The sequence below is a fragment of the Streptomyces sp. NPDC003393 genome, assembly GCF_053589015.1.
The window spans coordinates 1-57671 of record NZ_JBSFRB010000048.1 but is presented as its reverse complement, the minus strand read 5'-3'; the positions used below and the strand labels follow the sequence as shown (position 1 = coordinate 57671).

The following is a 57671-nucleotide window of genomic DNA, read 5'->3' as shown; positions in this document are numbered from 1 at the left end:
CCGGCGGACGAACTGGGTGTTCTTCCACAGGAACCACAGACCGATCACCGGCAGGATCAGTACGGCGATCCCGAAGGCGATGGTCACAGGCGTGCCGGACTGGAGGAGCATGACGCCTCGGCTGCCGACCAGGCCGAAGTAGAAGACCAGGACGGCGGCCGTGACGAGGTAGGTGATCTTCGCGCGCATAAGGGGCTCGGGCTTCGGTTCCGCTCGGTGCTCGTGGCTCAGCTCAGGTCGAGGAAGTGTTCCAGGCCGAAGGTCAGGCCCGGAGCGGTCACCACCCGGCGGGCGCCGAGCAGGATGCCCGGCATGAAGCCGCGGTGGTGGAGGGAGTCGTGGCGGACGGTGAGGGTCTCGCCCTCGCCGCCGAGCAGCACCTCCTGGTGGGCCAGCAGGCCGCGCAGGCGGACCGCGTGCACCGGGACACCGTCGACGCTCGCGCCGCGCGCGCCGTCCAGGGCCGTCGTCGTGGCGTCCGGCGCCGGGGCCGTGCCGGCGGCCCTGCGGGCCTCGGCGATCAGCTGCGCCGTGCGCGTGGCCGTGCCGCTCGGCGCGTCCACCTTGTTCGGGTGGTGCAGCTCGACGACCTCGACCGACTCGAAGTACGGCGCGGCGATCTGCGCGAACTTCATCGTCAGCACGGCGCCGATGGAGAAGTTCGGCGCGATGAGCACACCGGTCCGAGGCGACTCGGCCAGCCATCCCTTCAGCCGCGCGAGGCGCTCCTCGGTCCAGCCGGTGGTACCGACGACCGCGTGGATGCCGTGGTGGACGCAGAAGTCGAGGTTGTCCATGACGGAATCGGGGGTGGTCAGCTCCACGGCGACCTGGGCCCCGGTCTCCGCCAGCGTCTGGAGCTTGTCGCCCCGGCCGAGGGCGGCGACCAGCTCCATGTCCTCGGCGGCCTCGACCGCCCGTACCGCCTCGGACCCGATCCGGCCCTTGGCGCCGAGAACCGCCACGCGCAGCTTGCTCATCTGTTGTGCTTCCTTACGGGAGGTGGTCAGGCGACGGCGTCGTTCAGCCGCGCGGCCTGCTTGTCCTTGAGCGGGCCGATCACCGACAGCGACGGGCGCTGTCCCAGGATGTCCCGGGCGACGGAGCGGACGTCGTCCGGCGTGACCGCCGCCATCCGGGCCAGCATGTCGTCCACGGAGATCTGCTCGCCCCAGCAGAGCTCGCTCTTGCCGATACGGTTCATCAGCGCTCCCGTGTCCTCCAGGCCGAGCACGGTGGAGCCCTGGAGCTGGCCGATGGCGCGGGCGATCTCGTCGTCGGTCAGGCCGTTCTCGGCGACGTGGTCGAGTTCGTCGCGGCAGATCCTCAGCACGTCGTGCACCTGGCTGGGGCGGCAGCCGGCGTAGACGCCGAACAGACCGCAGTCGGCGAAGCCGGAGGTGTAGGAGTACACGCTGTAGGCGAGGCCGCGCTTCTCCCGGATCTCCTGGAAGAGCCGGGAGGACATGCCGCCGCCGAGGGCCGTGTTGAGCACGCCGAGGGCCCAGCGGCGGTCGTCGGTGCGGGCCAGGCCGGGCATGCCGAGGACGACATGGGCCTGTTCGGTGCGGCGGCTCTGCACCTCGACGCGGCCCGCGGTGCGCAGGCTGCGCCGGCCGTCGCGGGGGGCGATGGGCGTCGCCTGGGTGCCCCGGAAGGATCCGGCCTTCTCGAAGGCGGCGCGGACCTGGCGTACGACCTTCTTGTGGTCGATGTTGCCGGCGCAGGCCACCACGAGGTGGGTCGGGTCGTAGTGCTTGCGGTAGAAGCGGCGGATGCGGTCGGCGGTGAGCGCGTTGACGGTGTCGACGGTGCCGAGGACCGGGCGGCCGAGGGGGTGGTCGCCGAACATGGTGTGCGCGAACAGGTCGTGCACGCAGTCGCCGGGGTCGTCCTCGGTCATCGCGATCTCCTCGAGGATGGCGCCGCGTTCGACGTCGACGTCCTCCTCCCGGATGAGCGAGCCGGTGAGCATGTCGCAGACCACGTCGATGGCCAGCGGCAGGTCCGTGTCGAGCACGCGCGCGTAGTAGCACGTGTACTCCTTGGCCGTGAACGCGTTCATCTCGCCGCCGACGGCGTCGATGGCGGAGGAGATGTCCAGGGCGGACCGGCTGGAGGTGCCCTTGAAGAGCAGGTGCTCCAGGTAGTGCGTGGCACCGCCGAGCGAGCGGGTCTCGTCGCGGGAGCCGACGTGCGCCCAGATGCCGAAGGTGGCCGAGCGCACGGAGGGCAGGGTCTCGGTCACGATGCGCAGGCCGCCCGGAAGGGTGGTCTTGCGGACCGTGCCGATGCCGCTCGTGCCCTTGACAAGGGTTTGGGTACGGGCGACGGCCCGCGCCTCCGAGGAGGTGCGGGCCGTCGCCTTGAAGCCACGAGACGTCACTTGGCGGCTTCGTCCTTCTGCTCTGCGTCAGCCTCCTCGCCCTCGATCACGGGGACCAGGGAGAGCTTGCCGCGGGAGTCGATCTCGGCGATCTCGACCTGGACCTTCTGGCCCACGCCGAGCACGTCCTCGACGTTCTCCACGCGCTTGCCACCGGCCAGCTTGCGGATCTGCGAAATGTGCAGCAGACCGTCCTTGCCGGGGAGCAGGGAGACGAACGCGCCGAAGGTGGTCGTCTTCACGACCGTACCGAGGTAGCGCTCGCCGACCTCCGGCATCGTCGGGTTGGCGATGCTGTTGATCGTGGTGCGGGCGGCCTCGGCGGAGGGACCGTCGGCGGCGCCGATGTAGATCGTGCCGTCGTCCTCGATGGTGATCTCGGCGCCGGTGTCCTCCTGGATCTGGTTGATCATCTTGCCCTTGGGGCCGATGACCTCACCGATCTTGTCGACCGGAATCTTGACGGTGATGATCCGCGGGGCGTGCGGGGACATCTCGTCGGGCCGGTCGATGGCCTCCATCATCACGTCGAGGATGTGGAGGCGGGCGTCGCGGGCCTGCTTCAGGGCGGCGGCCAGGACGGAGGCCGGGATGCCGTCCAGCTTGGTGTCCAGCTGGAGGGCGGTCACGAAGTCCTTCGTACCGGCGACCTTGAAGTCCATGTCGCCGAAGGCGTCCTCCGCACCGAGGATGTCGGTGAGGGTGACGTAGTGCGTCTCGCCCTCGATCTCCTGGGAGATCAGGCCCATGGCGATGCCGGCGACCGGGGCCTTCAGCGGCACACCGGCGTTCAGCAGCGACATGGTGGAGGCGCAGACCGAACCCATGGACGTCGAGCCGTTGGAGCCGAGGGCCTCGGACACCTGACGGATCGCGTACGGGAACTCCTCGCGCGTCGGCAGCACCGGCACGAGGGCGCGCTCGGCGAGGGCGCCGTGACCGATCTCGCGACGCTTGGGGGAGCCGACGCGGCCGGTCTCACCGGTGGAGTACGGCGGGAAGTTGTAGTTGTGCATGTAGCGCTTGCGGGTCACCGGCGAGAGGGTGTCCAGCTGCTGCTCCATACGCAGCATGTTGAGGGTGGTGACGCCCAGGATCTGGGTCTCGCCACGCTCGAACAGCGCGGAGCCGTGCACCCGCGGGACGGTTTCGACCTCGGCGGCCAGAGTGCGGATGTCGGTGACACCGCGGCCGTCGATGCGCTTCTTCTCCTTGATGACGCGCTGGCGGACCAGGGTCTTGGTCAGCGAGCGGTACGCGGCGGAGATCTCCTTCTCGCGGCCCTCGAACTCCGGCAGGAGCTTCTCGGCGGCCAGACCCTTGACGCGGTCCAGCTCGGCCTCGCGCTCCTGCTTGCCGGCGATGGTGAGCGCCTGGGCGAGCTCGGGCTTGACGGCAGCGGTCAGCGCCTCCAGGACGTCGTCCTGGTAGTCGAGGAAGATCGGGAACTCGCCGGTGGGCTTGGCGGCCTTGGCGGCGAGGTCGGACTGGGCCTTGCAGAGCACCTTGATGAAGGGCTTCGCGGCCTCCAGACCGGCGGCGACGACTTCCTCGGTGGGGGCCTCGGCGCCACCCTCGACGAGCTTGATGGTCTTGTCGGTGGCCTCCGCCTCGACCATCATGATCGCGACGTCGCCGTCCGGCAGGGTGCGGCCCGCGACGACCATGTCGAAGACGGCGTCCTCGAGCTCGGAGTGCGTCGGGAACGCCACCCACTGGCCGTTGATCAGCGCGACGCGGACGCCGCCGATCGGGCCGGAGAAGGGCAGGCCGGCCAGCTGCGTGGACGCGGACGCGGCGTTGATCGCCACGACGTCGTACAGGTGGTCGGGGTTGAGGGCCATGACCGTGCAGACGACCTGGATCTCGTTGCGCAGGCCCTTCTTGAAGGACGGGCGCAGCGGGCGGTCGATCAGGCGGCAGGTGAGGATGGCGTCCTCGGAGGGCCGGCCCTCACGGCGGAAGAAGCTGCCGGGGATCTTGCCGGCCGCGTACATCCGCTCCTCGACGTCGACCGTCAGCGGGAAGAAGTCGAGCTGGTCCTTGGGGTTCTTGGAGGCGGTGGTGGCCGACAGCACCATGGTGTCGTCGTCCAGGTACGCCACGGCGGAGCCGGCGGCCTGCCTGGCCAGGCGGCCCGTCTCGAAGCGGATGGTGCGGGTGCCGAAGGAGCCGTTGTCGATGACGGCCTCGGCGTAGTGGGTCTCGTTCTCCACTAGCGTTTTCTCCTCGTCTTCGTCCCACGCGCCCGTGTGGCGGGGGGACGGTGGCGGAGAAGCGCTCCGTCTGGTGCGGGCCGGTCTTCGATCGAAGCACCCGGGAGTCACTCCCGGGAGCCACTACCGAGGACCGGCGGCGGCGAGGCGCGCTTCTCCTCGTTCGTCGTGCGGGACGGCGCCCTACCTGCTGTCGGTGGGCACTGCCACGCTGGGTCATACGTATGCCGTTGTGCTACCACACTACAAAGCGGCACTGACAGTCCGCACGTTTCCGTACGTTCCGCCGGGCCTCACGCGCATACGGCGAAGGGAGCGGCCCCCTGTCGTCCGGGAACCGCTCCCTCCACGGCGTCCTACTTGGCGCCCGCCGCACCACGGCGGATGCCGAGGCGGTCGACCAGCGCACGGAAGCGCTGGATGTCCTTCTTGGCAAGGTACTGCAGCAGGCGGCGGCGCTGACCGACCAGGATCAGCAGGCCACGGCGGGAGTGGTGGTCGTGCTTGTGGGTCTTGAGGTGCTCGGTCAGGTCGGAGATCCGACGCGACAGCAGAGCGACCTGGACCTCGGGGGAGCCGGTGTCACCCTCCTTGGTACCGAACTCGCCGATGATCTGCTTCTTCGTAGCGGCGTCGAGCGACACGCGTACTCCTCATTGTGTGTGAGTGGCCACCGAGTGCCCCAGGTCTTCGTCTCTGGGGAGCTTCCGTTACTCGGGAGGCGGGGATCCGCTGGGCGCGGCCTCCAGGGCCCGCAGGGCTTCCTGCGACGGTTCCGGGGGTGCGTACACGAACGGCCGTCACTCAGGGTACCAGGCGGTCACGGGCGCCCTGACCTCGGTCCCGGAACGCTCCTGGCGGGGCCGCGCGGACCACTAGGGTGAGCGTCGGCCCAGTGCCCGAGTCCGTACTGGGTCCGTACCACGTCGGGAAGGGGTCGCTGCGCGATGGCGGAGACGGAAGCGGAGATCAAGGCACGCAAGGAACGCGAGCGCGACGAACTGTACGCCCTCGACATCTCGGATGTGGAGTGGCGCTGCGCGCCGGGCACGGAGGAGCACGAGGAGCGCGTCGAGATCGCCTCTCTTCCCGGCGGCGCCGTGGCCATGCGGTCGTCGCTCGACCACGAGACGGTGCTGCGCTACACGGAGGCGGAGTGGCGCGCGTTCGTGCTGGGGGCGCGGGACGGCGAGTTCGACCTGGAGCCGGCGCCGCAGGACGGAGGCGTCGCGGCCGAGTGAGGGGCGTACGGCGGTGATCGAAGGTGTGAGGGGGCGCGGCACACGCAGTGCCGCGCCCCCTCACGCCGTTCCGGTGCTCCAGTGCCTCTTCCGCGCCTCGGTACTCCGTCGCTTCGGTACCGCGCCGCTTCAGTGCTTCAGTCCGGCGCTGCCGTAACCGATGGCCATGAGCACCTTGTCTTTGGGGGCGTCGTCGTCGCGGACCAGTTCGCGCCGGGAGAAGAAGATGCGGCCCTGCTCCACGACGATGTCCGACTGCTCGGGGTCGCTGAGCTCGTACGCGTCGTCCTCCGGGAGCTGGAACAGCAGCAGCGGGGTCTCCTTGTCCGTCCGCGGGTTCCAGCTGACCAGGGCGGCAGGGGCGAGGGTGCCGGCGCCCGCGCGGTAGATGAGCAGTTCGTCGCCGCTCATCCGGAGCGGGTAGACCATCTGCAGTTCGCGGCCTTCGAACTTGCCGCGCGTCTTGCCGGTCGTCAGGTCGAAGGCCACGATCCAGTCCGCCGGCTGGTCGTTCGCGATGTTCTCCTTGCTCATGACGTAGGCCCGGATGGGGCCCACGACCATGCCGTCGCAGTTCTCCACCACACCGAAGTACGGTCCGGCGTAGGACCGGCTGCCGCACTTGGCGTCGTACCCGGTCAGCGAGATCGTGGCCCGGCTCAGCCGGTCGGGCGCGGTTCTGTCGGCTCGGCCGGGCGTTCCGGGCGGCTCGACGCCCAGTCGTCGGCGGCCGGTTCCGCCGGGCCGGTTCGCGCCGGTGGTTCGGGCGCCGGGGCGTGGTGACGGAGCGTCGTGGCCGAGGCGGTCACCCGCGGCGCCCGGTCCGTCGGCTCAACCGCCGGCGTGTGGCGGGCGGGTCCGCTCCGCTCCCGGACGTGCGGGCTCGCCCGGCCGTACGGCTCGCGCAGCGCTCGTGGTCGTGCCGGGTGCTCGGACCGGGTCCGCCCGCCGGGCGGGCATCACGCGGACCCGGCTCGACCGGACGGCCGATCCTCGTCCTTGCCTGCCCGTCAGCTCGGCCAAGGGCTGTCCCGTCATCCGCGGTGGATCAGCGCGCGGCGCCGGGGATTGCGGGACAGCCCTCGGGGGCGCCGTCGCCGCTCAGCTCGTCATCGCGCGTACGGTCGCGTAGACGTCGAAGACGGCCAGGGTCAGCGGGACCAGCGTGAGCAGGACGAAGCTCTCCGCGATCTCCAGGAAGCGGCCCCAGAAGGGGGTCACACCCCGCCTGGGGGCGATCAGGCCGATCGAGGTGACCAGGGCGGCCGCCGCGGCGACGGCCGCCGCGAGCCACAGGCTGCGGATGTCGAGCGCGGTGGTGTCGCCCTGGAGCGCGTCGCGCACGTACTCCAGCGGCGGGTGGAGCGCGAGGCCGACACCGAGGAAGACGAGCGCGGCCAGGCCTGCGGCCAGGGTGGCGGCGACCTGCGCGGTGTAGCGGAACAGGCCGGCGCGCATGAGCATCGCCACTCCGGTCGCCAGCGCCAGGAGCTGCGCCCAGACGTTGCCGGAGAAGCCGAGGACGATCGAGGCGCCGACGGAGACGAGCGCGCAGCCGCCGACCAGACCGACGAGCAGTTCGTGACCGCGGTGGGCCTGCGCCGCGACGCGCTCGGCGTCCACGGGCTCGGGCGCGTTCGGCTCGCCCTCCGCGTAGCCGCCGCGCGAGGGGTTCGGGGCCGCGAAACCGATGGGCAGCCGCGCGAAGCGCATGGACAGTCCGGGCAGGAAGGCGAGTGCGCCCACGGAGAGCGGGGCGCAGACGGCAGCCGTCTCGATGGGCCTGAGGTCGGTGAGCATCCCGATGAACGTGGTGACCAGACCGACCGCCGAGGCGAAGACGAACGCCACGAACGGGCCGTCACCTCCCGGCGAGACCAGGGTGAGCACCACGGAGGCGATCAGGACGGCGGCGCAGGCGAGCAGGAACTGGAGCCGTCCGATGCCCTCCCCGGCTCCGAGGGACAGCAGTCCGGAGCCGCCCACGGCGATGTTGGGCAGGGCGCCCAGGCCCAGGGCGACGGCGGAGCCCCGGTCGTCGTACACCCGTGCGCGGACGCACGCGAAGACGGTCAGGAGCACCCCGGTGACGGCGGCGAGGACGCCCTGGAGGCTGTGCATGTCGTGGCGGAGCTGCGAGCTCCAGACCACGAACGCCAGCAGTGCGGGCAGGATGCCGCCGGCGACGAGGCCGGCCACGCGGGTCAGGTCGCCGTCCCACAGGGCACGGTCGCTGATGACGGCGGAGGCGACGGCCTCGGAGACGTCGTCGAAGACGGCGGGCGGCAGCGACTCGGCGAACGGGCGCAGCGTGAGCAGTTCGCCGTCGAGGATGCGCTGCGCGGCGAAGGAGCGGGAGCTGTCGAGGACCGTGCCGTCGCGGCGGACGAGGTGGTATCCGACGGGTGCGCCCTCGCCGGGGCTCTGCCGGGCGAGCCGCAGGATCTCCGGGTACAGGTCGGCGACCGGTACGTCGTCGGGCAGGGCGACGTCGATGCGGCTGTCGGGCGCCACGATCGTGACCCGGCAGAAACCGAAGCCCGTGCCCGCCCCGGAAGGGGCTCCGGTGCCCGGTCCGGTGTTGGCGCCGGCCGGCGCGGAGGCCGTCATGCTCACCTGTCTGTTCCCCCTCGTCGGTGGTGCGGCCGGTCGGCACGTCGTCGCGCGCATCCGGCCGTGAAAGACCTGTGCAAGTTCTGGTGGGAGTTCGTGCGGTGTCTCCCCCGCTGTCCGCCGACTGCGCCGTCAGGGCCGGACGGCACGAGAGGCACGCGCATCGAACGTCGCGAATTGCCCGGATTCATCGGGCGATTCGCAACTGCTCACACAACTCCCCACGCGTCTCCCCGGCACCCTACCGCCCGTCGGTGTCAGTGGTTGTCAGTAGGATCGCGGTGCGCGATCGGCGTCCGCCTGACACGGGGCGGCGGACAGAACACCTTGGTCGGGCTAGGGAATTGGTGCGTAGTGAGCCATATCGTCGTCAAGCGCCCGCCGCGGGCACTGCCGAAGGACGTGCCCACGGACGAGATCGTGCTGCAGCCCCCGCCGGAGCTGCCGCGCGGGCAGCAGGAAGGCGCACTGATGCAACTCCTGCCCATGCTGGGCATGGGCGGCTCGGTGGTGTTCTTCTTCAACCCACAGGCCCAGCCCTTCATGAAGATCATGGGCATGGTGATGGTGGCCTCCACGATCGCCATGGGCATCTCCATGCTGGTGCGCTACCGCCGCGGCAACCAGGGGCAGATGGCCGACATCCGCCGCGACTACCTGCGTTACCTGGCGCAGACCCGGCGCGCGGCCGTGGACACCGCGCGGGCCCAGCGCGACGCCCAGTACTACCTGCACCCTTCGCCTGAGCAACTGTGGGCGCTGGTCGCCGAGGGCAGCCGGGTGTGGGAACGGCGCACCGGCGACGAGGACTTCGGACAGGTCCGCGTGGGCCTGGGCCCGCAGTCCCTGGCGACGCCGCTGATCTCGCCGGAGACCGGCCCGGTGGACCAGCTGGAGCCGTTGACCGCCGGTGCGATGCAGCGCTTCCTGGCCACGCACAGCACCCTCGAGAGCCTGCCCATGGCCGTGTCGCTGCGCGCGTTCTACCACGTGACGGTCAGCGGCGAGCCGGCGACCGTACGCGGCTCGGCCCGTGCGCTGATCGGCTCCCTCGCCTCGCTGCACTCCCCCGAGGACATGCTCGTCGCCGTGGCCGCCCACCGGGACACCGTGCCGGAGTGGGAGTGGGTCAAGTGGCTGCCGCACAGCCAGGCTCCGGGCGTCGCGGACGGCGCGGGCAGCCGCCGGCTGATCGCCGCCGACCCGGCGGAGCTGGAGGACCTGCTCGGCAGCCGCCTCCAGGGCCGGCCGCGGTTCCACCCGGCCGGGCCGCCCGTCCCCGAGCAGCCGCACCTGGTGATCGTCCTCGACGGTGTCTCCCTGTCGCCCACGTCGCTGCTGGCCGCGCCCGAGGGGCTCCAGGGCGTGACCGTGATCGAGGTCGTGCCCGGCGAGCTCACCGCGGGACGCGGCGACCTCTCCGTGGTCGTACGCCCCAAGGAGCTGAGCCTGGAGTCGGCCCACGGCATGGTCTACGAGGGCACGCCGGACGTGCTGTCGTACGAGGCAGCCGAAGCCCTGGCCCGGCAGCTGGCGCCGCTCAGGGTGGCCTCGGGCGGCGACGACGACGAACCTCTGCTGGCCAACCTGGAGTTCACGGACCTGCTGAACCTGGGCGACGCGGCCTCCGTCGACCCCCAGCGCTCCTGGCGACCGCGCGCGCAGGCCGAACGGCTGCGGGTGCCGATCGGTGTCGGCGAGGACGGCCGGCCGGTCATGCTGGACCTGAAGGAGGCCGCCCAGGAGGGCATGGGGCCGCACGGTCTGTGCGTGGGCGCGACCGGTTCCGGGAAGTCGGAGCTGCTGCGCACCCTGGTCCTCGGCCTCGCCGTGACCCACTCCTCCGAGACGCTCAACTTCGTCCTCGCCGACTTCAAGGGTGGTGCGACGTTCGCCGGCATGGCGCAACTCCCGCACGTCGCGGCGGTGATCACCAACCTCGCCGACGACCTCACGCTCGTGGACCGCATGGGCGACTCGATCCGCGGTGAGCTCAACCGCCGCCAGGAGATGCTCCGCGACGCGGGCAACTACGCCAACATCCACGACTACGAGAAGGCGCGCGCGGCGGGCGCCCCGCTCCAGCCGATCCCGTCCCTCGTCCTGGTCATCGACGAGTTCAGCGAACTGCTCACCGCCAAGCCCGACTTCATCGACATGTTCGTACAGATCGGCCGCATCGGCCGGTCGCTGGGCGTGCACCTGCTACTGGCCTCGCAGCGCCTGGAGGAGGGCCGCCTGCGCGGCCTGGAGACCTATCTGTCGTACCGCATCGGTCTGCGCACCTTCTCGGCGGCCGAGTCACGGGCCGCGCTCGGCGTCCCGGACGCCTACGAACTGCCGAACATCCCCGGTTCGGGTTTCCTGAAGTTCGGCACCGACGAGATGGTGCGCTTCAAGGCGGCGTACGTCTCCGGGGTGTACCGCACGAGTTCCCAGCAGGCGGCGGCCGCGATCGGCGGACCGCTCCCGGTGGACCGCAGGCCCGTGCTGTTCACGGCCGCCGAGGTGCCCGTGCAGTACGTGCCGGTGCCGCAGCAGCGGCAGGAGCCGCAGCGCGAGGAGAAGGACGACGCGCTCGCCGACACCGTGCTCGACGTGATCGTGCGCCGGCTGGAGGCACAGGGACCTGCGGCCCACCAGGTGTGGCTGCCGCCGCTGGACAGCCCTCCCTCGCTGGACTCGCTGCTGTCCGGGCTCGCCCCGGTGCCCGGCCGCGGCCTGACCCAGCCGGGCTACGAGGGCGCGGGCCGGCTCGTCGTCCCCGTCGGCATCGTCGACAAGCCGTACGAGCAGCGGCGCGACCCGCTGTGGATCGACTTCGGCGGCGCGGCCGGACACATGCAGATCCTCGGCGGTCCGCAGTCCGGCAAGTCGACGCTGGTGCGCTCCCTCATCGCCGCCTTCGCGCTCACCCACACCCCGCACGAGGTGCAGTTCTACGGCCTCGACTTCGGTGGCGGCGGTATGTCGTCCCTGACCGGCCTGCCGCACGTGGGCGGCGTGGCCTCGCGCCTGGACCCGGAGAAGGTACGGCGCACGGCGGCCGAGGTGTACGGCGTGATGACCCGGCGGGAGGAGTACTTCCGAGCCTCGGGCATCTCCTCCATCGCGGAGTTCCGCGCCCGCCGCGCCCGCGGGGACATCTCGGTCACCGACCAGCCCTGGGGAGACGTCTTCCTGGTCATCGACGGCTGGGGCAACTTCCGCTCCGACTACGAGGCGCTGGAGCCGCTGGTGCTGGACATCGCGGCCCGCGGCCTCGGTTACGGCATCCACCTGATCCTGACCGCCTCACGGTCGATGGAGGTCCGCTCCAACATGAAGGACCACCTGATGAACCGTCTGGAGCTGCGGCTCGGCGACCCGATGGACTCCGAGTTCGACCGCAAGGTCGCGGCGAACGTGCCCACGGGCGTGCCGGGACGCGGCCAGACGCCGCAGAAGCAGCACTTCATGGCGGCGGTCCCGCGGATCGACGGCCTGTCCTCCGACACGGACCTCGCGGAGGCGACCACGGCCCTCTCTGCGGAGGTCACCCGGCACTGGCAGCAGCCCGGAGCCCCCGAGGTGCGCCTGCTCCCCCGCGAGTTCCCGGCCACCCAGCTCCCGCCGGGCGACCGCTTCCCGAACCGCGGTGTCGCCTTCGCCCTGGACGAGGACAACCTCGAACCGGTGTTCGTGGACTTCGACCAGGACCCGTTCTTCCTGATCTTCGGTGAGAGCGAGTCCGGCAAGTCCAACCTGCTGAGGCTGCTCATCCAGCGCCTCACCGAGCGCTACGACGGCGACACCTGCAAGCTGTTCGTGGTCGACAACCGCCGTGCGCTGCTCGGAGTGACCCCGACCTCGCACCTGGCGGAGTACATCCCCATGTCGAGCCAGATGCAGCACCACATGGACGCTTTGGCCGACCTGATGCAGCGTCGCACGCCGACCTCGGACGTCACCCCCGAGCAGCTGCGCGACCGCAGCTGGTGGCGCGGCCCCACGGTGTACGTGGTCATCGACGACTACGACCTGGTCTCCACCTCCAGCGGCAACCCCCTGGCCGTCCTCACGGAGATGCTCCCCTTCGCCCGCGACGTCGGCGTCCGTTTCATCATCGCCCGCTCCACGGCGGGCGCGAGCCGGGCCGGCTACGAGAACTTCATGCAGCGCATCAAGGAACTCGGCGCCCAGGGCGTGGTCCTCTCGGGCGACCCGAACGAGGGGGACCTCCTCGGCGGCGTCCGCCCCCGGCCGATGCCGGCGGGCCGGGGGGTGTTCGTCTCCCGGCGGCAGGGGAAGCCGTTGGTTCAGGTGGGCCTGGGCGACGACTGAGGCGTCGCCCGACTGCTGGTGCGGCTTGGTCCGGAGCGTGGAGCGGCGACCGCCGGGTGAGCGCGCGACAGAGCCCGCTCACCCGTGCTGTCAGAAGTCGTCAGCGCGATTCCCCGATGACGTGGCGCACGACAGCGGGGTGGGCGCCTCCCGCGCGCGCCCACCCCGCCGTGTTGCTACTCGGCCGTCGGCCTACCGGAAGTAGCTGGCGGCCTGCTTGTCGCCCTCCATGTAGTCACCGCCGGCCGTGTGGACGACGTGACCGATGCCGGTGAGCGCGGTGTGGATGTCGTTGGCTTCCTTGTCCCACTTCTGCAGCTTCTCGTGGAAGGTGCCCTGGGCCTCGCCCTCCCAGTACTGGAGGCTCTGCACGACCAGCTGCCGCAGCTCGTGCAGGTCCCGCTCGAGCGTCTTGGCCTGGTTACCGATCTGCGTGGCCGCGACATCGAGCCCGTTGTAAGTGACGCTCAGTCCGTCGCCGTTGTTGGCCATCTCTGTCTACCTCGTCTCGCTCGTGTGTGCCTGATGGATGCCGGCTGCCCGGCCGATTCCGTGGAGCCGCCCGTGTCAGTACGAGCTGAAGGGAGAGACCGTCGGCGCGCCGTCGTGAACGTCGATCTTGTTGACCGCCGCGCGCACGTCGTCTTCCTTGCTGTCCTTGATGTGACGCGTCTTGGTCATCGCCTCGATGACGTCGCCCAGGATCTTGCCGATGTTCTGGAGGGACTCGTTGATCTCGTACTGCTTCTTGTCGAAGGCGGCACGGCCGATGCCCTGCCACTGTCCCTCGAGGCCGTCGATGACCTGCTGCAGGCTGTGCACCCGGCTCCGGATGCCGTCGTACTTCGTGTACATGTCGTTCTGCAGCTTGACTACTGCGGCGTCTTCGAGCTTCTGCTTGCCGGTCATGACCAGCCCGCCCTTCTTCCGTCTGTTGTCCGGTCCAACTGTGTCGGCTCAGCGCCCGGGTTGGCGAAGAGCACGCTTGGGGCGCCTGTCGGCACGTTCTCTCTCGAGCCCGGTCCGGCGGGCTGTCGAAGTCTGTCGTCCGTTCCCCGGCTCGCTCACCGGGCTCGCCGTGCCCGCATGACAGCGAAGCCGGCGCCGCCGATCACGACCACCGCCGCCGCGCCGAGTGCGATCCAGAGCGTGCTGTCGTCGTTCGACGATCGCGCATTCGATCCTGCCGCAGATGTGCCGCCGCTCGTACCGTTTTCCGGGGCCTGTGACGAGGCTGATGCGGAAGCGGATGCCGAAGGCGCCGGGGTAGCCACGGACTTGGCCAGCAGGTCACCGCCGTTCTCCTTCGCGAGTGGGTCGACGTCGGGCGAGCCGGCGTCATAGCGCCCGTCCTCCAGGACCAGGCCCGGCCGGACGATGCCGTAGCCGAGGTGCGTGCTGGGCTTGTCCTTCGGCCACGTGCGTCCTGCGGTGTCGATGAGAGAACGAGTGACCTGGTTCACACTCCAGTCCGGGTGAGCGGACCAGATCAGGGCAGCGGACGCCGCGGTGATGGCGGTCGCCGGACTCGTACCTTCGCTGTCGCAGTACGAGTGGAAGTCGGCATTGCACCACGCCGGAATGTCGGCGCCCGGCGCCGCGAGGTCCACATAGCCACCGGACGAGGAGAACTCGGAGACCTTGCCGGACTGATCCGTCGCCGCGACGCCGATCACGTACGGATAGGCAGCCGGATAGTCGATGAAGCCGGACTTGCCGCTCTCCGCGTTGTTGCCCACGGCCGCTACGAGCAACTTGCCCTTGGACGCCGCGTATTCGACGGCCTTGCGATCCTCTTGCGTGGTCATCCCGCCGAGGGACATGCTGATGATCTTCGCGTCGGTGTCGGCCGCCGCTCTCAGCGCCTCCCAGGCGTGTGGGGTCTTGTCCTTTTCGGCGCCGCGCTTGAGTCCGGCGAGCTGTACTCGGTAGGGCACGATCTTCGCTCCCGGTGCCAGCCCCTTCAGCCCGCCGTCCGCCCCCGTACCTGCGATCAGCTCGGCCATGCTCGTGCCGTGGCCGGTGTAGTCGTCCGTGGCGTGGTAGGCGACCGCCTTGGGGACCTCATCGGACAGGACCTGGCCTTCGAGCGCGGGGGTCCGGGCGTTGACGCCGGTGTCGATGACGGCAACCTTGACCCCCTTCCCCGTGCTGGTTTCCCACATCTGCTCGGCGTGCATGGCAGCCAGGTACCACTGCTTGGATCCGGCATCGTAGGCAGCAGCCTGAGGAGCGAACTGCACGCTCACCGCGGCCAAAGCCCCTACGGCCGCGCCAACGGTGCGCGCTCGGGCGCCACGGCGCGTGCTGAGGAACCCGGCTCGCCCAGGCTGTCGACTGATACCTGACTTCATCGCGTTGCTCGTCCTCGTCGGTGCTCAGTTGGCGGTCGGCGGCACATCGCGCCGCGGCTCGGTGGGTGCGGGGCTCTCTTCATCCTCGACCGAGCGGTCAGGGCGCCGCGACCCACGCGCTGCGCCGCCGCCATCGGCCTTGCCACGGCTGCCGGGCCCGCGTACGAGCCCGCTGCCACCACGCGTCATACCGTTGCGCTCGGCCCTTGCCAGGGAGTTCTGCGCGGTCGGCCTGGCATTGACACCCTCGGGCGCATCACCGGCAGCACGGGAGTCCACTGCTGGTGAAGCGGGTCGTCCGACGGATCCGGTGCCGCCTGTGCCTCTGCCCGGCCCGGGCCGAGCCGGCGAAGTGCGGGAACCGGCTGATTCCTCCGCACCGATGACGGTGCCGCGTGGAACTCTCGGCCCGCTCTTCACTGAGGCACCGGCAGCAGTGGGCCGTCCCCCGATCACACCGCGCGAGCGAGCTGCTCCCGTGTTCGGGGCACCGCCTGTTCGCGGCGTCGTGCCGCCGCCGGTTCGCGGGCTACCGCCGGTGATTCCCCGCCCCGTGATAGACGGTTTCGACGAGGTCGGGCTGCCCTTGGTGGCCTGTCCGCCCGCCCCTGTGGCGCGGCCCATCTGGCTCATGGTTCCTCGAGCCGTCGCCCGCCCCGATCCGGACTCGGTCCGTCCCGGCGTACCCGCGCGTCCCTGGCCCGAGGCGGGCCCGCGCAGGCCAGCCGTTCCGCCCGGCCCCTTGGTGGACAAGCCCTTGGATACGGGCGTTCCGAAGTCTCCAGCGAAGGGAGTGACGTTGCCACCGGCAGGCGGTGCACCCGTGACCGGGGGCGCGGGTGGTGTCGGGGTGGTGGGCGAAGGCGGCGGCAGCGTCCCCACACTGTCGATGCTGGTGCCGACGGGCGTAGTGATGTCCTGCCTGATGTCCGTGGCCGGCGGCTGAACCTCGCCACCGGGAATCGGCCCGACCGGCCGAGTCGGCTCGACCGTCGCATGGTGACGCACGACACCGGCCGGCGAACTGACCCGGTCGTCGGAGTCCGGGCGGGTTCCCCCGCCCGTGCCGGGGTCGTGGACAGTCGAGTACGAAGGCTTGGGCACTCCGACGTCCGGCATCGTGCCGAACGTCGGCGCCTTGTTCTGCCAGGCTTCGAGCTGCTGACCGGAGACTGCGTAGTACGAAGCCAACCTGTTCATCTGGTTGATCGCCTCTTGGCGATCCTTCTCGACACGTACGGCGGCGTCGTAATCGTCCTTGTTCGCGGCCTTCTCCGCCGCCGTGAACGCCTCCGGCCGCCTCCGGTTGGGATGTGAGTCTCGGGCGGGCATGGCGGCACGCACCGAAGCGAGACCCGTCGCGGCGGCCGTGATCTGGTCGCCCGCCCCTCCAGCGAACTCACTCAGCGCGTGGGCGCTCGCGACAAGGTCCCCACCCCAATTGCGGAACGCGTCGCCCGACTCTCCGACCCAGTGGACGTGGTCGATGTGCCCCGAGAGTTCCTCAGCGGCCGCCTTGATGGCATCTCTGGCGTCCCACAGCGCTTTGCCGGAGGATTCGAGATCCTCGGGATTCGCCTGCGCGATCAGGTCGAGCAACTGATTGAGGCCCAGTTGGGTGTTGCCGAAGTCCGTACTGCCGAACACAGCCTGGCCGGACGGGGTGGCTCCGACCATCGTGCGCAAGGTGCCGTTCACCAGCCTGGTGAGGAAGCCGCCACCATGCGGTTGTTCCTCGACCTGGCGAGCGAAGTCGGCGTAGGAGTTCTGCGTGGAGACGCGGTCCCAGTCGGCCTTGTGGTCTTTGGTCATCGCCAGTAAACCCCGGTGTCACCTGAGCTGTCGGTGTGCTTGCCTTCCTTGGCGTCCTGCAGGCTCGCGATCTGGGCCTGGATCTGCCAGAAACGTCGTCGCTGGTCCTCTTCGAGTCTGTCGAAACCGCGTTCCGCGCCATGGACGGCGATACCGATCGCCTCGATCTGCAGGTGCAGAGTCTTGGACAGTGTGGTGAGCCGCTCGTGCACCTTGCCGTATTGCGCGTACAGGCTGTGCGCTTCGGGGAACACGTCCGCGCTGGCGTCACTCAGGGACGACAGCTTGATCGTCTGGGCCCCCACCTTCGTCGGGTTGCCCGCCGACTCCTCGAGATCCCGTAGGACGGCGTCGACCCGGGTCACGAATTTGCTCAGCGCCTCGCCGCTGGCCTCCAGGTTCGCCTGCCGGGTGGGCGACACACCCCCCACCATGTCTGCCGGAAGCACGACGCTCCTCCCCGTTTCCCCGTTGGTCACATCGATCGACGTGGCCGGCCAACCTCCGTACGATCGCAAACCGAGCCACGCGTCACAACGTGATTCCCACTTTAGTCAGCATGCACATGGGGACCAACCGGACTATGTCTCAACCCAGTTGCAAGACTGACTCGACGGTGATGCTTTGTCCGGTTTGCCGTCAACGACGGGACAGGCCGATGCAATCTCCACCAAATTTCCACATGCGAGGCCGACCTCGGTGGACTCCTCCCGGTGGAGCGTCTCTGACCATCCGAATCCCCGGAAACCTTCACGGTCGACAGTGCGCGCACAACGGACGTGGCGCTGATTCGCGCCGAGGCGGGTTGCTAATTTGGCCGAATACCGCAACATCGGAACGGCAGCATCCGCCCGCGCGGACAGCGAAGGCTCGGCACACGGGGGAAGGGGACCACCATGGCGTGGGACGAGTGGGAGCAGCTCAAGTCGCAGGCGGCCGAGCGGCGGTCGACCCACATGCGAATCAACCACGTGCCGCTCGAACCCGGGGGCGGAGGAACCGGATCGGGTGATCTGGTGGCCCACGAGGACGACCTGGGTGCCGTGGGGCACGAGGCGTTCATCCTGTTCGACAAGCTCGACAAGCAGGCCAACGTCCCGGTGACCGGCAAGGGCGGAACCGGCTCCACCTCGCAGGCGGCCGCCGCGCTGAAGTCGCACGCCTTCGCCATGGGCGCCGCCCTGGACAAGACCGTCGAGATGTGGACGTCTCAGGTCAAGTCCGTGCTGCAGGCCTGCGCGCACATCTCCAACCACCTCGACTACAGCAAGAAGCGTCACTCCTCGGACGACGCCCAGATCGCCGCCGCCCTGCGCAACAGCGACGGCTCCACCGTGTCCGTGTCGAAGCTCAACGAGTACTTCAAGTAGGGGAAGCACCGATGGCTGTGAACCTCACGGACCTGATGGACGTCGACCTCGGCAAGCTCGAGACCGCGGTCACGGACTGGAAGAAGACCGTCGACAGTCTGAAGACGCTGGCGGAGGACGCCCGCACGGGTATGCGGGCCAAGTCGGACAAGGCCCGCTGGGCCGGTGTCAACGCGACGGTCACGCGGGAGTTCATCACCAAGACCACCAAGGAGGTCTCGGACCTTCACACCGAGGCGAACAGCATCTACCAGGTGCTGGACGACGGGCACAGGGAACTGGTCTCGCTCCAGAAGCAGCTGCAAACGGCCGTGCAGCATGACGCGACCGGTCTCGGGGTCCGTGTGGAGGACCTCGGCGGCGGGAAGGTCCGCTGTTTCTTTCCCCATGTGCGTGGCGACACGGACCAGCGGACCCAGGAGCAGCTCGACTCCAGGCAGCAGTTGGAGAACCGGATCAACGACATCCTGTCGCACGCCGACGAGATCGACGCCTCCGTCGCCCGTGCGCTGGCCAAGAGCCACGGCAACGACGCCCACAACGCCGGGCACAGCGCGTACGAGTCCCTGAACGACGCCGAGGTCGAGCGCGCTCTGGAACTCGCCCGCAAGCGCGAGAAGATGTCCGACGCGGAGCTCGCCGAGCTCAACCGCCTGCTGCGTTTCAATTCACGCGAGAAGGACGGCGAGTTCGCCACCGAGTTCTATGAGGGGCTCGGCGGCCCCGAGAAGGCTCTGCAGTTCTACGCGGCGATGTCCATCGACGGCACCGACGGGGACGCGGCCAAGACGCGCCTCAACGAGGTGCGGGACCTGCAGAAGGTGATGGGCTACACGCTGGCCAACGCCACCGACCCCGATCACAAGCAGCATCTGCCGGCGTCGTGGAACTCGGACTTCCGGCGCCTGGGGACCCAGCCGATCGGCTGGCTGCCCGGCCAGATGAGCAAGCCGTACGGCTACCAGGTACTCGGCGGCCTGCTCCGTTACGGCAACTACGACGCGCGGTTCCTCACGCCCATCGCGGAGCACATCACCCAGCTCCACAAGGAGGACCCGTACCGCTTCCTGATGAACAAGCCCGCCGGCAGCCCCGACATCTACGGTTTCAACCCGTCGGGCAAGCTGGGCACCGGCAACGACCCGCTGAACAGCGTCCTGGAAGCGCTGGGACACAGTCCCGAGGCCGCCGAGAAGTTCTTCACCCAGACGCCGACCGCCTACAACGAGGACGGCACGGCGAAGCAGGGCGGCGACGTCGGCTTCGACTCCTACCTCGATCTGTTCACCGACAAGGACTTCGAGTGGACGATCGACACGAACGACACGAACGTCCTCGCGGACGAGGACAAGACCAAGCGCGCCCTCGGCTTCGGCCCCGAGGCCCTCGGCCACGCCCTGGAGGCGGCGACGACGGGACGGCCGTACGACAGCGACGCGGCGGCCGACGCCATCAAGCACACGGAGGCGCGGGCGCATCTGGTGAACCAGATCGTCGAGAAGTTCGGCGAACACCCGGAACTGCTACGGCACAACGAGAACGGCGACCTGGAGAACGAGGAGACAGGTCCTCTGTATGCCCTGCGGGGAAGCCTCGGGGACATCACCGCGGAGTACATGGGCGACTTCCAGAGGGCCATGTACAAGGAAGATCCCAGCAGCGAACTTTTCCCGACATTCGGTGCCGCCGCCGACCTGAACAGTGGTCATGCGGCCCGCTTCCTCGGTGCAGTGGGGCAGGATCCCGACGCTTACGCGGCGATCACGAGTGCCCAACAGGCGTACACCAGCGACCTTGTGGACCACGTCATCAACGGAGACAGTCAGTCCACGGCTTCTCTGGACGGACGCGTCGCTGCGGCAATCTCACCAGGGGCGACGATCGCGGGCATCATGAGCGACGCCCGAGCAGATGCTATCTACGACTACCATTCCGCTTCGGACAAGGAATTCAACGAGGCCGCTGCTGACAAGCAGAAATGGGTGAACCGCATCCTCGGTATGGGCATCGAAAAGGTAGGTGAACGCGTGCCTGTTCTCGGCGCGCCGCTCGAATGGGCCTCGGAGGACATCCAGGAGTCCGTCATGAAGAGCATCGAGCAGGACACCGTCGTGGATGCGGAACGCGAGGCAGGGGACCAGTATGCGAGCGGTCGCGAGGCGACCCTCGACTCGGCCAAGGCCGCTGTTGATCGCGCTCTGGTCAACAATCAAAGCATCAACCCAGACACAGCGGATGACTTGGTGCGCGCCGCTCGCACCGCCGCCGGCCAGGCCCACGAATCAGGTGCTCAGTGGAATTCGGAGAGTGACGGAAGCTGATGTCCACCAGGAACACACGGCATGGCATCGCCTTGGTCATCGCCGCCGCTGCCTTGGCCGGATGCTCGTCGGAGGAACCCAAGCGGGAGTTCGCAGTACCGCATTCTCTGTGCGGAGCCTCCGTCCCGGTCGACGCACTCTCCAAGCTTCTGCCCGCGTCCGGCAAGCGGATCACCGTGCCCGACAACGCGTTCTCGGAGGACGGTGAAGGGCTGTGTCAAGTGGCCGTCGACGATGACGTGGTGCTGATGGTCAGCCGGGAGCGCATCGACGTGGGCGACTCCGCAGACAACATCCTGCGCAGCAGGGTTGCCGTTCAGAATCGGAAATCGGCAGACGGCGGCTCCGTTTCCTACGCCGATCGAGGTGCTGTCTCGCTGATCAAGTGCCGAGGCGCCGGAGTGCAAACGGAGGACGTCAGCGTCCTCATCAAGGTTCTGAAACCCGCTCGACCGGACGAGACGGCCATGAAGAACCTCATTACCGGCTACACGGCGGATTACAAGAAGCAGCAGCCATGCAGACCTGGGTCCTGACCGAACAAGAAGGGCATCAGGGTCGCCAGCGGCAAGGGCCGTTTCACCGTCTCGGCGAGCAGGACTCACAGATGACGGGGTATATGCGCACATCTACGATCCGCAGTCGGTGGATGCCCGCAGGGGCGGCTGCCTGTCTGTCGCTGGCCGCCGGGTGCTCGGTGGGATCGGACGACGATCAGTCTGGCGTCTCGGCTGAGCCGGTGCAGACGCCCAGTGCGGCCATGACCAGCAGCAGGATGCGGGCGACCGTGAAGGAGGCGTCGGCGACCTCGGGGGCCGAGGGGTTGATCGAGGTGCGCCAGGCGCGTACTCGAGCCTTGCCGCAGGCCATCGCCACCAGGACGGCGGACAGGACGAAGCTCATGGTCGCCATGGTCGTCACGAGGCACCGCCCGTGCGTCCGTGGCGACGGCGGGCGTCTCGTATCGCCACCGCCGTGCCGCCCAAGCCCGCCACCGTGACGAGGCCGCCGATGACCACGTAGGTGCCGAGGCGGGTGTCGCGTTGTTCGGCGGTCTCGCCGAAGTGGAGCGGGGGGACGGAGGGGGCTTCGGCCCGGGTCACGCCGCCTTCGGGTCGGGGGGACTGGACCGGGTGCGCCGGGTCGACGTCCGTGAGGGCCTTGACCGGGTCGACCACGCCCCAGCCGACGAGGCGGTCGCGGCCGGGGATGGAGCGTTCCGCGGTCTGTTCGATCTGGGCGACGATCTCGCGCGCCGTCCACTTGGGGTACTTGGCCTTGAGCAGGGCGGCCACCCCCGCGACGTACGGGGCGGAGAAGCTGGTGCCGTTGTCGGAGCAGTGCCCGCCGCCGGGAACCGTGGAGATCATGTCGACGCCGGGGGCCGCGACGCCCACGAAGTCTCCGGACTGGGAGAAGGAGGCACGTTCGTTGTTGCGGTCGGAGGCCGCCACCGCGAGGACGCCCTCGTAGGACGCCGGGTAGGTGATCTTGACGTTGCCGCCCAGGCCGTCGTTGCCTGCCGAGGCGACGACCACCACCTGGTGCGCGAGGGCGTTGCGGACCGCCTGTTCCAGTCTGTCGTCGGGCCGTACGGCGTTCGCCGTGTCCTGGGAGATGTTGATGACGTCGGCGCCCACGTCGACCGCGTGTTTGATGGCGTCCGCAAGGGACCTGGCCGTGCCGTCGCCTTCCGCGTCGTTCTGTTTGATCGGGATGATCGTGGCGTCGGGCGCCAGGCCCACGAAGCCGGTGCCCTTGGCAGGGCGGGCCGCGATGATGCCGGCGACGCGCGTGCCGTGGCCGACCGTGTCCGTGGTGCCGTGGGAGTTGCCCCGGTCGATCTTCTCGCCCTTGGCGTTCTTGGGCGGCAGGTTGTTCATGCCCTTCGAGGCGTCCACCGCGTGCCGCAGTTGAGGGTTCTTGACGTCGACTCCCGTGTCGATCACCGCGACCCGGACGCCCTTCCCCGTGGACTGGGCCCACAGTTCGTCGAGGTTGACGCGTTGCAGTGCCCAGGGGCGGCCCGTGTACGGCTTGGCCGGGAACGTGCACTGGCTGTCGTCCGCGTGGGCTGCCGTCGCGGGCAGGCCGATGGCCGAGGTCGTCGCCGTCAGGGCGGTGGCGGCCGTGATCAAAGCCGTCCTTCGGACCGCCGTGACCGCTCTGCCCGCGGTGCGCGCCGTGTCGGAGGCCTTGTGCGGTTCCTGCGGCTTGCGCAACTCCCGCGGCTTGCACAAGTCCCGCGGCTTGCGGAAGTCCTGCGGTTTGCGGGGCTCGTTCGGCTGCAGCATCAGTTCGTCTCCTCTGCCGCTACGAGCCCTGCGGCTGGCGGGCCGCCGCCTCTGAAAGGCGCGGTCCGGTCGGCAGGAACGTCGACCACTCGATGGGCACGGGAGTGGGCTTCACCTGGGCGTAGCCGAGCCGGGTCTGGGCGATCCGCGCCTCGTTGAGTTCCGACTTGCGCTGCTGGGAGGAGGTGCCGATGCCCTTGTCGTCGGTGGCGCTGTCGCTGTTGGACTGCAGGGCGTAGCGCAGGCCCGTGTCGGTGACCAGGAAGACCCCGCCCACGCTGGTCTCCGTGCCCTGCGTCTGGCGGAAGAGCAGGCCGGAACCGGCGGTCACGTAGGCGCTGGAGGAGCCGGTGGGCAGTTGTGCGGGGAAGTCGGTGCCGGCCCAGGTGGACAGGGTCGTCTCGTTCTTGGCGCGGACCGAACGCAGGACGTTGCAGACGGTGTTGCGGCCGGTGGTGGCGCTGGTGCCGTCGTTCACCGTGCGCGGCTTGTACGACGGCCACTTCTTGTCCGCCAGGAACGTGGTGCTGTCGGTGACCGCGCCCGGGCTGACCTGCTCGGCCTCGCCGGCCTGGCCCACGGCGACCAGGGCGCGGCTGTTGAGCAGCAGTGTGGCGGTGAACTCCGAGATGCGGGCCACGCGTCCGCGCAGCACCACGTAGTACTGCATGCGCCGGCCGTCGTAGGCCTTGATGACCATGCCGACCTTGTCGTAGCGGTCGTACTGCTGAAGGCCGCTGAAGGCGCCCGCCTTGGCACCGGGGGTGCCGTCGGCCGCGGGGATGGCGGGGATCGAGACGGGGTCGCCCGGGTGGAGGGTGGCCAGCCATTCCTGGGAGACGCGCTGCGGGGCGCGGCTCTGGGTGTCGAGGGCCTTGAGGAGTTCCTTGTCGGCCGGATCGGCGAGTTGGTAGCGGTAGCCGCGGGCGTCGACGACGTACTGGCTCTTGCCGTCGGGGCCGACGACGTACATCAGGTCGCCGTCCTTGAGCCGGGCGCTGCCCTCGGTCCTGGACCACTCCTTACGGGCGAGGACGAACGCTGCCTTCTGGATGGCCCGCCCGCCGGGGCCGGGGCGTTCGCAGACCGCCCAGCGCTTGGCGGTCTCGGCCTCCTGCGCGGAGGGCAGGCGGTCGGGTGCGTAGGGGATGCCGATGGTGGCGCCGTGCGGGGGCTTGCCGCTGTCGAGGACCTTCTCGTCGACGGTGATGACGCTGTTCTTGTCCGGGTCGAGGAGGAGTTTGGCGGAGGCCATGTTCAACACCGGGTGCAGCTGGGTCTGTTTGCCCGTCTTGAGCACCACGTAGCGGGTCGTGGAGTCGCTGGCGACGATGACGTGCTCCCTCGGTGTGTCCCAGCCCTTGGGGGCGGTCGGGCTGAACAGGCCGATACCGCCGAACACCGCGAGGACCACGACGCCGACGACGACTCCGGGCACTACGGCGCCCAGCGGCTTGGGCGCGCCCTCCTCGGAGCCCGACGGCGAGGGCCGGAGGAAGGACGCGAGCATGCGGCGCTTCGCGAAGGTGTAGGCGTTGAGTTCGTCCCGCCGTGATGCCATCTGTTTTCGCTCTCTCCCCGTGCAGAGCTGTGAAGGGGTCGTGGAGAATGCGCGCGCTCCGTGCCCCGCCCCTTGGCTGCCTCTGGTGCCACGACTGTCAGCACCGGCCCCTACTATGCCTGTTGTGGGGTGCTGCCCGTGGCATGGGTAGGGTGCAGGGGCCCGGATGGGGCCGTGCACGAGAGTTTTCGGGAGAGTTCGGGGGTTTTGCAGTGATGGCTTCCGCAACACGGGCCCGGTCGCGATCGCAATCGGGATCACGATCGGGTGACGGGAGGCGGTCGGGCTCGCGCGCTCCCCGCTCCGCCGGACCGTCCGGGGCGCGGCCGTCCGGCTCCCAGGGTCCCTTCGCACCGCATCCGACGTCGCGTTCGGGGCGTGGCGGTTCCTCCGTGCGCCAACGGCTGGTGCTGCTGGAGCTGGCCGCGGCTCTGGTGCTGTGCGGCTGGGTGGTCGGCCCGTTCGCGCTGGTGCCGTCGGCGGTGGTCGCCGCCGCAATCGTGGCGCTCGCCTTCGTGCGCCGCCGGGGGCGTTCGCTCCCGGAGTGGCTGGGCACCGTGCTCGCGCTGCGGGCGCGCAGGCGGCGGGCGGCGAGCACTCCGGTCCCGCCGGGCACCGAGTCCGGTTTCGCGCCGGCCTTCGAGTGCGACCCCAGTCTGCGGACGCATTCCTTCGGCGGCCGGGACCGGCGGCCGGTCGGGATGGTCGGGGACGGGACCTTCCTCAGTGCCGTGGTGCAGGTGGAGGCCGATGTCACCGCCCTGCGGGCGGAGCGGGGACGGCAGCCGCTGCCCGTCGGGCTGGTGCGGGACGCGCTGGACGTGGACGGGATACGGCTGGAGTCGGCGCAGGTGGTGCTGCACACCCAGCCGGCACCGGCGCTGCACCTTCCGCAGCACTCGGTGGCCGTGACCAACTACGCGCCGCTGCAGGAGCAGACCGGCGCGCCCGCGGTGCGCATCACCTGGATCGCGCTGAAGCTGGACCCCGAGCTGTGCCGGGAGGCGGTGGACGCCCGGGGCGGCGGGCTGGTCGGGGCGCAGAAGTGTCTCGTGCGGGTGGCCGATCACCTCGCGAGCCGGCTGACCGGCGCCGGGTTCCGTACGACGGTGCTCAACGAAGAGGAGCTGACCGCCGCCATCGCCACCTCCGCGTGCGCCAACCCGCTGGTGACGGCGGAGGCCGGGCGGACCGAGACGCGTGAGCGGCGGACCGAGGAGTCCGGGCGCAGCTGGCGCTGCGACAACCGCCGGCACACCACGTACTGGGTGCGGCGCTGGCCGCAACTCGGTGGCCGAGGACCGTCGTTGCCGCAGCTCGTGGCAGCCGTCACCAGCGTGCCCGCGCTGGCCACCACGTTCAGTCTGACGCTCTCGCGCGGGGAGCGGCAGGCGACGGCGCTGTGCGGGCATGTGCGGGTGACCGGGCGCAGTGACGAGGAACTGGTGGCCGCGCGACGGGCCCTCGAGGGCGCCGCGCGGCAGGCGGGCCTGGGTCTCGCCCGCCTCGACCGGGAGCAGGTGCCCGGCATGCTCGCCACGCTTCCCCTGGGGGGTGCCCGGTGAGTTCCAGGGTTTCCACACCCTCCACGGCTTTTCCGGGTTCCACGGCCTCCATGAGTCCGGCGGGCCCGCACAACCCCGCGAACGGCCCGATGGGGCCCGTGAACCCGCAGGCGCCCGGGGCGCCGGATGCCACTGCCGCCTCCGTCGCCGATCGGGTGCGCGGGCGGCTGCGCAGCGGTCTGGGGCTGATCGGTCCGCGGCACGGACGGCACGCGCTGTCGGCGGAGCAGGTGGACGCGCTCGCGCTGCCCATCGGCGACGACGGTGTCGTCATCGGCGTGGACCCCGAGGGACAGCCTGCGGTGCTGGGGCTGAACCGGCCCACGGCGTACGACGTCGTACTCATCGGCAGTCTGTGGACGGCGCAGGTCCTCGCCCTGCGGGCGGCGGCCACCGGGGCGCGGGTGGCGGTGGAGACGGGCCGGGCGCAGGCCTGGATCCAGATGGTGCACGCCATGGGCGGCGGGCAGAACGGCCTGGCGGTGTACGAGGTGGGCCGGGTTCCCCCGCAGGGCGCGTCGGCCGGTACGCCGGTGCTGGTGGTGCGCGACTGCGGTATGCGACCGCCCCGGGGCCGGGTGGTCTCGGGTCCCTGGCAGTCGGTGGTGACGCTGCTGCCGTACCTGAGTCCGGTCGCCCCCCGCCTGGTACGGCAGGCGCGACTGGTCGGCGTGCAGCGGATCTCGCCGGACGAGGCGGCCGAGCTGGGCCGCACGATGGCGCTGCCGCGCACGGACGTCGAGACCCTGCCGACGCTGCCCGACGGCGTCACGCTGTGGTGCGGCGACCGGGACCGGCAGTATGTGATGACCCAACCCACGGACGCCGAGATCGGTTTGCTGGGTACTCCGCGCCGTATGGACTGAACAGGTCCCCCGATGACCGGTATTGACTGGTCGACATCGGGACATGTCGACCGTTTTGGCCGGTTGGTCGTGCGCGTCGGTGGACGGGGTGGGACCGGCGCGCGGAGGTGCGAACGAGCACGGAGCGCCGGACGGGCCTGCCATGAGCCTGCCCGTGGTGATTAGGCTGGGACCGGGCGCCACATCAGAACCCGCGGCTGGACCGTCGGCGCTCCGGGGGAGGACCGGGCGGACCACACGGCCGGACGGGCCGGAACGGTTCCGAGTCGGTCGCCGCAGGACCGCTCGCGACCGATCCCGTACGACACGAACGGTCGCCCCAGCACGGCATGAGGGTGCTCGACCACACCAGGAGGAACTGTGAACAGCGATCGGGACGGGATCCGCGGGGGCTGGGCCACGCCCGGCGATGACCAGTCCGACGCGGAGTCCGCCATCGAGACGACGGGCGAGTTCACCATCGACTACGCGCCGCCCGCCTGGTACACGCAGAACGCGTCGAACCCGGCCGGTGAGGCGCCGCAGCCCCCGGCACCGGCGACGCCCGCCGCCCCCGGGCCGCCTCCACCGGTCGGTCCCCCGGTCGAGCTTCCGGCTCCGCCGCCGAGCGGCGGCTTCCAGTCCTCCTGGGCGCCCGCGCCCGCCGCCCCGGTGGCGGCAGAGGCCGAGGACGCCGGGAGCGGCGACGTCGTCAGCGGTGCCACGATGCGTATCTCCGCGAGCGCCCTCAAGCGGGAGTTCGCGGAGCGCGACGCGGCCCGGCAGGCTGCCGCGCACGACGCGGAGGCCGAGGAGGGCGCGGCGGAGCCCGAGGGCCTGACCGGTGCGCAGGCGCCTGCTCCCGGAGCGGCCGAGGCCGGTGCCGAGGGCGCGGAGAACGAGACGAGCCTGGCGGGTCCGGAGGCTCCGGACAGCTCAGGAGAGATCTCGACGGGGGCCGATGAGGAGCGCACGGACGGCGACTTCGAACTCGAGCCCGCTTCGGTCTCGGGTGTTGATGCCGTTGCCGATGCGGGAACGGACGCCGGAACGGCCCCCCATGCCGACCCGGACGGCGATTCCGACGCTGCCGGCAGCGACTCCGGCTCGGGCGACGCCGACTCCGGGTCCGGCAGCGGCGACGCCGACTCCGGATCCGACACGCCGGAGCCCGTGACCACCCCGGCCGATCCGGCCGCGGGCGTGGACTCCGACACCGACGCCGGCGCCGAGGGTGACACCGACGGCGACCACGAGGGCGGTGACCCGCAGGCGGCCGGTTCTCCCGCCGACGCGCAGGACTCCGTCGCTCGGGCGGCCGTGCCCGCCGACGCCACCGCAGGCGGTGACGTCCAGGACGTTCCGCCTGCCTGGACTCCCCCGCCGGCGCCCCAGGACACGGTTCCGCCGCTGCCGCCGTCGTACCAGCCCGCTGCTCCCGCTCCCGCGGCCCAGTGGCCCGCACAGCCCCAGCCGCAGGCCCCTCAGCAAGACCCCCGTCAGGCCCCGCAGCCGATGCCGCCGCAGCAGCCGCCCTTCCAGCCGCAGGCGCCGCAGCCCGCGCCCGCCGCCTGGAACACGCCCGGGGCGCCGCAGCAGGGTGACGTGCCCGCTCCCGCGCCGCCTCCGGCCGGTTACGGCTTCCCGCAACCGACGCCGCCCGGCCCGGCGCCGCAGGGCGGCTACGGCTTCCCGCAGGGCGGTCAGCCCGGCTCCGGTCCCGGCGCTCAGCCTCAGGGTGGTTACGGCTTCCCACAGCCCGGCGGTTACGGCTTCCCGCAGCCCCCCGCGCAGCCGGGGCAACCCGCACAGCCACCACAGCCCGGGCAGCCGCAGCCCCACCCCGCACAGCCCGCCCAGCCGGGTCAGCCGCAGCCCCAGCAACCCGGGACGGCGCACCCGGCCGGCGCCCCTCAGGGCACCCCCCGACCCGGGCAACCGCAGCCCGGGCAGCCCCAGAGCGGCGTACCGCAGCCTCCGCAGCAGCCCGTCGATCCGCGGGCCGGTGCCGCGTGGCCGCAGCCCATACAGCACGACCAGCGGCAGCCGACCAACCCCGGGGCCGCACCGCTCGGTTACACGGCGGCGGTCGAGCTGTCGTCCGACCGGCTGCTGAACAACAGGAGGCAGAAGGCCCGCAGCAGCCGTCCGGCCGCGGCCGGCTCCCGATTCCGCATCGGTGCCAAGAAGGAGGAGGCCGAGCGGCAGCGGAAGCTGGAGCTGATCCGGACGCCGGTGCTGTCCTGCTACCGGATCGCGGTGATCAGCCTCAAGGGCGGTGTCGGCAAGACGACCACCACCACCGCGCTGGGCTCCACACTCGCCACCGAGCGGCAGGACAAGATCCTCGCGATCGACGCCAACCCGGACGCCGGTACGCTCGGCCGCCGGGTGCGCCGGGAGACCGGGGCCACCATCCGTGACCTGGTGCAGGCGATCCCCTACCTCAACTCCTACATGGACATCCGGCGGTTCACCTCCCAGGCGCCGTCCGGCCTGGAGATCATCGCCAACGACGTCGACCCTGCGGTGTCCACGACGTTCAACGACGAGGACTACCGCCGCGCGATCGACGTGCTGGGCAAGCAGTACCCGATCATCCTCACCGACTCCGGCACCGGTCTGCTCTACAGCGCCATGCGCGGCGTGCTGGACCTCGCCGATCAGCTCATCATCATCTCGACGCCGTCCGTGGACGGTGCGTCCAGCGCCAGTACGACACTGGACTGGCTGTCGGCGCACGGTTACGCCGACCTCGTCGCCCGTTCCCTCACCGTGATCTCGGGGGTGCGCGAGACCGGCAAGATGATCAAGGTGGAGGACATCGTCACCCACTTCGAGACGCGCTGCCGCGGTGTCGTCGTGGTGCCCTTCGACGAGCACCTGGCCGCCGGTGCCGAGGTGAACCTCGACATGATGCGGCCGAAGGTGCGCGAGGCGTACTTCAACCTCGCGGCGATGGTCGCGGAGGACTTCGTCCGCCACCAGCAGGCACACGGACTGTGGACGTCCGACGGCAACCCGCCGCCGGTCGCGGCCCCGCCGCTGCCGGGCCAGCCCTTCCCCGGCCGGCCGCAGCAGCCGTACCCCGGACAGCCCGGCGGGCCGCAGCCCTACGCCGGACAGCCTCATCCCGGACAGCCGTACCCGGGACAGCCCCAGCAGCCGTACCCCGGACAGCCGGGCGGACCGGCACAGGCGGCTCCGGGTCACGCTCCGGGCCAACCCGCGCCGGGTCACCCGGTTCCGGGTCAGCCCGCACCCGGTCAGCCCGCTCCGGGTCAGTACGCCCCGCAACAGCCTGGACAACCCGGACACCCCTACCCGCAGCAGCCGGGCCAGCCCCCGGCCCCAGGCGCCCAGCCGGGGCAACCGCCGGCCCCGGACGGGCAGGGCCAGTTCGCGCCCCCGCCGCAGCCCGGCCGGCCGTACGCCGCCCACCCCCAGCCCGGCCACCCGCAGGCCCCGCAGCCCTCACAGGGCCAACCGGGTCAGCAGGGCCGGACTCCGCCCCCTCCCCCGCCCGCACCCCAGCAGTGACCCGGCGGCCTCCCACAGGCCGCCGCTCGCCCATCCGCACCGCACGAGGCCCGTGCCGTTCCCGAGACGGCGCGGGCCTTCGCGCGTTCGCAGACAGAACCGGCGGAAATACGGCGCCATGCCCTCACCTGGGAGGCGTCAGAGGTCTGCACCAATGAGGGAGGCAGAGCAGCACATTTGTTATTTCCGCAGGCCACATGGGGTTTGACATACCGTTGACGGGCGCAGACTGCCGCTGATAGACACTCAATCCATTCCCCCGGCGCCAACCGATCAAGCTCACACAAGCACGTTCAAGCCTGTTCACAACTGTTCAAGCCGCCCCGCGCGGGGCCACACTCCGCGCGTGCGATGACGCGAGGTCACCGAGCCATGAACACACAAGATCAGCACGGCAGAGGACGCACAGGCCCCCGCCCGAGGAGAGCGCGGCTGCTCGCCGCCGCGGGCGCCGCCGCACTCGTCCTCGCATCCGGGCTCGCGACCCCGGCGGCCTCGGCCGCGCCGCAGGCCCCGGCGGCGCGAGGCGCTCAGGCCCAGGCGGCCGCGACGGCCCAGAAGGACGACGACAAGGGCAGCGACAAGGTCCTCACCGTCGCCGTCGCCCAGAGCGTCGACTCGCTCAGCCCGTTCCTGGCGGTCCGGCTGCTCAGCACCAGCATCGGCCGGCTGATGTACGAGTACCTGACCAACTACGACCCCAAGGACGCGCACGCCATCCCGGCCCTCGCCACCAAGTGGGAGCCGTCGCCGGACAAGCTGACCTGGACCTACACGATCCGCTCCGGCACCAAGTGGTCGGACGGGCAGCCCGTCACCGCCGAGGACGCGGCCTGGACGTTCAACAAGATGATGACCGACGACGGCGCCGCCACCGCCAACGGCAGCTTCGTCGGCAACTTCGAGAAGGTCACCGCGCCCAGCCCCACCCAGCTGGTCATCAAGCTGAAGAAGCCGCAGGCCACGATGACGGCGCTGGACGTGCCGATCGTGCCCAAGCACGTGTGGGAGAAGGTCACCGACTTCTCCAAGTTCAACAACGACAAGACCTTCCCGATCGTCGGGAACGGCCCGTTCGTCCTCACCGACTACAAGCCGGACAGCTATGTGCGGCTGAAGGCCAACAAGGACTTCTGGCGGGGCGCGCCGAAGTTCGACGAGCTGGTCTTCCGGTACTACAAGGACCAGGACGCCGCCGTCGCCGCGCTGCGCAAGGGCGAGGTCTCCTTCGTCGCCGGCTCGCCCTCCCTGACGCCCGCGCAGGCCGCCTCCCTCAAGGGCGACAAGAACATCCACGTCAACGAGGGACCCGGCCGCCGTTTCTACGCGCTGGCCACCAACCCGGGCGCGCAGGCCAAGGACGGCACGAAGTTCGGTGACGGCGACCCGTCCCTGCTCGACGAGCGGGTGCGGCACGCCCTGTTCATGGCGGTGGACCGCAAGGCGATCGTGGACAAGGTCTTCCAGGGCCACGCGGTCGAGGGCCAGGGCTACATCCCGCCGCGCTTCTCGACGTACTTCTGGAAGCCGTCGGCCGGCCAGGAACTGGCGTACGACCCCGTGAAGGCCGGGCAGCTGCTCGACCAGGCGGGTTACAAGAAGAACGCCGACGGCAAGCGTGTCGGCAAGGACGGCAAGCCGCTGAACTACCGGGTCCTGTGCCACGCCACCGACCCCAACGACAAGGCCGTCGGCAAGTACCTCCAGGAGTGGTGGGGCAAGCTGGGCATCGGGATCACCCTGGACTGCCTGGACAACGTGACCGACCCGTGGCTCGCCGGCAAGTACGACCTGGCCTTCGACGGCTGGTCGGTCAACCCCGACCCGGACTTCGTGCTCTCCATCCACACCTGCGACGCCCGTCCGCAGACCCCGAAGGACACCGGCGCCACCGACAACTTCATCTGCGACAAGACCTACGACCAGCTGTACGCCAAGCAGCTCGCCGAGTACGACCCCGCCAAACGGGCGGACCTGGTCAAGCAGATGGAGTCGCGGCTGTACGACCTGGGGTACATGAACGTCATGGCCTATCCGAACGCGGTGGAGGCCTACCGCACGGACCAGATCAAGTCGATCACCACCATGCCGTCGTCGGCGGGCAACATCTACGGGCAGGACGGCTACTGGAGCTGGTGGTCCGCCGTCCCGGCGGACTCCGGTGACTCCTCGGACGGTTCGTCGTCGACGGGTGTCGTGATCGGGATCGTCGCGGGTGTCGTCGTGCTCGTGGGCCTCGCCGTGCTCTTCACGGTGCGCCGCCGGGCCACGGCAGAAGACCGCGAATAGGTGCAGGTACATCCATGACCGCTGAAGCAACACCCTCGCTCGTCGAGGACGCGGCCGCTGCCGGCCCGGCGAAGTCCGGGCCGGCGGGGGCCGGGCGCGCGCCCCGGGCGCGCACCACCACCGCGTATCTGCGGTATGTGGCGGGCAAGCTGGCCGGTGCGGCCGTCTCGCTGCTCGCCGTGCTCGTCACCAGTTTCTTCCTCTTCCGGCTGATCCCGGGCGACCCGGTGAAGTTCATGACCGGCGGCCGCCCGGTGTCGGCCGAACAGATCGCCGCCTACCGGCGGGAGTTCGGGCTCGACCTGCCCATGTGGCAGCAGTTCACGGAGTACTGCGGCAAGGCGCTGACCGGGGACCTCGGGACCTCGTACCAGTTCCACGTCCCCGTCATCGACAAGATCACGGAGGCGCTGCCGAACACCCTGGTGCTCACCGGCACGGCATTCCTGCTCTACACCGCTCTCGGCATCTTCCTCGGCACCCGCTCGGCCTGGCGGCACGGCGGGCTCGGCGACCGCCTCAACACCGGGCTGGCGCTGACCCTGTACTCCATCCCGTCGTTCTGGCTGGGGCTGCTGCTCATCATCGTGCTGTCGGTCGGCGCGGGCCCGATCCCCGGCCTGTTCCCGACCGGCGGCATGGAGTCGGGCGGCGAGGAGGGCTTCGCGTACATCCTGGACGTCGTCCACCATCTGGTGCTGCCGGTGGTGACGCTGGTCGCGGTGGAGTACGGGCAGACGCTGTTGGTCACCCGGTCGGCGCTGCTGGACGAGATGGGCAGCGACTATCTGACGACCGCGCGGGCGAAGGGGCTCAAGGACGACCTGGTGCGGCGCCGGCACGCCGTGCCCAACGCGCTGCTGCCGACCGTGACCCTGATCTTCGTCAATCTCGGCCGGACGGTGGCGGGTGTCATCCTCGTGGAGACGGTGTTCTCCTGGCCGGGGCTGGGCGGGCTGTTCTACCAGGCGCTCAGCGTGCCCGACCTGCCGCTGGTGCAGGGACTGTTCTTCGTCTTCGCCTCGGCGGTGATCCTGATGAACACCCTCGCCGACCTCCTGTATCCGCTGCTCGATCCCAGGGTGGGCCGATGACGACCGCCGAGACCACCAAGACCCCCGCGGCACTCGGTCCGCGCGCGCTCGCCTGGCGGCGGCGCCGGGCCTCCGCCGCGCGGTTCTGGAAGGAGTACCGCCGGCACCGCGCCGGGGTGTTCGGGCTGGCCGCGCTGGTGCTGTTCGGGCTGGTCGCGCTGACCGCGCCGCTGACCGTCGGTTCGGACGTGGCGAGCGTGACGGACGCGCCGGGACGGCCGCTGGAGAGCCCGAGCGGGCACTTCCCGCTGGGGACCGACCAGTTCGGACGGAACCTGCTGGGCCTGCTGATCTGGGGCTCGCGGGTGTCACTGCTGGTGGGGCTGCTCGCGGCCGTGTTGTCGGTGGCGATCGGAGCGGTCATCGGGATCACCTGCGGGCACTTCCGCGGCTGGTACGCCACGGTGATGATGCGGGTCACGGACTGGTTCCTGGTGATGCCGACACTGGTGCTGGCCATCGCGCTGGCCACCGTGATGTCGCGTTCGCTCGGCACGATCGTCCTGGCGATCGGCGTGACCACGTGGCCCACGACGGCCCGGCTGGTGCGGGCGCAGACGCTGGCGGTGGAGTCACGGCCGTACATCGAACGGGCCAAGGCGCTCGGCGGCGGGCACTGGCACATCATGTCCCGCCATGTGCTGCCCAACGTCATGCCGCTGGTGCTGGCGCAGACGACCCTGATCATCTCCTCCGCGATCCTCGCCGAGGCGACGCTGGCCTTCCTCGGGCTCGGGGATCCGACGGTCGTGTCCTGGGGCGGGCTGCTCCAGGACGCGCGGGAGGCGGGGGCGGTGAGCTCGGGCGACTGGTGGTACCTGGTCCCGCCGGGCATCGCGATCGCCGTCGTGGCGCTGGCGTTCACGCTGTGCGGGCGTGCGGTGGAGTCCGTTCTCAACCCCAGGCTGGGGGTGTCCCGTTGAGCCTGCTCGACGTCCGGAACCTGGAAGTCACCTACCCGGGCGGCGCGGCCGCCGTCCGCGGGGTCGACCTGACCCTCGCCGCGGGCGAGAAGCTCGGCATCGCGGGCGAGTCCGGCTGCGGCAAGTCCACGCTGGCGCTGGCGCTGCTGCGGCTGCTGCCGGCCGGGGCCCGGGTCGGCGGGAAGATCCTGCTGGACGGCGCGGACGTGCTCACCATGAAGTGGGGGGAGGTCCGCGCGGTGCGCTGGGCCGGCGCGTCGATCGTCTTCCAGGGCGCGATGCACTCCCTCAACGCCGTGCATCGGGTCGGCGACCAGATCGCCGAGCCGATCCTGCTGCACCGCAAGGCGACCCCGGCGGGTGCCAGGAAAAAGGCCGGTGAGCTGCTGGAGCAGGTGGGCCTGCCGGCGGCGCGGGCGAGCGCGTACCCGCACGAGCTGTCCGGCGGGCAGCGGCAGCGGGTGATGATCGCGATGGCGCTGGCCTGCGATCCGCGGCTGATCGTCGCCGACGAGCCCACCACCGCGCTGGACGTGATGATCCAGGCGCAGATCCTGCGGCTGATCGAGGAGCTGGTGAGCGAGCAGGACGTGGGGCTGATCATGATCAGCCACGATCTCGCCGTGCTGGCCGACACCTGCGACCGGCTCGCGGTGATGTACGCGGGCCGGGTGGTGGAGGAGGGTCCGGCCCGCCAGGTCTACGACGGTGCCCGGCACCCCTACGGCAGGGCCCTGTCGGAGGCGTTCCCGAGGATCGGGGACGCGGCGTCGCGGTTCGCGCCGCGGGGTCTGCCCGGTGATCCGCCCGACCCGGCGGCGGTCCCGGCGGGCTGCGCGTTCCACCCGCGCTGCCCGGTCGCACTGGACGTGTGCGCCACCGAGGACCAGGTGCTGCGGGAGGCCGGAGAGGGCCGGCGGGCTGCGTGCGTGCACGTGGGCGGCGACGGCATCGCCGCGCCGGCGGGCCCGGGGGCGGCGCAGGACGAGGAAATGAGGAGCAGCACGACATGACGGGCACGATCACGGCCACGCCACCGCTGCTGAGCGTCGACGGCCTGCGCATCACCTTCCCGGGCCGCAACGGCGCGCCACCGGCCCGCGCCGTGGACGGTGTGGACCTGGACATCCGGCCCGGCGAGATCGTGGCGCTGGTCGGCGAGTCCGGCTGCGGCAAGACCACGCTGGCCCGGTCCCTGCTGGGACTCGTGCCGCCGACCGAGGGGCGCGTCACCTTCGACGGCGCGCCGCTGGACTACTCCTCGCGGGCACTGAAGGCGTACCGCAAGCGGGTCCAGCTGGTCCTCCAGGACCCGAGCGGCTCGCTCAACCCACGGCACACGGTGTACGACGCGGTCGCCGAGGGGCTGCGCATCCACGGCTACGGCGGGGACGAGCGGGCGGCGGTCGCCGAGGCGCTGTCCCGGGCGGGGCTGCGGCCGCCGGAGCGGTTCTTCCTGCGCTACCCGCACGAGCTGTCCGGCGGCCAGCGCCAGCGGGTCGTCATCGCGGGCGCGCTGGTCCTCCAGCCCGAACTCGTCGTCGCCGACGAGCCGGTGGCCTCCCTCGACGCCTCGGTACGCGGCGAGATCCTGGCGCTGATGCTGCGGCTGCGCGACGAGCTCGGGCTGTCGGCGCTGGTGGTGACCCACGACCTGGGTCTGGCGTGGAACATCGCGGACCGGGTGGCGGTGATGTACCTGGGCCGGATCGTGGAGACCGGCGAGGTCGAGCAGGTGCTGACGGCGCCCCGGCATCCGTACACCCAGGCCCTGCTGTCCGTCCTGCCCGAGGCCCCGGGCGATCCGGTGGTCCTCACCGGCGAGCCGCCCGACCCGTCGCGCATCCCGTCGGGCTGCCGCTTCCACGCGCGCTGCCAGATCCTGGCCGGCGGCGAGGCGGCCCGGGCGGGCGTCGCCGACGCCTGCCGCACCCGGGATCTGCCCGTCCTGACCGGCACCGCCGAGACCCAGGTGGCCTGCCACTGGGCTCGAGCGCGGACCGGCGAGGTGCTGGGCGCCGGGGCGGAGGCGGGAGCCGGGACGGCGACGGAACCGCAGTGATCGAGGGCTGGGGGCCCGAGCGGGCCCCCAGCCCCCGATCACGCTTCTCGGCTACGGCGGCCGGCCTGCTGCGGCCGTTGCCCGTCCGGGGCTGCCCGAGACTGCTGCTGCCTAGGACTGTTGCTGCTGATCCGCCGCGATGATCTCGCGGCACTTCTTGACGTCCTCGGCCATCGTCTCGAGCAGGGCGTCGAGCGAGTCGAACTTGGCCTGGCCGCGGACGAAGGCGAGGAAGTCGACGGCGACGTGCAGGCCGTACAGGTCCAGGCCGACGCGGTCGATGGCGTACGCCTCGACGGTGCGCTCGGTTCCGTCGAACTGCGGGTTGGTGCCGACGGAGACGGCGGCCGGCATCGCCTCGCCCTGGGCGTGCAGATAGCCGGCGTAGACGCCGTCCGCGGGGATCGCGGTGTGTGGGAGCGTCTCGACGTTGGCAGTGGGGAAGCCCAGATCACGGCCCCGCTGGGCGCCGCGGACGACCACGCCCTCGACGCGGTGCGGGCGGCCCAGGATCTCCCGGGCGCCCGCGACGTCTCCCTCGGCGACCAGGCGGCGGGTCAGGGTCGACGAGAAGGGCTTCCCGCCGCCCGCCTCACCGCTGACGTAGAGGTCGACGACCTCGACCTCGAAGTCGTAGAGCTTGCCCTGCTCGGCGAGGAACTCCACGTTCCCCGCCGCCTTGTGGCCGAAGCGGAAGTTCGGGCCCTCGACGACCGCCTTGGCGTGCAGCCTGTCGACCAGCACCTTGACGACGAAGTCGGCCGGGGACAGCTTGGAGAACTCGGTGGTGAAGGGCAGCACGAGCACCGCGTCCACACCCAGCTCCGCCATCAGTTCGGCCCGGCGGTGGTGCGGGGCGAGCAGCGGCGGGTGGCTGCCGGGGCGTACCACTTCGCTGGGGTGCGGGTCGAAGGTGACGACGACGGTGGGGACGCCGAGCTGGCGGCCACGGTTCACGGAGTGCTCGATGATGAGCTGGTGTCCGCGGTGGACTCCGTCGTAGGAGCCGATGGTGACGACGCTGCGCCCCCAGTCCTGGGGGATGTCCTCCAAGCCACGCCAGCGCTGCACTGTGACCGCTCCTCGTCGAACCCGTGTCCGTTGTTCCGGTTGCCTTGTTGCGTTGCCGTTTCGGTTGTCCGCAGGTCTAAGGGTGCCATGCCGTGGGTTCCGCGCTCGCATCGGCATCGGCATCGAGGCTGTGACGGGGCGCACGTCCCGGCGCGCGGGACTCAGGCGGGGACGGGCGTGCCCGACAGGCTCTCGAGCGTCCGGCGGGCGCTGGGGCCCACCACCGCGGCCCAGTCCCGCGGGGTCTCGGTCAGCCAGCCGGCCACCCGGAGGGCGAAGCCCGGCAGGCGTCGGCCCAGTTCCATGAGGGCGCGGTCGAAGGCGGCCGCTCCCTCCGGGGTGCGCACCAGGAGCAGGCCGACGCGGTGGACGAGGTCGCGGAGGTCCTCCTCGGCGGTGGGGGCCGCCGCGCGCAGCACCGTGTCGAGCACGGACGGGTCGTCCTCGTGGGCCAGGAGGAAGTCCAGGAGTTCCCGGCGCGATGCGTGTGCGGCCGGGGCCACGGGAGGCCGCCCGGCCGCCCCCGGCGTGTCGGGGGTGGTGCCGGGGCCGGCCAGCACGCCGCCCAGGGCCGCGCGCAGCCGCACCGGACCGTTCTCCAGGAGGCCGGTGACCAGAGAAAACAGCGCCGGTCCGGCCGGCGCGTGGTGCAGGCACCGGCCGACGCACGCGGCCACGTGCCCCGCGATGTCCGGCCGCCGCGTCACCGTCTCGCGGATCAGGGCGGCGACCCGGCGGGCGAGCGCGGGCGTGGTGGCGTCGGCGAGGGCGCGCAGCGCCTCGGTGGCGTCGGCGTCGGGGCCGTGCCGCAGCCGGTCGCCGAAGGCGGCGAGAACCGCGTCCGGGTGCGTCGTCAGGGCGGGGGCCAGCGCGCCGGGGGGCAGGTGCGGGTCGCCGGCCGCGAAGTGCCGCAGTGCTTGTGGCAGGTGGCCGGCGCGGGCGTGCGGATCCCGTACGAGAAGGGCGAGCGCGGCGCCGTGCAGGGCGGCGTCGGAGGGACGGGCGAGCACCGTGCGGGCGGCCCGGCACAGCAGTTCCCGGTCGGTCTCGGTCCGGGCGTGCGGGGCGGTGCGCAGGGCGTGGGCGACGGCCGCGGCCCTCCGGTCGGGACGCTCGTCGTGCGCCCACCGGTCGACGGCCCGGCACAGCGCGGCCGGCTCCTCCTCGGCGAACACGGCCAGCAGTTCCTCGGCACGTCGATGGGCGCTGTCGGCCAGCACCTCGGTGAGGTCGTCCAGGGCGCGGTCGCGGTGCGCGTACAGCAGTGCCTGGGCGGCCGTGGCCACGGTGGCGTGCGGGGCGCCGGGCAGCGGCCGCTCGTCGTCGAACCAGCCGGTCACGTGCGGCTGCACGGCGGCGGGGTCGGCGGCGAGGAGGTGCGCGACGGCGTCGAGATAGCGGTCCGGCGCGGCGCCGGGACGGTGGGAGCGCGGCCGTCGGGGCCCCGGGGACCGCCGATGCGACTCGGGGGTGCTCGGCGGGGCCGTGTCCCGTGGCGCGCCGTCGGCGAGCAGCAGGCGCCGCAGCAGGTCGCAGCGGTCGGCGTCCGGCAGGTGCAGTGCGGTCCAGAAACCGGGGCCGAAGCCGGGTGGCACCGGCAGGTCGCACTGTGTGCGGACCACGATCCGCTCGGCCAGCTGCCGCAGCACACCCGTGTAGGGCGAGGCGTCCGGCACCCGCAGCAGCACACCGGCGAGCAGCCGGGACGCCCACCAGGAGTGCGGGTCGGCGTCCAGGGCACACACCAGCTCCTCCAGCCGGACGGCCAGCCGACGTGTGCCGTGCTGGCGGGCCAGCAGGAGCAGGGCCTGCACGACGGGGCCGATGCGGTGGTGCGGTACGGGCAGCGGACGACACGGCTCGCCGGGGATGTGCCGCCGGTGGACCAGGACCCGCAGGGCCTCGTCCAGGTCGAGGTGGACGCCCTGGATCCAGTCGGCGAGTTCCTGGTGCGCGAAGCGGTAGCCGTCGCCGGCCGGGACGAGCAGGCCCTCGGCGAGGACGGCGGACGCCCAGCCGGTGCCGCCGCCGAGACGGGCGGGCGCCGCACCCCACGGGAACACGGCCTCGAACGTCGCCCGGTCCACCTCTGCCCGGCCCGTTGCCAGGCTGCGGCGGGCGGCCTCGTGCACCTGGCCGGAGACCTTGGCCGCCAGGCGCCGTACGGCCCGGCCGCGCAGGCCGTTCTGCGCGGCCAGACGGACGGCTACGCGCAGGCACATCAGGTCCAGATGGGCCGCGAGGACATCGGCGCGGTCGAGCGGGGGGTGGTCCGCGGAGCCGGGCAGGGCCGCGCGTACCTCCGCGAGCAGCCGGATGGTGAGGGGGTGGCGGGCGTCGGCGTCGACGAGCGCGCCGTCCGGGACGCCGTACCGGTCACGGGCCTCATGGGCCTCGTCGGAGGTGAGGTCGCCGAGGCGCAGGCAGGGCGGGCGGCCGGGGGCGGCGTCGGGGCCATGACCGGCCGGAGCGGCGCCGGGGGGTCCGCCGGCGGTGCCGGGCGCGAGGGGGATGTGGAGCAGGTCCGGTGGGAAGTGCGCCCCGGCGCCCTCCCAGTACTCCTCGCGGCAGGCCACCACCAGCCGCGCTCCCGTGCCGCGCAGCCATCGCGCGGTCCCCTCGGTCCACTCGGCGAGCCGGTGGGCCAGGTCCGAGGGCATCTCCTCGGGGCCGTCGAGGAGGAGCAGCAGCGGCCGGCCGTGGGCGCGGGCGAGACGCGCGACGCGCTCCGGGGTGAGGTCGGTGAGCTGGGTCGGCAGGGGCGCCCGGGCCGCGGCGACGATCCGTGCCGCACGGTCCAGCGCCCGGCCCGCCGCGTCGGCGATCGAGACATCGGCGCCGTCCAGATCGGCCCCGCGCAGCCAGATCGTGGGCGCGGGCGCGTCCCCGCGGGCCCTGCGCCCGGCGTGCGCCTCGAGTTCGGTCGTACGGCCGCTGCCGGGCGCGCCGACGAGTCCGAGCACGAGCGCCGGGCTCTCGCCGAACGCGCCCCACTCGCGGACGACGACCGATCGTTCGACGGGCCGTAGGGACGGACCGGCCGACGTGGAAGCGGGTGGGGCCGATGACGCCGCAGGTGTCGCCGAGACAGGTGGCGCGGGTGGCGCGGCCCCGCCGGCTGCAGGCGGCCGCACGGGCGCCGGTGGGGGGTCCGTCGGCTCGCCGAGGCCCGGGGCGGCGGCCGCCGGGCCCGGAGCCGTCGCCCGGGTGGGACGGGGGTCCGCGGGCGTGTCGGACGAGGACACGGCATGGCCGGGGGGTGAGGAGGGGGCAGCCCAGCGGGGCGCCCGCTGCCGGATCGCCTCGGTGACGGGAGCCGACCGGTCCCCGGCCGCCGACCCGGTGCGGCCGGGCGCGGTGGTGAGCTGATGCAGTCCGATGTCGCTCCGGGAGGGAGCCGGTGACGGGGCATGGTCCGCGAGGGCTCCGTGGGGGCCGTCCTGGCCCACCGAGGTGGCCGTGAGTTCGAGTACGCCCGCCAGGTTGAGGTCGGGGCCGTAGGCGGGGACCGTGGCGGCGTTGCGGGCGAGCAGATCGGCGAGCGGGTGGCCGACCGCGCCGTCCCCCTCCGTCCAAGCGGGGCCGAGGGCTCGTGGACGCAGGGGCACCGCGAAGCCGGTGTCGCGGTGGCCGCTTCGCAGTGCCGTGCCGAGGACGGCGACGACGGTGCCGGTCGCCGGGTCTAGCACCGGTCCCCCGGCCGCCCCGCCGCCCGGCCGGAGCGCGTCCCGACCCGCCGTGCCGATGGCCAGGTCCAGTGCGCCGTCCAGCAGATGGGAGCGGCCCGCGGCCGGGTACGTCACCGGGGCCGTGCCCAGCACCCGGGCCTCGCGCCAGCCGCCGGCCGCGATCCGGACGTACGCGCCGGTGGCGACGCCGTCCCGAACGGTGACGGGCAGCGACTCCAGGCCGAGGCCCTCGGTCCGGACGAGTGCCAGGCCCAGCTCGGGAAGGGGGGTCACGTCGGCGGCGGTCACCACGCAGGACCTTCCGCCGGCCCCCGCGGCGTGGAGCACGAGATGGGCGAGTCCGTCGACGGCCTCGTGGCTGGTGATCACCGTGCCGTGGTGGTCGGCGGCGAAGCCGGTGCCCCGGGGCCGCCCCGCCGGGTCGCGCACCCGGACCAGGGAGGCGTCCGGGAGGCGGTCACGGGCTGCGGAGCCGTCCCGCTGTGCCCTGGTGGCCGCCGGCTCCCCACCGCCGTGGGCCGCGCGGGCCGCGAGGTGCCGCCCGTTACCGTCATCGGGCATCCGCGCCGCCATGGTCCGACCTCCCCGCCCGTGCCCTGGTCCGGCTGTGCCCTCCTCCTGGACGGTGGGCACCGGTTCGACGGTAGGCACCGGAAGATCGGCGGGAAAGATCGCGAGGCGAACGCGCCCCCTCGCACTCCCTCGGTTCACTCCGAGCGCCCGCACGGTCGGGTGAATAGCCGGGGCCGGCTGGACACACCCTAGGGGTGGGGGAACCGAGGGGGGACCGTGGAGCGGCGGCTTGGAACACCCGTGTCCGCCGCTCCACGGGCAGAGCCCACTCGGTACGTCAGCCGAAGACGGCCAGGCTCTTGGCCTTGCCCCGGTGCTCCTCCACGAGCGCGAGGAAACGGCCCTCGGGACCGAACACGGCCACGGCGCCGGCGTCCGCGTACTCCTGCGGCATGTCCAGCCGTACGCCGTTGGTGAGGAGCTTGGCCCGCCGGGCGTCGACGTCCCAGCGCGGGAAGGCGGCCGCGGCGGCCTCGGCGATCGGCATGACGGTCAGCTCCTGCTGGAGCTGGTCCAGCGTCTTCGCGGCGTCCAGCTTGTACGGTCCGACGCGGGTGCGGCGCAGCGCGGTGAGGTGGCCGCCGACGCCGAGGTCGGCGCCCAGATCGCGGGCGAGGGCGCGGATGTAGGTGCCGGAGGAGCAGACCACCGACACGACGAGGTCGAGCACGGGGGTGCCGTCCTCGGCCACGGCGTCGCGGACGTCGTACACCGTGAACGACGAGACCGTCACCGGGCGGGCCGGGATGTCGAACTCCTCGCCCTCCCTGGCCCGCTTGTACGACCGCACACCGTTGATCTTGATGGCGCTGACCCGGGACGGCACCTGCATGATGTCGCCGGTCAGCTTGGCGATGGCGGTGTCGACGGCCTCCCGGGTGACCTTGGAGGCGTCGACGGAGGAGGTGATCTCCCCCTCGGCGTCGTCGGTGACCGTGTTCTGGCCGAGCCGGACGGTGCCGAGGTACTCCTTCTCGGTCAGCGCGAGGTGGCCGAGGAGCTTGGTGGCCTTCTCCACTCCGAGGACGAGCACGCCGGTCGCCATCGGGTCGAGGGTGCCGGCGTGGCCGACGCGGCGGGTCCCCGCGATCCCGCGCATCTTGGCGACGACGTCGTGCGAAGTGAAGCCCGACGGCTTGTCGACGATGACGAGGCCGTCGGGCGGGGTGGGCTTGCTGGTCATGCGGTGGTGTCGTCCGTCTCGTCGGTGTCGTCCTCGGAGCCCGGCTTCCGGTAGGGGTCGGCTCCCCCGGCGTACGAGGCGCCCGCGGACGCCTCGCGCACCTTGGCGTCGGACTGCCGGGCCTTGTCGAGGAGGTCCTCGATGGTCCGGGCGGTGTCCGGCAGAGCGTCCGCGACGAAGGTGAGGGTCGGGGTGAACTTCACTCCGGCGGCCCGGCCGACCTCGGAGCGCAGGATGCCCTTGGCGCTCTCCAGGCCGGCGGCGGCGGCCTTGCGCTCCTCGTCGTCGCCGTAGACCGTGTAGAAGACGGTCGCCTCCCGCAGGTCACCCGTGACCCGGGTGTCCGTGATGGTGACGTGCGAGCCGAGCCGCGGGTCCTTGATCCCGCGCTGCAGCTTCTGGGCCACCACCTCTCGGATGAGGTCCGCCAGCCTTTTCGCCCGCGCGTTGTCGGCCACTGGTCCGTCTCCCGTTCTTTCCTGTCATCGTGCTGTGGTCTGGTCGTCGGTGGTCAGTCGTCCTCGCCGTGGAAGCGCCGCCTGACGGACAGCAGCTCCACCTCGGGGCGGCCGGCGACCAGCCGTTCGCATCGGTCGAGTACGTCTGTGAGGTGCGCCGCGTCGCCGGAGACCGCGGCGAGACCGATGATCGCTCGCCGGTAGAGGTCCATGTGGTCCACCTCCGCCGCGCTCACCGCGTACCTGCGCTGGAGCTCGGCGACGATCGGGCGGACGACGGAACGCTTCTCCTTCAGCGAGTGGACGTCGCCGAGGAGCAGGTCGAAGGACAGAGTCCCCACGTACATGTGTGCAACCGGTTCACCCGCCGGTACGGGATCGATGGCCCCTTCAGCCGTGCGGCCGGGGACATCAAGAAACGGTACCGCCTACCTGCCGGAGGCTCGACAGGGTTTCGGCGCCGCGGCCGTTGCCGGGGGTGCGCCCCGGCAACGGCCGACCGGCCGGCGGAAGGGTTCCGCCGGCCGGCCGGTACCGGGGCGTCACGCCCGCGGCTTCTCGCGCATCTCGTACGTCGCGATGACGTCGTCGACCTTGATGTCGTTGAAGTTGCCGAGGTTGATACCGCCCTCGAACCCTTCGCGGATCTCGGTGACGTCGTCCTTGAAGCGACGCAGGCCCTCGATGGTGAGGTTCTCCGCGACGACCTTGCCGTCGCGCAGCAGTCGGGCCTTGGTGTTCCGCCTGACCTCGCCGGAGCGGATGATGACACCCGCGATGTTGCCCAGCTTGGACGACTTGAAGACCTCGCGGATCTCCGCCGTACCGAGCTCGACCTCCTCGAACTCCGGCTTGAGCATGCCCTTGAGGGCCGCCTCGATCTCCTCGATCGCCTGGTAGATGACCGAGTAGTAGCGGACGTCCACACCCTCGCGCTCGGCCATCTGCTGTGCCCGCCCGGCGGCGCGCACGTTGAAGCCGATCACGATGGCGTCGGAGCCCATGGCCAGGTCGATGTCGGACTCCGTGACCGCACCGACGCCGCGGTGCAGGACGCGGATGTCGACCTCTTCGCCGACGTCCAGCTGGAGCAGCGAGGACTCCAGCGCCTCGACCGAACCGGAAGCGTCGCCCTTGATGATCAGGTTCAGCTGCTGGACCTCGCCGGCCTTCAGCACCTTGTCCAGGTCCTCCAGCGACACGCGGCGCGTGCGCTTGGCGAACGCGGCGTTCCGCTCGCGGGCGGCGCGCTTCTCCGCGATCTGGCGGGCCGTACGGTCCTCCTCGACCACGAGGAAGTTGTCGCCCGCACCCGGGACGTTGGTCAGGCCCAGGACCTGGACCGGCGTCGACGGGCCCGCCTCGGCGACGTTGTTGCCGTTGTCGTCGAGCATGGCGCGGACTCGGCCGTAGGCGTCGCCGACGACCATGGTGTCGCCCACGCGGAGCGTGCCGCGCTGGACGAGGACCGTGGACACGGCACCACGGCCGCGGTCCAGACGGGACTCGATCGCGATGCCCTGTGCGTCCTGGTTGGGGTTCGCACGCAGGTCCAGCGCCGCGTCCGCGGTGAGGACGACGGCCTCCAGAAGGCTGTCGATGTGCAGACCCTGCTTGGCGGAGATGTCGACGAACATGGTGTCGCCGCCGTACTCCTCGGCCACCAGGCCGTACTCGGTCAGCTGACCGCGCACCTTGGTCGGGTCCGCGCCCTCGACGTCGATCTTGTTGACCGCGACCACGATCGGCACGTCGGCCGCCTTGGCGTGGTTCAGCGCCTCGACCGTCTGCGGCATGACGCCGTCGTTGGCCGCGACGACCAGGATGGCGATGTCCGTCGACTTCGCACCGCGGGCACGCATGGCGGTGAACGCCTCGTGACCCGGGGTGTCGATGAAGGTGATCGCCCGGCCCTCGCCGTTGACCTCGGTCGCGACCTGGTAGGCACCGATGTGCTGGGTGATGCCGCCGGCCTCGCCCGCGATGACGTTCGTCTTGCGGATCGCGTCGAGCAGTCGGGTCTTACCGTGGTCGACGTGACCCATGACGGTCACCACCGGCGGACGGACGACCAGGTCCTCCTCGGTGCCCTCGTCCTCGCCGAACTCGATGTCGAAGGACTCCAGCAGCTCGCGGTCCTCCTCCTCCGGGCTGACGATCTGAACGGTGTAGTTCATCTCGCCGGCCAGGAGCTGGAGCGTCTCGTCGGAGACGGACTGCGTGGCCGTGACCATCTCGCCCAGGTTCATCATGACCGCGACGAGCGACGCCGGGTTGGCGTTGATCTTCTCCGCGAAGTCGGTGAGCGACGCACCGCGCGACAGGCGAATGGTCTCGCCGTTGCCGCGAGGCAGCATCACGCCGCCGACCGACGGGGCCTGCATGGCCTCGTACTCCTGACGGCGCTGCCGCTTCGACTTGCGGCCACGCCGGGCCGGACCGCCGGGACGGCCGAAGGCGCCCTGCGTGCCACCACGGCCACCGGGACCACCCGGACGACCGCCGAAGCCGGGACGGCCACCGCCGCCACCGAAGCCACCGGGGCCGCCGCCACCGGGACGGCCGGCGAAGCCGCCGCCACCGCCCGGACGACCGCCGCCACCACCGGGACGGCCGGCGAAGCCGCCGCCACCGCCCGGACGACCGCCACCGCCGGGCCGGCCGCCTCCGGCCGGGCCTCGGCCGCCACCGGGGCCGGGACGCGGGCCGGCAGCGGGACGCTGCGGCATCATGCCGGGGTTGGGACGCGGACCGGCCGGGCCGGGACGCGGGCCACCCTGCGGACGGGGCATCGAGCCCGGAGTCGGGCGCTGACCGCCCGGAGCCTGCGGACGCGGACCGCCGCCCTGGGCGCCGGGCGCCTGCGGACGGGGACCGGCGCCGGGACCACCGGGCCGCGAGCCCTGCGGACGGGGCGCCTGCGGGCGCGCCATGCCGGTGGAGCCACCGGAGGTGAAGGGGTTGTTGCCCGGGCGCGGACCGGCCGGACGGGCACCGGGACGCGCGCCCTGGCCCGAACGCGGGGCGCCCTGGCCGGGACGGGCCGCCTGGCCCTGGCCGCCGGGGCGGCCGCCACCGGGCCTGGGGGCACCGGGACGGGCACCGGGCCGCGGACCCTGAGCGGCGGCCGGGGACGGAGCCGACGGCGGAGCGGTGAACTCCGGGGTGGTCGGCGTCGCCGGGGCCGGACGCGGCGCGGGCTTGGGGCCCGGCACCGGACGCGGGCCCGGGGCCGGCGCGGAGGGAGCCGCGGACGGCTGCGCCGCGGCGGGCTTGGGCGCGGCCGGCGGCTTCGGGGCAGCCGGACGCTCCCCCGTCGGCTTGGCGCCCTGGGGGGTACCCCCGGCCTGCGCCGGGCTCGGCGCGGCGGGCCTGGGGGCGGCCTTCCTGGGGGCACCCGGCTTCGCGGCGGACCTGCCGCCACCGTTGCCCTGCTGGAAGGCGTCAGTCAGTTTGCGTACTACAGGCGCCTCGATCGTCGAGGACGCCGATCGGACGAATTCACCGAGTTCCTGGAGCTTGGCCATGACGACCTTGCTCTCCACACCGAACTCCTTGGCGAGTTCGTAGACCCGGACCTTAGCCACTTCGCTCCTTTGAGGTCCGGGTTGCGGCCGGACCGTCGCTAGTTCATGGGCGTACTCATCGCGTACTCATCGAGTGCTCATCGCAATCTCGACCTGCTTTCGACTCGCGAGGTACCAGGCCGCACGGGGTTCCGTACGACACGTCTTTCCTACCGTGTTGCCTGCTCGGCAACTGTTGCCCGCTCGACGTACCGGCGCAACGCCTTTGTGTCGAGCGCTCCCGGGGCGCGCAGCGCCCGCGTGAACGCCCGGCGACGCACCGCCTGATCGAGACAGACCAGGGCGGGGTGTACATACGCACCCCGGCCGGGCAGCGTACCGCGAGGATCAGGGACGCACGCGTCCTCGATCGCCACGATGCGCAGCAGATCCGTCTTGGCCGCTCGTTCCCGGCACCCCACACAGGTGCGTTCAGGGCATGCTCGGGCATCGGTCCGGCCAGACACTGCTAAGTCTACCTCCCCGTACGCACCTCACCCCTTTGGGGCAGGAATCGAACGGTTGTTGTTGTGACGGTGAGAGCACTGTGCGGTCCGGATCTATTCCCGGACCGCACAGGTCGATCGACCCGTCCGGCGTGCCCGCTCGGCGGTTCCGGCCGCTGCGGCCCGGTGGTTCCGGCCCGCCGGCTACTCGGCGGCCTGCTCCGTGTCGGGCCGGATGTCGATGCGCCAGCCGGTGAGCCGGGCCGCGAGGCGGGCGTTCTGACCCTCCTTGCCGATCGCCAGCGACAGCTGGTAGTCGGGCACGGTCACCCGGGCCGACCGGGCCGCCATGTCCACGACCTCCACCTTGGAGACCCGGGCCGGGGACAGCGCGTTCGCCACCATCTCGGCCGGGTCGTCCGACCAGTCGACGATGTCGATCTTCTCTCCGTTCAGCTCGCCCATGACGTTGCGCACCCGGCCGCCCATGGGGCCGATGCAGGCGCCCTTGGCGTTCAGGCCGGAACGGGTCGAGCGCACGGCGATCTTCGTGCGGTGACCGGCCTCACGGGCGATCGCGGCGATCTCCACGGAGCCGTCCGCGATCTCCGGCACCTCCAGGGCGAAGAGCTTCTTCACCAGGTTGGGGTGCGTCCGCGAGAGCGTCACCGAGGGGCCGCGCACGCCCTTGGCCACCCGGACGACATACGACCGCAGGCGCATGCCGTGCGGGTACGTCTCGCCGGGAACCTGCTCCTGCACCGGCAGGATGGCCTCCAGCTTGCCGATGTCGACGAGCACGTTCTTCGGGTCACGGCCCTGCTGGACCACTCCGGTGACGATGTCACCCTCGCGCCCGGCGTACTCACCGAGCGTCGCGTCGTCCTCGGCGTCGCGCAGCCGCTGCAGGATGACCTGCTTGGCGGTGGTGGCGGCGATGCGGCCGAAACCGGACGGGGTGTCGTCGAACTCCCGGGGCTCCTGCCCCTCCTCGAGGTCCTCGGGGTCCTCCTTCGCCCACACGGTCACATGCCCGGTGTCCCGGTTGAGCTCCACGCGCGCGTGGCGGCGGCTTCCCTCGGTGCGGTGGTAGGCGATGAGGAGGGCCGACTCGATCGCCTCGACGAGCAGGTCGAAGGAGATCTCCTTCTCCCGGACCAAGCCCCGCAGGGCGCTCATGTCGATGTCCACGGCTACGCCTCCTCCTCTTCCTTCATGTCCTTCTTGTCCTTGCGGTTGAACTCGACCTGCACGCGCGCCCTGGTCACGTCCGGGAAGCCGAGTCTGCGGGTGGTGGCCTTGCGGCCCTTGACACCGGGCACTTCGAGGTCGAGGCCTTCGTCGTCGACCTTCAGGATCCTGGCCACCAGCTCGCCGCCCTCGGCCAGCTGGAACTTCACCAGCCGGCCGGTGGCGCGCAGGTAGTGCCGGTGTTCGGTGAGGAGGCGCTCCGCGCCCGGGGTGCCGACCTCGAGGGTGTACTCCCCCTCGCCCATCGCGTCCGCGTCGTCGAGCTTCGCCGAGAGCGCGCGGCTCACATCGGCGATCTGGTCCAGGTCGGCTCCGGTGTCGGAGTCGACGACGACGCGCAGCACTCGCTTGCGTCCGACGGAGTCCACGGCGATCTCTTCGAGATCCAGGCCCTGGGATGCGACGAGCGGTTCCAGCAGTTCTCGCAGCCTCTCGCTCTGGGTGGTGCTCATCCGGGTGACTCCTCGGCCGCGTGTGCTGTTGTGGGATGGTCGCGTGTCTGGTCAAAGGGTATCGGGTTCCAGGGGGTGTTGCCGTCCACCTGGCCAGGGGTGGTGCCGCTGAGTCCCGCCCGCGGGGCGCGCGGGTACGGTGATCACGGGCAAGGGGCCGTGCGACGGTCCCACCTGCCCTTCCCGGTCCGTTCCGTACGACCTGAGGACGTCTGCCGTGCCGTTCCCCTCACTCCCGCGCGCCGCCGCCGGGCCGCGCAGAAGGAGCCTGCTCGCCTCGGCGGCGGGCGGCGCCCTGCTCGTGGGCTGCTCCGCCGGAGCCCTCGCGGGCTGCTCCGCCGGGGGCGACGACTCCGGCGGGGCGGACAGCGGTCCGTCGCCCGCGGACCGGGTCCGGGCGGGCGCGGCCCGCGACAGCGACGGGCTGGTGCGGCGGTACGACGCCGTGCTCGCCGCTCATCCGGCCCTCGCGCGGCGGCTGCTGCCGCTGCGGGCGGAGGTGGTGCGGCACGTGGCCGCCTTCGGCGGGGCCGGGCCGGAGTCGGCCACTCGGCCGCCCACCGCGTCGTCCACGGCGGGCACGTCCTCGCCGGGGCCCTCCGGGACGCAGGGGATCGAGGCGGCGGCCGGAGCGGAGGGGTCCTCCGGGCCTTCCGCCACTCCCGCGTCGTCGTCCGCCGTGCCCGCGAAGCCGCGGGACGCCCTCACCGAACTCGCCGCCGCCGAGCGGTCGTTGGCCGATCGGCGGACGGCGGCGCTGCTGGACGTGCCGGGCGAGCTGGCGCGGCTGCTGGCCTCGGTGGCGGCGGCCGGGGCGGTGCACGCGTATCTGCTGACGAACGAGGACGACGGGAACCGGGACGAGTGAGCGCGGCGACGCAACAGCAGGTCGAGGCACTCCAGGCGGCGCTGGCCGCGGAGCACGCGGCCGTGTACAGCTACGGCGTGGTCGGCGGCCGGATCGGCAGGCAGCGGCGCGCGGACGCCCGGGCGGCGTACGACGCCCACCGGGCGCGGCGGGACGCGCTGGTGCGCGAGGTCCGGGACCTGGGCGCCCGGCCGGTGGCCGCGGCGGCCGGTTACGCGCTGCCGTTCCCGGTGCCGGACTCGGCCGCGGCGGTCCGGTTCGCCGCCGAGCTGGAGGACCGGGTGGCCGGGGTCTACTCCGACCTGGTGCGGGCCTGCGACGGCGAGCGGCGGCGCGAGGCCGCCGGGGCGCTGCGGGAGGCGGCGGTCCGGGCGGTGCGCTGGCGCGGTGGGAGCGTAGCCTTCCCTGGTCTCGCCGAACGGGCGGGGGCCGGTTCGGCGTCGTCCGGCAGCCCGTCGGCGACCCCGGCGCGGTGAGACGGGCGGGCGGCGCACGCAGGCGATGCAGGAGGCGCCCCGGCGCACGGCGACAAGGAGACGCGTTCCCGCGCGCACGCGTGGCGGACGGCGGTCCAGGAAGGAACGACTCGCGCATGGTTCTCGAACCGCCGCAGCGGCTGGTGCGGGCGCTCGGTGAGACGGCGCCGGACGGTGACGACTGGCTGGAGAAGCTGCCCGGGATCGCGGGGCAGGCCGTCGCGGCCGGCGAGTTGACCGCCGAGCGGGTGCAGGTGCCCGGCGGGCGCAGCAGTCTGGTGGTCCTGGTCCGCAGGGCGGACGGGACGCCCGCGGTGCTGAAGCTGGCTCCGCCCCGGTTCCGCCCGGAGAGCGAGCGGGCCGCCTTGGAGCATTGGGGCGGCCGGGGCGTGGTGCAGCTTCTGGCGGCGGACCTGGGCGAAGGGGCGCTGCTGCTGGAGCGGCTGCACCCGGACGTCTCCGTCCGGTCGCTGCCGGAGTCGCGGGCGCTGCTGGAAGCGGCGGGCACGCTCCGCAGGCTGTGGGTGGCGCCCCCAACGGGGGAGCAGGCGCACCCCTTCGAGACGGTCGAGGAGCGCACCGGGCGGCAGGCCCGGGCGATGCGGACGAGCGTGCGACCGGGCGACGAGGCCGCACCACTGGTCGACGCGGCGCTCGCGGCCCGTGAGGAGTTGCTGGCCGCGCCGCCCGAGCGGCTGCTGCTGCACGGCACGTTCCGGCAGAGCAAGGTGCTGGCCGGCGACCGGATGCCGTGGCTGGCCGTGGGTCCCGATCCGGTGGTCGGCGAGTCCGCCTTCGACCTGGCCCGGCTGGTCCGCGACCGGGTGGAGGACCTGATCGCCTCGCCGTCCGGGCCGGCCACCACCCGGCGCCGGATCAAGCGCCTGGCGGAGTCCCTGGAGGTCGACCGGGACCGGCTGCGGGGATGGACCCTGTTCCGGGCGGTGGAGTCGGGGGTGCGGGCCCGCCGGGTGGGTCGCCGGAAGGACGCGGAACTGCTGCTGGAGTTCGCGTCCTGGCTGTGAGTCCGGGGCCGGTGTCGCCGCGGGGCCTGCCCGCGGCGACACCGGTCGCCCGACGCGACCGAGGCGTCAGGCGGTGAGGCGGGCGATGGCCTCGGCCACCGGGAGTTCCTCGCGTGCGCCGGTGCGGCGGTCCTTCAGTTCCACGACGCCCTCGCCCGAGCGCCGGCCGGCCACCAGGATCTGCGGGACGCCGATCAGCTCGGCGTCGGTGAACTTCACGCCCGGGGAGACACCGGCGCGGTCGTCGACGAGGACGCGGACACCGGCGGCGGCCAGCTTCTGCGACACCTCGAGCGCCAGCTCGGTCTGCAGGGCCTTGCCGGCGGCGACCACGTGCACGTCGGCCGGGGCGACCTCCTTGGGCCAGACCAGGCCGTGCTCGTCCGCGTGCTGCTCGGCGAGGGCGGCGACCGCGCGGGAGACGCCGATGCCGTAGGAGCCCATGGTGACCCGGACGGGCTTGCCGTTCTGGCCGAGGACGTCGAGCTTGAGGGCGTCGGTGTACTTGCGGCCGAGCTGGAAGATGTGGCCGATCTCGATGGCGCGGTCCAGCTTGAGGCCGGTGCCGCACTTCGGGCAGGGGTCGCCGTCCTGCACGACCACGACGTCCACGTACTCGTCGACCTCGAAGTCACGCCCGGCGACCACGTTCTTCGCGTGCGTGTGCTCCTTGTTGGCGCCGGTGATCCACGCGGTGCCCGGCGCGACGCGCGGGTCGGCCACGTACTTCACCTTGGCCAGGCCCTGCGGGCCGACGTACCCGCGGACCAGGTCGGCGCGGCCGGCGAAGTCCTCCTCGGTGACCATCTCGACCACGGCCGGGGCGAAGTGCGCCTCGAGCTTGCCCATGTCGACCTCGCGGTCGCCGGGCACGCCGACGGCGACGATCTCGTCGTCCACCTTGACCAGGAGGTTCTTCAGGGTCGCGGAGGCGGGGACGCCGAGGGAGGCGGCCAGCGTCTCGATGGTGGGGGTGTCGGGGGTCGGGATGTCCTCGGCGGCGGGCACGCCGGAGGCGTCGACGGGCTTCACCTCGTACGTGATCGCCTCGGTGTTGGCGGCGAAGTCGCCGTTGGGACAGTCGGCGAAAACGTCCTCACCGGCCTCTGCGGGGGCGAGGAACTCCTCGGACTTCGAGCCGCCCATCGCGCCCGCCGTGGCCGCGACGATGCGGTAGTCCAGGCCAAGACGCGCGAAGATGCGCTGGTAGGCCTGGCGGTGCAGGGCGTAGGACTCGGCGAGGCCTTCGTCGGCGAGGTCGAAGGAGTAGGAGTCCTTCATCAGGAACTCCCGGCCGCGCAGGATGCCGGCGCGCGGCCGGGCCTCGTCCCGGTACTTGCTCTGGATCTGGTAGAGGATGACCGGCAGGTCCTTGTAGGAGGACGCCTGGTCCTTCACCAGCAGGGTGAAGATCTCCTCGTGGGTGGGGCCGAGGAGGTAGTCGCCGCCCTTGCGGTCCTTCAGGCGGAACAGCTCGCCGCCGTACTCGTCCCAGCGGCCGGTCGCCTCGTAGGGCTCCCGGGGCAGCAGGGCCGGCAGCAGCACCTCCTGAGCGCCGATCGCGTCCATCTCCTCGCGGACGATCCGCTCGACGTTCGCGAGGACCTTCTTGCCCAGCGGCAGCCAGCTCCAGACGCCCGCGGCGGTGCGGCGGACGTACCCGGCGCGGACCAGCAGCTTGTGGCTGAGGACCTCGGCGTCCGCCGGGTCGTCGCGCAGCGTCTTCGCCATCAACTGGGACATGCGCTGGACCGGTGCGTTCGCCATCGTTCTCGTACTCCTGCCGGATGCGGGTCCCCCGCTCGAGCGGCGCCCTGAGTGGGGGAAGGTGATGGCTAGGAGGTTAGCCGGGTGGGCTGCGGCGGTGGAAATCCGTTTCGGTCCGGTCGCGACAGGACCTAACCGCCGGCGCCCGTCCGGCGGCGCAGCGGCAGCGGGGCGCCCATCACGGCGTAGGGCTTCGGCGCGCTGGGGAAGTAGACCTGCCGGGCCAGGTCCGTGTAGCCGAGGGAGTGGTAGAGGCCGCGGGCCGGGCTGTCGGTGTCGATCGCGGAGAGGATCGAACGGGGCTCGTCGGCGGTGTCGGTGATGGCGGTGATCAGAGCGCGCCCGATGCCGCGGTTCTGGTACCGGGGGTGGACGTGCAGTTCGGTGATGACGAAGGAGTCGTCGAGCCAGTCCGCGTGGCCGTGGGCGCGCAGGTACGGCTCGACGACGGTGGACCACCAGTGGGTGCGGTCGTTGGGCATGCCGTAGACGAACCCGGCGAGCCGCCCGTCGGCGGTGGTGGCGCCCAGCGCGCGGGCGCCCGGGCAGGCCATGTGGCGCAGCACGATCTGCCGGCGTACGGCGACCTCGTCGGGGCCGAGTCCGAAGGCGACGGCCTGCACGGCGAGCGCCTCGTCGACACGGGCCGGGAGGTCGAGCGGTCCGATCACGACGTCGTCGGGGCGGTGGAGGCCGTGACCGGGAAAGTGCACCATGCCGGGGAGACTACCCGGCTCGCACCGGCCCCAGAACAGCGCGACGGCGCCCGGCCGGATCAGCCGGCACCGGGGCCCTCGCCCACGGCGGGGACGGGCCGCCCCGGTTCAGAACAGCACGCTCGTGAACGCCCCGACCTCCTGGAAGCCCACGCGCTGGTAGGTCCGCCGGGCCGCCGTGTTGAAGTCGTTGACGTACAGGCTGACCACCGGGGCGACGTCGGCCAGGGCGTAGCGCAGCACCGCCGCCATGCCGGGGGCCGCGAGGCCTTGCCCCCGGTACTCCGGGGCGACCCAGACACCCTGGATCTGGCAGGCCCGGTCGGTCGCCGCGCCGATCTCCGCCTTGAACATGACCCTGCCGTGCTCGTCGAGGCGGGCGAACGCGCGGCCGGAGCCGACGAGTTCGGCGACCCGGGCCTGGTAGAGCAGTCCGCCGTCACCGGCGAGCGGCGAGACGCCGACCTCCTCGGTGAACATCGCCACGCAGGCCGGCATGATCGTCTCCATCTCGTCCTTGCGGACGCGGCGGACGAAGGGGTCCGGGGCGATGTCGGCCGGCATGCGGTCGGTGACCATGAGCGGCTGGTGGGCGCGCACCTCGCGGGCGGGACCCCAACTGGGTTCGAGCAGCCGCCACAGCTGGGTGGTGGGTTCGGCGGGGCCGACGATGGACGAGCAGCGGCGGCCGGCGCGCCGGGCGCGGTCGGCGAAGGCGCGTACGGCGCGCGGGGTGGCGCAGAGCGGGACGAGGTTGGCGCCCGCGTAGCACAGGGACGTCAGCAGGCCGTCCTCGTACCAGCCCCACATCTCGCCGCCGAGCCGCCAGGGGTCGAGACCGGCGACCTGGACCCGGGACAGCACGAAGGCGTTCGCGACCGGCTCGCGATCGAGGACGGCGAGCGCCGCGTCCAGGTCGCTCGGTTCGAGCACCCGTGAGGTGGTCTGGGTCAACACGTGTGGGGGCCTCATGCTGGGATTCCGCTGGTCTCCGCACTGTACCTGGGGAATCCGGGCGGCGCCGCCCCCGGGGATGCCGGGCCCACAGGCCCTGAAATGCACGATTCATGCCGGTCTGGGTACCAGTCTGTCAGGTGCGGGATCGGTCAGGCGCGGCTCTGCGGATTGTGGTGATCACGGTGGCATCTCGCCGGACGACGGTCCGGGACGACGAGGAGGTCGGGCCCATGAGCGCGACGAGCGCGGCACTGGACCCCGACTTCCCCCTCGCGGTCCTGCGCGACCTGGGCACCGGTGTCATCACCATCGACAACGAGGGCCGCATCACGTACGCCAATCCCTGGGCCGAGCGACTGCTGGACCGGTCGGCGGAGCAGATGCTCGGCGAGGACGCCCACGACCTGCTGCACCGCCGCCTCGACGGCGGCCGGGTGCCGCGCGAGCAGTGCCTGATGCCGGTCCGCGAGGATGACGAAGAGGCCACGCAGCAGGGCAGCGAGGAGTACTTCCTGCGCGGCGACGGCACGACCGTGCCGATCATCTGGTCGACCACTCCCCTGCTGTTCCGGGGCCGCCGGGCCGGGCTGGTGGTCGTCTTCAACGACTTCAGTGTGTATCGCGCGGCGGAGGAGCAGGCCGCCGCCCACACCGCGGCTCTGGAGGCGCTGACGGCCCGGCTGAACCTGCTGGCGGACGTCTCCTCGGTCCTGATGTCCACCCTGGACGCCTCCGGGCGGATGCGCCGGCTGCTGCAGATGCTGGTTCCGGGGCTGGGCGACTGGGCGGCGGTGGCCCTGTGCTCCGAGCGGACCGGGACGCTGGAGCGGGTCGCCGTGCGCTCTCCCGTGCATCCGCGCCGGGCCCGGCGACTGGAGACGGCGCTGCCGCTGCTGTCGTCCGCTTCCCGCGAGGCGGTGAAGCGCGTCATCGCGGCCGGCGAGCCCGTGCTGCTGACGCCCGGGCAACTGCGGGACCCGCAGGCCCCGCTCGCCGCGACACACGGAAAGCTGTTCGAACGGCTCGGCGGTCACACGGCTGTGGTGGTCCCGCTGTGCGCCCGCCGGAACCGCTACGGGATGCTGACCGTGGGGCGCGCCGGGGACTCGCCCGCCCCGGCCGAGGCCGAGATCCGGCTGCTCGCCGACATCGGCCGCCGGGTGGGGCTGGTGCTGGACAACGCCCGGCTCTACCAGGAGCAGCGGAACGTCGCCGAGACCATGCAGCGCCAACTGCTGGCACCGCTGCCGCAGGTGGACCACCTGCGGATGGCGGCCCGCTATCTGCCCGCGCAGCGCACGATGGAGATCGGCGGCGACTGGTACGACGCGTTCCTGCTCGCCGAGGGGGTGATGGCCCTGGTGATCGGCGACGTGGTCGGCCACGATCTGCAGGCCGCCGCCCACATGGCGGAGGTGCGCAACATGCTGCGCGCACTGGCGTGGGACCACCAGAAGCCCCCCAGCCTGATCATGTGCCGTCTGGACGAGGCGGTGACGAACACCAGTGACGCGCCCATGGCCACGCTCGTCTTCGCGCGGATCGAGGGTCCCGAGGGCGGCCCGTGGCGGCTGAACTGGGTCAACGCCGGGCATCCGCCGCCGCTGCTGGTGACCCGGGACGGCGACACCCGGTTCCTGACCGCCGGGCACGGCCCGCTGATCGGGATGAGCGCCACTCTGCACCTGGGCCTGAGCTGGCCGGACGCCTACGAGTACCTTCCGCCCGAGTCCACGCTGCTGCTCTACACCGACGGTCTGGTGGAGAGCCGCGGCCGGCCCATCGACCTGGGCATGGCCAGGCTCCGCCACCACGCGTCCATGCTGGGCCGGCGGCTGAGCGGGAAGACGGTGGACGACTTCTGCGACGCGCTGCTGGAGCGCATCAAGCCCAGCGGCGACGACGCGGCCCTGCTCGCACTGCGACTGCCGGCGAGGGGGGCGGGCGCTCCCGGCGACCAGAGTCCGCCGCCTCCTCCCCAGTCGCCGTTCACCAGTCCGGCCACTCCGGACCGGGCCGCCCCCGGCTCCGTCCAGGAGGACGCTCCGGTGCAGGACCCGACGCGGCGAGCGCGGGAGGAGTGAGCATCCCGGGGAACGGCGCGAGGCACGCACTCGCCCTGTGGGGCCGTTACGGGCGTGACCCGTCAGACCCCTGTCACGACGACAGGGCCCGCGGCCGTACGACGCGGGTCCACGGCCGCGTACGCGGCTCAGCCCGCGACCGAGACCTCCGGCTCGCCGGAGGCCACGCCGTCGGCCTCCATCTGCTCGGCGATCTTCATGGCCTCCTCGATCAGGGTCTCCACGATCTTCGACTCGGGGACGGTCTTGATGACCTCGCCCTTGACGAAGATCTGCCCCT

44 protein-coding genes and 1 pseudogene (1 of these 45 running past the window's edge) are annotated in these 57671 nt (G+C 71.8%); 17 read left to right on the top strand and 28 right to left on the bottom strand.

The window, feature by feature from the left end; all coding sequences use genetic code 11:
* The 5 genes from ACWDUZ_RS33085 to rpsO form a co-directional block, all read right to left on the bottom strand.
* Positions 1–189 carry the 5' end (the start) of a hypothetical protein gene (locus tag ACWDUZ_RS33085; protein ID WP_451635499.1) on the bottom strand. Its footprint begins 267 nt before the window's first position, so 189 of the gene's 456 nt are visible here — the first part of the coding sequence; it begins with the start codon at positions 187–189; its stop codon lies beyond the left edge, outside the window.
* A 38-nt stretch (positions 190–227) separates the two neighbouring features.
* Positions 228–980, bottom strand: coding sequence for a 4-hydroxy-tetrahydrodipicolinate reductase (gene dapB, locus ACWDUZ_RS33080; protein ID WP_451635498.1), 753 nt, complete (start codon positions 978–980; stop codon positions 228–230).
* Between the two features lie 26 nt (positions 981–1006).
* On the bottom strand, positions 1007–2386 hold the full coding sequence (locus ACWDUZ_RS33075) for a M16 family metallopeptidase (protein ID WP_451635497.1): 1380 nt from the start codon (positions 2384–2386) through the stop codon (positions 1007–1009).
* Entirely contained in the window at positions 2383–4602 is a 2220-nt protein-coding gene (locus ACWDUZ_RS33070; RefSeq protein ID WP_451635496.1) for a polyribonucleotide nucleotidyltransferase, read from the bottom strand. Before ACWDUZ_RS33070 ends, ACWDUZ_RS33075 begins: the two co-directional genes overlap by 4 nt.
* Before the next feature lie 356 nt (positions 4603–4958).
* Positions 4959–5246, bottom strand: coding sequence for a 30S ribosomal protein S15 (rpsO, locus tag ACWDUZ_RS33065; protein ID WP_030177470.1), 288 nt, complete (start codon positions 5244–5246; stop codon positions 4959–4961).
* Between the two features lie 303 nt (positions 5247–5549).
* On the opposite strand from rpsO, the gene ACWDUZ_RS33060 reads away from it, so the two are divergent.
* On the top strand, positions 5550–5843 hold the full coding sequence (locus ACWDUZ_RS33060) for a DUF397 domain-containing protein (protein ID WP_451635495.1): 294 nt from the start codon (positions 5550–5552) through the stop codon (positions 5841–5843).
* 129 nt (positions 5844–5972) lie between these two features.
* Here the strand turns inward: ACWDUZ_RS33060 and ACWDUZ_RS33055 are convergent, their stop codons facing one another.
* Complete coding sequence (locus ACWDUZ_RS33055) at positions 5973–6428, bottom strand: hypothetical protein (protein ID WP_451635494.1); 456 nt, start codon at positions 6426–6428, stop codon at positions 5973–5975.
* A 516-nt stretch (positions 6429–6944) separates the two neighbouring features.
* A complete protein-coding gene (gene eccD / locus ACWDUZ_RS33050; RefSeq protein WP_451635493.1) occupies positions 6945–8453 on the bottom strand; it encodes a type VII secretion integral membrane protein EccD in 1509 nt (502 codons plus the stop codon).
* 357 nt (positions 8454–8810) lie between these two features.
* Between eccD and eccCa the strand changes: the two genes are divergently transcribed.
* On the top strand, positions 8811–12779 hold the full coding sequence (gene eccCa / locus ACWDUZ_RS33045; protein WP_451635492.1) for a type VII secretion protein EccCa: 3969 nt from the start codon (positions 8811–8813) through the stop codon (positions 12777–12779).
* Between the two features lie 192 nt (positions 12780–12971).
* Here eccCa and ACWDUZ_RS33040 read toward each other — a convergent pair whose 3' ends face one another.
* The 5 genes from ACWDUZ_RS33040 to ACWDUZ_RS33020 form a co-directional block, all read right to left on the bottom strand.
* Positions 12972–13271: a WXG100 family type VII secretion target gene (locus tag ACWDUZ_RS33040; RefSeq protein ID WP_451635491.1), complete on the bottom strand. Its 300-nt coding sequence runs from the start codon at positions 13269–13271 to the stop codon at positions 12972–12974.
* Between the two features lie 75 nt (positions 13272–13346).
* A complete protein-coding gene (locus tag ACWDUZ_RS33035; RefSeq protein ID WP_451635490.1) occupies positions 13347–13688 on the bottom strand; it encodes a WXG100 family type VII secretion target in 342 nt (113 codons plus the stop codon).
* A gap of 155 nt (positions 13689–13843) precedes the next feature.
* Positions 13844–15022 carry a S8 family serine peptidase gene (locus tag ACWDUZ_RS33030; RefSeq protein ID WP_451635505.1) on the bottom strand — a complete coding sequence of 393 codons (1179 nt, stop codon included), beginning with the start codon at positions 15020–15022 and terminating at the stop codon, positions 13844–13846.
* Between the two features lie 135 nt (positions 15023–15157).
* Positions 15158–16945: a hypothetical protein gene (locus ACWDUZ_RS33025; protein WP_451635489.1), complete on the bottom strand. Its 1788-nt coding sequence runs from the start codon at positions 16943–16945 to the stop codon at positions 15158–15160.
* Positions 16942–17394, bottom strand: a complete 453-nt coding sequence (locus ACWDUZ_RS33020; RefSeq protein ID WP_451635488.1) for a hypothetical protein — start codon at positions 17392–17394, stop codon at positions 16942–16944. The genes ACWDUZ_RS33025 and ACWDUZ_RS33020 overlap by 4 nt, the downstream gene beginning before the upstream one ends.
* A 447-nt stretch (positions 17395–17841) precedes the next feature.
* Between ACWDUZ_RS33020 and ACWDUZ_RS33015 the strand changes: the two genes are divergently transcribed.
* From ACWDUZ_RS33015 to ACWDUZ_RS33005, 3 genes are read left to right on the top strand one after another with little or no spacing between them, the layout of a single operon-like run.
* Positions 17842–18315 (top strand): hypothetical protein, encoded by a 474-nt coding sequence (locus tag ACWDUZ_RS33015; RefSeq protein WP_451635487.1) that lies wholly within the window; start codon positions 17842–17844, stop codon positions 18313–18315.
* Between the two features lie 11 nt (positions 18316–18326).
* A complete protein-coding gene (locus ACWDUZ_RS33010) occupies positions 18327–20636 on the top strand; it encodes a hypothetical protein (RefSeq protein WP_451635486.1) in 2310 nt (769 codons plus the stop codon).
* Positions 20636–21172 (top strand): hypothetical protein, encoded by a 537-nt coding sequence (locus ACWDUZ_RS33005; RefSeq protein WP_451635485.1) that lies wholly within the window; start codon positions 20636–20638, stop codon positions 21170–21172. Before ACWDUZ_RS33010 ends, ACWDUZ_RS33005 begins: the two co-directional genes overlap by 1 nt.
* 178 nt (positions 21173–21350) lie before the next feature.
* On the opposite strand, the gene ACWDUZ_RS33000 is transcribed toward ACWDUZ_RS33005, so the two are convergent.
* Genes ACWDUZ_RS33000 through eccB form a run of 3 tightly spaced genes read right to left on the bottom strand, consistent with a single transcriptional unit; the run spans position 21351 to position 24491 of the window.
* Positions 21351–21539, bottom strand: coding sequence for a hypothetical protein (locus ACWDUZ_RS33000; protein ID WP_451635484.1), 189 nt, complete (start codon positions 21537–21539; stop codon positions 21351–21353).
* 14 nt (positions 21540–21553) lie between these two features.
* Positions 21554–22933: a type VII secretion-associated serine protease mycosin gene (gene mycP, locus ACWDUZ_RS32995; protein ID WP_451635504.1), complete on the bottom strand. Its 1380-nt coding sequence runs from the start codon at positions 22931–22933 to the stop codon at positions 21554–21556.
* A 16-nt stretch (positions 22934–22949) separates the two neighbouring features.
* A complete protein-coding gene (gene eccB / locus ACWDUZ_RS32990; RefSeq protein ID WP_451635483.1) occupies positions 22950–24491 on the bottom strand; it encodes a type VII secretion protein EccB in 1542 nt (513 codons plus the stop codon).
* A 215-nt stretch (positions 24492–24706) separates the two neighbouring features.
* Here eccB and eccE point away from each other — a divergent pair, with 215 nt between their 5' ends.
* The 8 genes from eccE to ACWDUZ_RS32950 all read left to right on the top strand — a co-directional run bounded on the left by eccE (position 24707) and on the right by ACWDUZ_RS32950 (position 36809).
* Positions 24707–26056 (top strand): type VII secretion protein EccE, encoded by a 1350-nt coding sequence (gene eccE / locus ACWDUZ_RS32985; protein ID WP_451635482.1) that lies wholly within the window; start codon positions 24707–24709, stop codon positions 26054–26056.
* Between the two features lie 89 nt (positions 26057–26145).
* A complete protein-coding gene (locus tag ACWDUZ_RS32980) occupies positions 26146–26922 on the top strand; it encodes a hypothetical protein (RefSeq protein ID WP_451635503.1) in 777 nt (258 codons plus the stop codon).
* A gap of 360 nt (positions 26923–27282) precedes the next feature.
* The gene (locus ACWDUZ_RS32975) at positions 27283–30441 is read left to right on the top strand and encodes an SCO5717 family growth-regulating ATPase (protein ID WP_451635481.1); all 3159 of its coding nucleotides are present in this window, start codon (positions 27283–27285) and stop codon (positions 30439–30441) included.
* Between the two features lie 372 nt (positions 30442–30813).
* On the top strand, positions 30814–32730 hold the full coding sequence (locus ACWDUZ_RS32970; protein WP_451635480.1) for an ABC transporter substrate-binding protein: 1917 nt from the start codon (positions 30814–30816) through the stop codon (positions 32728–32730).
* Positions 32731–32744: 14 nt separating this feature from the next.
* Positions 32745–33824 carry an ABC transporter permease gene (locus ACWDUZ_RS32965; protein WP_451635479.1) on the top strand — a complete coding sequence of 360 codons (1080 nt, stop codon included), beginning with the start codon at positions 32745–32747 and terminating at the stop codon, positions 33822–33824.
* Positions 33821–34747, top strand: coding sequence for an ABC transporter permease (locus tag ACWDUZ_RS32960; RefSeq protein WP_451635478.1), 927 nt, complete (start codon positions 33821–33823; stop codon positions 34745–34747). Before ACWDUZ_RS32965 ends, ACWDUZ_RS32960 begins: the two co-directional genes overlap by 4 nt.
* Positions 34744–35760: an ABC transporter ATP-binding protein gene (locus tag ACWDUZ_RS32955; RefSeq protein ID WP_451635477.1), complete on the top strand. Its 1017-nt coding sequence runs from the start codon at positions 34744–34746 to the stop codon at positions 35758–35760. Before ACWDUZ_RS32960 ends, ACWDUZ_RS32955 begins: the two co-directional genes overlap by 4 nt.
* Positions 35757–36809 carry an oligopeptide/dipeptide ABC transporter ATP-binding protein gene (locus ACWDUZ_RS32950; RefSeq protein WP_451635476.1) on the top strand — a complete coding sequence of 351 codons (1053 nt, stop codon included), beginning with the start codon at positions 35757–35759 and terminating at the stop codon, positions 36807–36809. The genes ACWDUZ_RS32955 and ACWDUZ_RS32950 overlap by 4 nt, the downstream gene beginning before the upstream one ends.
* A 111-nt stretch (positions 36810–36920) precedes the next feature.
* Here ACWDUZ_RS32950 and ACWDUZ_RS32945 read toward each other — a convergent pair whose 3' ends face one another.
* From ACWDUZ_RS32945 to rimP, 9 genes are all read right to left on the bottom strand, one after another.
* Positions 36921–37880, bottom strand: coding sequence for a bifunctional riboflavin kinase/FAD synthetase (locus ACWDUZ_RS32945; protein WP_451635475.1), 960 nt, complete (start codon positions 37878–37880; stop codon positions 36921–36923).
* A gap of 161 nt (positions 37881–38041) precedes the next feature.
* Positions 38042–42130, bottom strand: a complete 4089-nt coding sequence (locus ACWDUZ_RS32940) for a trypsin-like peptidase domain-containing protein (protein WP_451635474.1) — start codon at positions 42128–42130, stop codon at positions 38042–38044.
* Between the two features lie 289 nt (positions 42131–42419).
* Entirely contained in the window at positions 42420–43325 is a 906-nt protein-coding gene (gene truB / locus ACWDUZ_RS32935; RefSeq protein ID WP_451635473.1) for a tRNA pseudouridine(55) synthase TruB, read from the bottom strand.
* Positions 43322–43783: a 30S ribosome-binding factor RbfA gene (rbfA, locus tag ACWDUZ_RS32930; RefSeq protein WP_451635472.1), complete on the bottom strand. Its 462-nt coding sequence runs from the start codon at positions 43781–43783 to the stop codon at positions 43322–43324. The genes truB and rbfA overlap by 4 nt, the downstream gene beginning before the upstream one ends.
* 53 nt (positions 43784–43836) lie before the next feature.
* On the bottom strand, positions 43837–44130 hold the full coding sequence (locus ACWDUZ_RS32925; protein WP_451635471.1) for a DUF503 domain-containing protein: 294 nt from the start codon (positions 44128–44130) through the stop codon (positions 43837–43839).
* A 195-nt stretch (positions 44131–44325) separates the two neighbouring features.
* A complete protein-coding gene (gene infB, locus ACWDUZ_RS32920) occupies positions 44326–47370 on the bottom strand; it encodes a translation initiation factor IF-2 (RefSeq protein WP_451635470.1) in 3045 nt (1014 codons plus the stop codon).
* 149 nt (positions 47371–47519) lie between these two features.
* On the bottom strand, positions 47520–47816 hold the full coding sequence (locus ACWDUZ_RS32915) for a YlxR family protein (protein WP_451635469.1): 297 nt from the start codon (positions 47814–47816) through the stop codon (positions 47520–47522).
* A 183-nt stretch (positions 47817–47999) separates the two neighbouring features.
* The gene (nusA, locus tag ACWDUZ_RS32910) at positions 48000–48986 is read right to left on the bottom strand and encodes a transcription termination factor NusA (RefSeq protein ID WP_451635468.1); all 987 of its coding nucleotides are present in this window, start codon (positions 48984–48986) and stop codon (positions 48000–48002) included.
* A 2-nt stretch (positions 48987–48988) separates the two neighbouring features.
* Positions 48989–49498, bottom strand: coding sequence for a ribosome maturation factor RimP (gene rimP, locus ACWDUZ_RS32905; RefSeq protein WP_451635467.1), 510 nt, complete (start codon positions 49496–49498; stop codon positions 48989–48991).
* A 217-nt stretch (positions 49499–49715) separates the two neighbouring features.
* On the opposite strand from rimP, the gene ACWDUZ_RS32900 reads away from it, so the two are divergent.
* From ACWDUZ_RS32900 to ACWDUZ_RS32890, 3 genes are all read left to right on the top strand, one after another.
* Complete coding sequence (locus tag ACWDUZ_RS32900) at positions 49716–50366, top strand: hypothetical protein (protein ID WP_451635466.1); 651 nt, start codon at positions 49716–49718, stop codon at positions 50364–50366.
* Positions 50363–50842, top strand: a complete 480-nt coding sequence (locus ACWDUZ_RS32895; RefSeq protein WP_451635465.1) for a ferritin-like domain-containing protein — start codon at positions 50363–50365, stop codon at positions 50840–50842. The genes ACWDUZ_RS32900 and ACWDUZ_RS32895 overlap by 4 nt, the downstream gene beginning before the upstream one ends.
* 116 nt (positions 50843–50958) lie before the next feature.
* Positions 50959–51867 carry an aminoglycoside phosphotransferase family protein gene (locus tag ACWDUZ_RS32890; protein ID WP_451635464.1) on the top strand — a complete coding sequence of 303 codons (909 nt, stop codon included), beginning with the start codon at positions 50959–50961 and terminating at the stop codon, positions 51865–51867.
* A gap of 66 nt (positions 51868–51933) precedes the next feature.
* Here the strand turns inward: ACWDUZ_RS32890 and ACWDUZ_RS32885 are convergent, their stop codons facing one another.
* The 3 genes from ACWDUZ_RS32885 to ACWDUZ_RS32875 form a co-directional block, all read right to left on the bottom strand.
* The gene (locus tag ACWDUZ_RS32885; protein WP_451635463.1) at positions 51934–53634 is read right to left on the bottom strand and encodes a proline--tRNA ligase; all 1701 of its coding nucleotides are present in this window, start codon (positions 53632–53634) and stop codon (positions 51934–51936) included.
* A 131-nt stretch (positions 53635–53765) separates the two neighbouring features.
* Complete coding sequence (locus tag ACWDUZ_RS32880) at positions 53766–54350, bottom strand: GNAT family N-acetyltransferase (RefSeq protein WP_451635462.1); 585 nt, start codon at positions 54348–54350, stop codon at positions 53766–53768.
* A 108-nt stretch (positions 54351–54458) separates the two neighbouring features.
* The gene (locus tag ACWDUZ_RS32875) at positions 54459–55307 is read right to left on the bottom strand and encodes a GNAT family N-acetyltransferase (RefSeq protein ID WP_451635461.1); all 849 of its coding nucleotides are present in this window, start codon (positions 55305–55307) and stop codon (positions 54459–54461) included.
* A gap of 230 nt (positions 55308–55537) precedes the next feature.
* Here ACWDUZ_RS32875 and ACWDUZ_RS32870 point away from each other — a divergent pair, with 230 nt between their 5' ends.
* Positions 55538–57391: a SpoIIE family protein phosphatase gene (locus tag ACWDUZ_RS32870; protein ID WP_451635460.1), complete on the top strand. Its 1854-nt coding sequence runs from the start codon at positions 55538–55540 to the stop codon at positions 57389–57391.
* A 128-nt stretch (positions 57392–57519) separates the two neighbouring features.
* Here ACWDUZ_RS32870 and ACWDUZ_RS32865 read toward each other — a convergent pair.
* Positions 57520–57671, bottom strand: a pseudogene (locus ACWDUZ_RS32865) (flavodoxin-dependent (E)-4-hydroxy-3-methylbut-2-enyl-diphosphate synthase); the annotation flags it as partial.

Excerpts from the sequence above, each read along its gene's own strand:
- ACWDUZ_RS33035 (WP_451635490.1), bottom strand. The coding sequence starts at position 13,688 with ATGACCGGCAAGCAGAAGCTCGAAGACGCCGCAGTAGTCAAGCTGCAG.
- ACWDUZ_RS32890 (WP_451635464.1), top strand. The coding sequence starts at position 50,959 with ATGGTTCTCGAACCGCCGCAGCGGCTGGTGCGGGCGCTCGGTGAGACG.
- eccE (WP_451635482.1), top strand. The coding sequence starts at position 24,707 with ATGGCTTCCGCAACACGGGCCCGGTCGCGATCGCAATCGGGATCACGA.
- ACWDUZ_RS33025 (WP_451635489.1), bottom strand. The coding sequence starts at position 16,945 with ATGACCAAAGACCACAAGGCCGACTGGGACCGCGTCTCCACGCAGAAC.
- ACWDUZ_RS32980 (WP_451635503.1), top strand. The coding sequence starts at position 26,146 with ATGGGGCCCGTGAACCCGCAGGCGCCCGGGGCGCCGGATGCCACTGCC.
- dapB (WP_451635498.1), bottom strand. The coding sequence starts at position 980 with ATGAGCAAGCTGCGCGTGGCGGTTCTCGGCGCCAAGGGCCGGATCGGG.
- ACWDUZ_RS32965 (WP_451635479.1), top strand. The coding sequence starts at position 32,745 with ATGACCGCTGAAGCAACACCCTCGCTCGTCGAGGACGCGGCCGCTGCC.
- ACWDUZ_RS33060 (WP_451635495.1), top strand. The coding sequence starts at position 5,550 with ATGGCGGAGACGGAAGCGGAGATCAAGGCACGCAAGGAACGCGAGCGC.
- ACWDUZ_RS32970 (WP_451635480.1), top strand. The coding sequence starts at position 30,814 with ATGAACACACAAGATCAGCACGGCAGAGGACGCACAGGCCCCCGCCCG.
- rimP (WP_451635467.1), bottom strand. The coding sequence starts at position 49,498 with ATGAGCACCACCCAGAGCGAGAGGCTGCGAGAACTGCTGGAACCGCTC.
- ACWDUZ_RS33000 (WP_451635484.1), bottom strand. The coding sequence starts at position 21,539 with ATGAGCTTCGTCCTGTCCGCCGTCCTGGTGGCGATGGCCTGCGGCAAG.
- ACWDUZ_RS33040 (WP_451635491.1), bottom strand. The coding sequence starts at position 13,271 with ATGGCCAACAACGGCGACGGACTGAGCGTCACTTACAACGGGCTCGAT.
- eccD (WP_451635493.1), bottom strand. The coding sequence starts at position 8,453 with ATGACGGCCTCCGCGCCGGCCGGCGCCAACACCGGACCGGGCACCGGA.
- eccB (WP_451635483.1), bottom strand. The coding sequence starts at position 24,491 with ATGGCATCACGGCGGGACGAACTCAACGCCTACACCTTCGCGAAGCGC.
- ACWDUZ_RS33015 (WP_451635487.1), top strand. The coding sequence starts at position 17,842 with ATGGCGTGGGACGAGTGGGAGCAGCTCAAGTCGCAGGCGGCCGAGCGG.
- ACWDUZ_RS32940 (WP_451635474.1), bottom strand. The coding sequence starts at position 42,130 with ATGCCCGATGACGGTAACGGGCGGCACCTCGCGGCCCGCGCGGCCCAC.
- ACWDUZ_RS32870 (WP_451635460.1), top strand. The coding sequence starts at position 55,538 with ATGAGCGCGACGAGCGCGGCACTGGACCCCGACTTCCCCCTCGCGGTC.
- truB (WP_451635473.1), bottom strand. The coding sequence starts at position 43,325 with ATGACCAGCAAGCCCACCCCGCCCGACGGCCTCGTCATCGTCGACAAG.
- ACWDUZ_RS32925 (WP_451635471.1), bottom strand. The coding sequence starts at position 44,130 with ATGTACGTGGGGACTCTGTCCTTCGACCTGCTCCTCGGCGACGTCCAC.
- ACWDUZ_RS33010 (WP_451635486.1), top strand. The coding sequence starts at position 18,327 with ATGGCTGTGAACCTCACGGACCTGATGGACGTCGACCTCGGCAAGCTC.
- ACWDUZ_RS32950 (WP_451635476.1), top strand. The coding sequence starts at position 35,757 with ATGACGGGCACGATCACGGCCACGCCACCGCTGCTGAGCGTCGACGGC.
- ACWDUZ_RS32960 (WP_451635478.1), top strand. The coding sequence starts at position 33,821 with ATGACGACCGCCGAGACCACCAAGACCCCCGCGGCACTCGGTCCGCGC.
- ACWDUZ_RS32885 (WP_451635463.1), bottom strand. The coding sequence starts at position 53,634 with ATGGCGAACGCACCGGTCCAGCGCATGTCCCAGTTGATGGCGAAGACG.
- ACWDUZ_RS32880 (WP_451635462.1), bottom strand. The coding sequence starts at position 54,350 with ATGGTGCACTTTCCCGGTCACGGCCTCCACCGCCCCGACGACGTCGTG.
- ACWDUZ_RS33005 (WP_451635485.1), top strand. The coding sequence starts at position 20,636 with ATGTCCACCAGGAACACACGGCATGGCATCGCCTTGGTCATCGCCGCC.